This is a genomic window from Variovorax sp. FG153 (assembly GCF_057809595.1).
Map to the genome: position 1 here is coordinate 1 of NZ_JBMDKG010000018.1, position 56608 is coordinate 56608.

Sequence of the window (56608 nt, forward strand, 5' to 3'; positions counted from 1 at the left end):
GGCGAAGCAAAAGAAAGTAGGTCCGCCGCCGGGCGGAATTCCCGGCTCCTGCCTCTGCAAGACAAACAACTCAAATTCAAACCAACACCCACATCAAGGTAGCCAGGGGAGGCAAATCAACCACCACCGAATCCGCTTTCCCATGCCAAGCCAAAGCCTCACTGGCAACCACCCCATTCCCCACACCACTCCCCCCATAAACAACCCCATCGGTATTGATGATCTCCCGATAGGACCCCGAACAAGGCACCCCCACCCGATACCCATGCCGAACCACAGGCGTGAAATTGCAGACGGCCAAAACGAACGCCCCATCCCGCCCCCGACGAACAAAGGCAAACACCGACTGCGCCGTATCGTCATGCACCAGCCACTCGAACCCCGCCCCTTCATGGTCGAGCTCGTGCAACGCCGGATAGTGTCGATACACGTTGTTGAGATCCCGCACCAGCCGCCGCACCCCTTGATGCGAGGCGTGCTCGAGCAGATGCCAGTCGAGGCTGCGATCCGCATTCCACTCCGCCACCTGCGCGAACTCGCAGCCCATGAACAGCAGCTTCTTCCCCGGATAGGCCCAGAGATAGCCGTACAGGTTGCGCAGCCCCGCGAACTTCTGCCATTCGTCGCCCGGCATGCGCGCGATCATCGAGCCCTTGCCGTGCACCACCTCGTCGTGCGAGAACGGCAGCACGAAGTTCTCGCTGTGCGCGTACATCAGCCCGAAGGTGATCTCGCGGTGGTGGTGCGGCCGATACACCGGGTCCTTGCCCGCGTAGGCCAGGATGTCGTTCATCCAGCCCATGTTCCACTTGTAGTGGAAGCCCAGCCCGCCGTCCTCGGGCGGGCGCGTCACGCCGGGAAAACTGGTCGACTCCTCGGCGATCGTCACCGCGCCGGGGCGCTCGGTGCCCACCACGCGATTCATGCGGCGCAGGAACTCGATCGCCTCGAGGTTCTCGCGCCCGCCTTGCGCGTTCGGCACCCATTCGCCGGGCCCGCGGCTGTAGTCGCGGTAGAGCATCGAGGCCACGGCGTCCACGCGCAGGCCGTCGATGCCGTAGCGCTCGAGCCAGTACAGCGCGTTGCCCACGAGGTAGTTGCGCACCTCGGTGCGCGACCAGTTGAAGATCAGCGTGTTCCAGTCGTTGTGGAAGCCCTCGCGCGGATCGGCGTACTCGTACAGCGCCGTGCCGTCGAAGCGGCCCAGGCCGTGCGCGTCGGTCGGGAAGTGCGCGGGCACCCAGTCGAGGATCACGCCGAGCCCGGCTGCATGCGCCGCGGCCACGAAGAAGCGGAAGTCGCTCGGGGTGCCGAAGCGCGAGGTCGGCGCATAGAGGCCGATCGGCTGGTAGCCCCAGGAGCCGTCGAACGGATGCTCGGTGATGGGCAGCAGCTCGATGTGGGTGAAGCCCATGTCGCGCACGTAGGGCACCAGGGTGTCGGCGAGCTCGATGTAGTCCAGCCATTCGTGGCCGTTCTTGCGCCGCCACGAGCCCAGGTGCACCTCGTAGATGCTGATCGGCGCATCGCGCCCGTTGGCCTTGGCACGGCCCGCGGGCATGGTGGCGACCGGCGGCAGCGGGCGCACCACGCAGGCGGTGTCGGGCCGCAGCCGCGACGAGAAGGCGAAGGGGTCGGCCTTGCGCAGCAGCTCGCCCTGCGCCGACAGGATCTCGAACTCGTAGGCATCGCCCACCGCCACATGCGGCGCGAAGACCTCCCACACGCCGCACTCGCGGCGCAGCCGCATCATGTGGCGCCGGCCGTCCCAGTTGTTGAAGTCGCCGACCACCGACACGCGGCGCGCATTCGGCGCCCAGACCGCGAAGGCCACGCCCTTGACGCCGTCCATCTCGCGCAGGTGCGCGCCCAGGCGCTCCCAGGGGCGCAGGTGCGTGCCCTCGGCCAGCAGCCAGATGTCGGTGTCGCCGAGCACGAAGGGAAAGCGGTAGGGGTCGTCGATGCGCGAGACGTGCGAACCCCAGTCGACCTGGAACGCATAGCCCATGCGCGCCTGGGCCGCGGGCACCAGGCCGGCGAAGAGGTCGGAGCCCTCGTGCCGCTCGAGCGTGGCCAACGGCCAGCCAGAGCGCGCATGCAGCACCGTGACGCCCTGCGCGCCGGGCAGCAGCGCGCGCACCACCAGGCCGCGCGCGGTCTCGTGCGGGCCGAGCACGCCGAAGGGGTCGCCGTGCTCGGCGCGCATCAGCGCATGGACTTCGGCTTCGGGCAGTTGCGTCGGGGCCATGGGCTCAGTCGGTGATCGGTTCGCCGAAGAAGGCGCCGAAGGGCGCCAGCGTGAGCGCGCGACCGTCGGCGCCGCCGAGCGTCGCGGTCGACGCCAGTGGCGCGTCGACCACGGCGCGCAGGGTTTCGCGCAGCATGATCGACACCGGCGCCGCGCCGAGGTTGAACACGGCCTGCAGTGAATTCGCGCCCTCGCGCCGCTCGAACCACAGCACCGGCTCGGGCGCGTCGAAGAAGGCGATGGCTGCCGTGTGCAGCAGCGGCTGCGCGCGGCGCCAGCGCAGCATCGCGCGGCTGAAGGCCAGCATCGACCGCGCATCGCCTTCCTGGCGGTCGACCGCCAGCGGCAGCTGCGCGGGCGACATCGGCAGCCAGGGCGTGCCGGTGGTGAAGCCGCCCTGCGCGTCGTCGCCGCGCCAGGGCATCGGCGTGCGGCAGCCGTCGCGGCCCTTGAACTCGGGCCAGAAGGCGCGGCCGTAGGGGTCCTGCAGCAGCTCGAACGGCACCTCGGCCTCGGGCAGGCCCAGTTCCTCGCCCTGGTAGATGCCGGCGCTGCCGCGCAGCGACAGCAGCAGCGCGAGCCACAGGCGGCTGCGCCGGACGTCGGGCGCCGCGCCGTCGCTCCAGCGCGTGGCCACGCGCGGCACGTCGTGGTTCGACACCGCCCAGCAGCCCCAGCCGCCGGTGGCCGCGAGCGCATGGTCGAGCGCCTCGACCTGCTGGCGCAGGTGCTTCGCCGTGTGGTCGGCGGTCAGCAGGCTGAAGCTGTAGGCCAGGTGCAGGCGCCGGCCGCGCGCGGTGTACTGCGCCATCACGGGCGGCGCGTTCTCGTCGCCGACCTCGCCGAGCGCGACCGCGCCGTGGCGCTCGAGCAGGGCGCGCAGCCGCTCGAGGAACAGCAGGTTCTCGGGTTGGCTCTTGTCGTACAGATGCTGCTGCATCGCGTAGGGGTTGTCTGCGCGCACCGTGCTGACCTCGCCCACCGACTGCGCCGAGGCCGGCGGGTTGCTGCGCAGCAGGGCGTCGTGGAACTGGTGGTTGCAGGCGTCGAAGCGGAAGCCGTCGACGCCGCGCTCGCACCAGAAGCCGACCTCGCCGAGCAGCGCGTCCTGCACCGCGGGGCAATGGAAGTTGAGGTCGGGTTGCTCGGCCAGGAAGCTGTGCAGGTAGTACTGGCGGCGGCGCGAATCCCATTGCCAGGCCGGCCCGCCGAAGACCGAGAGCCAGTTGTTGGGCGGCGTGCCGTCGGGCTTGGGGTCGGCCCATACGTACCAGTCGGCCTTGGGGTTGTCGCGGCTCGCGCGGCTCTCGGCGAACCAGGCGTGCTGGTCGGAGGTGTGCGAGAGCACCTGGTCGATGATGAGCTTCAGGCCCAGTTCGTGCGCCCGCGCGAGCATGGCGTCGAAGTCGGCCAGGGTGCCGAACATCGGGTCGACCGCGCGGTAGTCGGCCACGTCGTAGCCGAAGTCCTTCATCGGCGAGCGGAAGAAGGGCGAGACCCAGATCGCATCGACCCCGAGCGAGGCCACGTGCGGCAGCCGCGCCGTGATGCCGGGCAGGTCGCCGATGCCATCGCCGTTGCTGTCCATGAAACTGCGCGGATAGATCTGGTAGATCACCGCGCCGCGCCACCAGTCATCGCTCTTGCTGCCGTTGCTGCTGCTGCCCATGCTGTCCCTTGGTCTGAAATCATTGTGGCATGCGAAATCCGGGCCAGCGGTACGCTCGTGCGCGCCCCGCGACTCTCTACACTGCACGCGCTCCATGACAGAGACGATTCCCCACGCCAACGCGGGTTCCCCGCCCCCCGCCTCCGATGCCGAAGGGCTGCCCGCGCTCGAGCGCCGGCTCGCGCGCGACCTCGACATCCTGGGCTGGCGCGCCCGCGCCTGGATGCCGGTCCGCGAACACGAGGGCGAGGCGGTGCTCGACGTGGCCATCGTCGGCGGCGGGCAGGCCGGGCTGGCCGCGGCGGCCGCGCTCGCGAACCAGGGCATCCACGCCGTGGTGTTCGACCGCGCGCCCGAAGGTCTCGAGGGACCCTGGGCCACCACCGCGCGCATGGAGACGCTGCGCTCGCCGAAGGAACTCACCGGCCCGGCGCTGGGGCTCGCGGCGCTGAGCTTCCGCGCCTGGTTCGAGGCCCAGCACGGCGGTGCCGCCTGGGCCGCGCTCGACAAGATCCCGCGGCTGCAATGGATGGACTACCTGCGCTGGTACCGGCGCGCGATGGCGCTCGAGGTGCGCAACGATTGCGCGGTCACGGCGATCGTGCCCGAGGCCGGCGGCGCGCTGGTGCGGCTGGACCTGCGCACGCCCGCCGGCGCGCGGCGCGTGTTCGCGCGCCGCGTGGTGCTGGCCACCGGGCGCGACGGCCTCGGCGGCCCGGCGGTGCCGGATTTCGTGGCCGGGCTGCCGCGCGAGCGCTGGGCGCATTCGTCCGACGCCATGGACTACGGCCGGCTCGCCGGGCTGCGCGTGGGCGTGATCGGCGCGGGCTCCTCGGCCATGGATAGCGCCGCCACCGCGCTGGAGGCCGGCGCGCGCAGCGTCGAGCTGCTGATCCGCCGCCCCGACCTGCCGCGCGTCAACAAGGGCAAGGGCGCCGGCGTGCCGGGCCTGACCCAGGGGCACTACGACCTGCCCGACGAGAACAAGTGGCGCGTGCGCCACTACATCAACCGGCTCAACGTGCCGCCGCCGCACGGCAGCACCCTGCGCGTGTCGCGCTTCGCCAACGCCTTCTTCAACTTCGGCTGCCCGGTCGAGGCGGTGGCGCTGGCCGGCGACGGCGCGATCCGCGTGGCGACGCCGCGCGCGGATTTCGAGTTCGACTTCCTGATCGTCTCGACCGGCTTCAAGGTCGACTGGGCGGCGCGCCCCGAGTTCGCCGCCATCGCGCCCCATGTGCGGACCTGGAAGGAGCGCTTCGTGCCCGCGCCCGGCGACGAGGACCAGGAGCTGGCCGATTCGCCCGACCTCGGCCCGGCGTTCGAGTTCGAGGAGCGGGTGGCGGGCGCCTGCCCGGGCCTCGCGCGCATCCACTGCTTCTGCTATCCGGCCGCGCTCTCGCACGGCACGGTCTCGGGCGACATCCCGGCCATCAGCGACGGCGCCAAGCGGCTGGCCGCGGGCATCGCGGGGCTGTTCTACCGCGAGGATTTCGAGCGGCATTTCGCCAACATCGAGGCCTACGCCGAGCCCGAGCTGTACGGCGACGAATGGACCCCCGCGCCGCCGCCCGACCGGCGGCCGGCACCCAAAGCCCGCTGAATGGCCCGGCCCGGCGGGAGCCGGGCGGCCGGGGCGCGATAATCCGCCTTCCCGGCCGCCCCGCGCCGGGCTCCTGCCGAACCCCGTCATGAACCCCAGCTACAAACCCAGCGACGTCGAGTCCGCTGCCCAGGCGCAATGGAGCGCCGTCGATGCCTACCGCGTGACCGAGGACGCGAGCCGCAAGAAGTACTACGCCTGCTCGATGCTGCCGTATCCCAGCGGCAAGCTGCACATGGGCCACGTGCGCAACTACACGATCAACGACATGCTCACGCGCTACCTGCGCATGAGCGGCTACAACGTGCTGATGCCCATGGGCTGGGACGCCTTCGGCCTGCCGGCCGAGAACGCGGCGCTGAAGAACGGCGTGCCGCCGGCCAAGTGGACCTACGAGAACATCGCCTACATGAAGGGGCAGCTCCAGGCCATGGGCCTGGCGATCGACTGGAGCCGCGAGATCGCCACCTGCGATCCGAGCTACTACAAGTGGAACCAGTGGCTGTTCCTCAAGATGCTCGAGAAGGGCATCGCCTACCGCAAGACCCAGGTAGTGAACTGGGACCCGGTCGACCAGACCGTGCTGGCCAACGAGCAGGTGATCGACGGCAAGGGCTGGCGCACCGGCGCCACGGTCGAGCGCCGCGAGATCCCGGGCTACTACCTGAAGATCAGCGACTACGCCGAGGAACTGCTCGAGCACACCCAGCACAAGCTGCCGGGCTGGCCCGAGCGCGTCAAGCTGATGCAGGAGAACTGGATCGGCAAGAGCGAGGGCGTGCGCTTCGCCTTCACCCATGACATCAAGGGCGCCGATGGCCAGCCGATCCAGGACGGCCGCATGTACGTGTTCACCACGCGCGCCGACACCATCATGGGCGTGACCTTCTGCGCCGTCGCGCCCGAGCATCCGCTGGCCGCGCATGCCGCCACGCTCGATCCCAAGGTCGCGGCCTTCATCGAGGAGTGCAAGAGCGGCGGCACCACCGAGGCCGAGCTCGCCACCCAGGAGAAGAAGGGCGTGCCCACGGGCCTCACGGTGACGCACCCGATCACCGAGGAGCAGGTGCCGGTGTGGGTCGGCAACTACGTGCTGATCGGCTACGGCGACGGCGCCGTGATGGGCGTGCCCGCACACGACGAGCGCGACTTCGCCTTCGCCAACAAGTACGGCATCGAGATCATCCAGGTGGTGCTGGTCGACGACGAGCCGCACTTCGACTATCACAAGTGGCAGGACTGGTACGGCGACAAGCAGCGCGGCGTGACCATCAACTCCGACAACTTCAGCGGCATGTCCTACAAGGAGGCCGTGGCCGCCGTGGCGCATGCGCTGGGCCAGAAGGGCCTGGGCGAGCTGCAGACCACCTGGCGCCTGCGCGACTGGGGCGTGAGCCGCCAGCGTTACTGGGGCACGCCGATCCCGATCATCCATTGCGAGGAGCACGGCGCGGTGCCGGTGCCCGAGAAGGACCTGCCGGTGGTGCTGCCCACCGACTGCGTGCCCGACGGTTCCGGCAATCCGCTGAACAAGCACGAGGGCTTCCATGCCGGCGTGGTGTGCCCGGTGTGCGGCAAGGCCGCGCGGCGCGAGACCGACACGATGGACACCTTCGTCGACTCGTCGTGGTACTTCATGCGCTACTGCGATCCGAAGAACGACCAGGCGATGGTGGCCGAGGGCGCCGACTACTGGATGCCGATGGACCAGTACATCGGCGGCATCGAGCACGCCATTCTTCACCTGCTGTACGCGCGCTTCTGGACCAAGGTGATGCGCGACCTCGGCCTGGTGAAGGCCGACGAGCCCTTCAGCAAGCTGCTGACCCAGGGCATGGTGCTCAACCAGATCTTCTACGCGCGCAACGAGAAGGGCGGCAAGGATTACTTCCCGCCCTCGGAAGTCACGCCGGAGCTCGACGCGCAGGGCCGCATCGTCGGCGGCACCGCGGCCGACGGCACCAAGGTCGAGTACGGCGGCGTCGGCAAGATGGGCAAGAGCGAGCGCAACGGCGTCGACCCGCAGGACCTGATCGAGAAGTACGGCGCCGACACCGCGCGCCTGTACACCATGTTCACGGCGCCGCCCGAAGCCACGCTCGAGTGGAACGACGCGGCCGTCGAGGGCAGCTTCCGCTTCCTGCGCCGCGTGTGGAACTTCGGCGCGGCGCAGTCCGCCGTCGCGGCCCCCGCGGGCGGCAAGCCGGCCTACGGCAAGCCGGCCCAGGCGCTGCGCCGCGAGGTGCACACCGTGCTGCGCCAGGTCGACTACGACTACCAGCGCATGCAATACAACACCGTGGTGTCGGGCGCGATGAAGCTGCTCAACGCGCTCGAGGGCTTCAAGCCCGACGGCAGCGCGGGCGACGCGGCCGCGCTGCACGAAGGCTTCGGTATCCTGCTGCGCTGCCTCTATCCCGCCACGCCGCACATCGCCCAGCAGCTGTGGACCGAGCTCGGCTACGACCAGGCGCTCGGCGCCCTGCTCGACGCGCCCTGGCCCACGGTCGACGTCGATGCGCTGGCGCAGGACGAGATCGAGCTGATGCTGCAGGTCAACGGCAAGCTGCGCGGCAAGCTGCTGGTGCCGGCCGGCGCCTCGAAGGAAGAGATCGAGAAGCTCGCGCTGGCCTGCGAGGACTTCACCACCTTCGCGCCGGGCGCGAGCGCCAAGCGCGTGATCGTGGTGCCGGGCCGCCTGGTCAACGTGGTCATTTGAACAAGCCAAGCATGAACATCCGCACTGTCTCGCTGCCGCGCCGCGGCTTCCTCCTGGGCCTGGCCGCCGGCGGCGCCTCGCTGGGCCTGGCCGGTTGCGGCTTCGAGCTGCGCAAGCCGCCGGTCTTCGCCTTCAAGTCGATCGCGGTCTCGGGCAATTCGGCGCTGGTCAACCAGATCCGCCGCAACCTGCGCGCGGCCGGCACGGTGACCCTGCTGCCGGGCGACGACAAGACCGCGGAGGCGGTGCTCGAGATCCTCGGCGAGGACCGCGAGCGGCTGGTGGTGTCGACCAACTCGGTCGGCCTGCTGCGCGAGATCCAGCTCGTGCTCAAGGTGCGCTTCCGCCTGCACGCGCAGGGCGGCAAGGACCTGCTGGCGGCCACCGAGCTCATGCAGACGCGCGACCTGACCTTCAACGAGACCAACGCGCTGGCCAAGGAAGGCGAGGCCGACCTGCTGTTCCGCGACATGCAGGTCGACATCGCGCAGCAGCTGGTGCGCCGCCTCGGGGCGGTGAAGACGCTGTGAGCGGCCGCTGACGCGATGCAGCTCGCCAGCGCCCAGCTCGCGGCCCACCTGCAGAAGGGGCTGAAGCCGCTCTACACGATCCACGGCGACGAGCCGCTGCTCGCGCAGGAGGCGGCCGACGCCATCCGCGCGGCGGCGCGCGCGCAGGGCCATACCGAGCGCAGCTCGTACACCGTGGCCGGCGCGCACTTCGACTGGAGCGCGGTGCTCGCGGCCGGCGGCTCGCTCTCGCTGTTCGCCGACAAGCAGATGGTCGAGATCCGCATTCCCTCGGGCAAGCCCGGCAAGGACGGCAGCGTCGCGCTGCAGCAGATCGCCGAGGGCGCGGCCTCGAACGAAGGCACGCTCACGCTGGTGATGCTGCCGCGGCTGGACAAGGCCACGCGCACCGGCGCCTGGTTCTCGGCGCTCGAGAACCACGGCGCCAGCATCCAGGTCGACCCGATCGAGCGCGCCGCGCTGCCGCAGTGGATCGCCCAGCGGCTCGCGCTGCAGGGCCAGCGCGTGAAGCCCGGCGACGAGGGCCAGCGCACGCTGCAGTTCTTCGCCGACCGCGTCGAGGGCAACCTGCTCGCGGCGCACCAGGAGATCCAGAAGCTCGCGCTGCTGCATCCGGAGGGCGAGCTCGGCTGGGAGGAGGTCGAGGGCGCGGTCAACAACGTCGCGCGCTACGACGTCTTCAAGCTGTCGGAGGCCGTGCTCGGCGGCAACCCGCAGCGCGTGGCGCGCATGCTCGACGGCCTGCAGGCCGAGGGCGAGGCCGAGGTGCTGGTGCACTACACGCTGGCCGAGGACATCCGCGCGCTCAAGCGCGTGAAGGATGCGATGGCCGCGGGCCGGCCGCTGCCGATGGCGCTGCGCGAGAACCGCATCTGGGGCCCGCGCGAGCGCGCCTTCGAGCGCGTGCTGCCGCGGCTGGACGACCGCATGCTGGCGCGGCTGCTGCGCGCGGCGCACCTGGTCGACGGCATCGTCAAGGGCCTGAAGCAGCCCGACTGGCCGGCCGGCGGCTGGCAGGCGCTGCAGCGGCTGGCGCTGATGCTGTGCCGCGCCTGCGGCAACGGTGGCGCCGCGGCACCGCGCCGCGCCTGAATTCCCGGCGTCAGCCGCCCGCAGGGTTGGCGTGGGAAAATGCCGCCCATGAACGCGTTCAATGTCAGTGAACACATGCAGACCCTGGGTCTGCAGGCAAAAACGGCCGCCGCCCTCATGGCGCGTGCGGATGCAGCTACCAAAAACGTAGCGTTGAAGGCGCTGGCCCGGCGCCTGCGCGAAGCCGGCCCGGTGCTGGCCGCGGCCAACCAGAAGGACCTCGAGCGCGCCACGGCCGCGGGCCTGTCGGCCCCGATGGTCGACCGCCTGAAGCTCGGTCCCAAGGTGATCGAGACCGTCGCCCTCGGCTGCGAGCAGCTCGCGGGCATGGCCGACGTGATCGGCGAGATCATCGGCATGAAGCAGCAGCCCAGCGGCATCCGCGTCGGCCAGATGCGCGTGCCGATCGGCGTCTTCGGCATGATCTACGAGAGCCGCCCCAACGTGACCATCGAGGCCGCGAGCCTCGCGATCAAGTCGGGCAACGCCGCCATCCTGCGCGGCGGCTCGGAGGCCATCGAGTCGAACAAGGCGCTGGCGCTGCTGGTGTCCGGGGCACTGGCCGAGGCCGGCCTGCCGGTGGAGGCGGTGCAGCTGGTGCAGACCACCGACCGCGAGGCCGTGGGCCAGCTGATCGCGATGCCGCAGTTCGTCGACGTGATCATCCCGCGCGGCGGCAAGGGCCTGATCGAGCGCATCAGCCGCGACGCCAAGGTGCCGGTCATCAAGCACCTGGACGGCAACTGCCACGTCTACGTCGACGACACGGCCGAGTTCGGCATGGCGCTGCGCATCGTCGACAACGCCAAGACCCAGAAGTACAGCCCCTGCAATGCCGCCGAAGGCCTGCTGGTGGCGGCCTCGGTGGCCGAGGACTTCCTGCCGAAGATCGGCGCCATCTTCGCCGCCAAGGGCGTCGAGATGCGCTGCGATCCGGCCGCGGCCCAGATCCTGCGCGCCGATGGTGCTATCGATCCGGGAGCAAAGGTGGTCGATGCGGTGGAATCCGACTGGTCCGAGGAATACCTGGCCGCGGTGATCAGCATCAAGGTGGTGGCGGGCCTCGAGGAGGCCATCGCGCACATCAACCACTATTCGAGCCACCACACCGACGCGATCGTCACGCGCGACCACGTGAATGCCCAGCGTTTCCTGCGCGAGGTCGATTCGGCAAGCGTCATGGTCAATGCGAGCACACGCTTCGCCGACGGTTTCGAGTTCGGCCTCGGGGCCGAAATCGGCATCAGCACCGACAAGTTCCACGCCCGCGGACCGGTGGGCATCGAGGGGCTGACCTCGCTCAAGTACGTGGTGCTGGGGCAGGGCGAAGTCCGGACCTGAGGGGGCGCGACGGGCGCCTTGCGGTGCCCTTCGCATCGGCGGCGCGTGTGGATTCCACGTAGGCCATGGTGCTTGTCATCGGGGTTCGTGTCCCCAAATCCTAGAATCCCGCATACCGTTAAGTAGAAAACAAAGAAGGCCGCCGCATGGTTCCGCATCTCGTCACAGCCTTGACCGGCCCGATCAACGAACTGGAGCAGCGGGTGCTCGACTCGATGCCCGCCATCGAGCGCTGGTTCCGGCTCGAGTGGATGGAGCACACGCCGCCTTTCTACAGCGCGGTCGACATCCGCAACGCGGGCTTCAAGCTGGCGCCGGTCGACACCAACCTCTTTCCCGGCGGCTGGAACAACCTCACCAAGGAAATGCTGCCGCTGGCGGTGCAGGCCGCGCAGGCCGCGATCGAGAAGATCTGTCCCGAGGCGCGCAACCTGCTGGTGATCCCCGAGAACAACGCCAAGAACAGCAGCTTCTACCTGGCCAACGTGGCGCAGATGGTGCGGATCTTCCACATGGCCGGGCTCAACGTGCGCGTGGGCTCGATCGATCCGGCGATCAAGTCGCCCAAGAAGATCGAGCTGCCGCACGGCGACGTCGTCACGCTCGAGCCGGTGGTGCGCACCAAGCGCCGCCTGGGCCTGAAGAACTTCGACCCCTGCACCATCCTGCTGAACAACGCGCTCTCGGCGGGCACGCCCGGCATCCTCGAGGACCTGCACGAGCAGTACCTGCTGCCGCCGCTGCACGCGGGCTGGTCGGTGCGCCGCAAGAGCAACCACCTGCACAGCTACGAGGAGCTGTCCAAGCGCTTCGGCAAGCTGCTGGGCATCGATCCCTGGCTCATCAACCCGATCTACGCGCGCGCCGACGGCGTCGACCTCGCCGAGGGCCGCGGCCTCGACGTGCTGACCAGCCACGTCGATGCGGTGCTGACCAAGGTGCGCCGCAAGTACAAGGAATACGGCATCAACGAGAAGCCCTTCGTGGTGGTCAAGGGCCAGAGCGGCGCCGAGGGCCCGCGCGTGCTGACGGTGCGCGACGCCAAGGAGGTCGAGGGCCTCGTGGGCAAGGCGCGCGGCGCGGCCGCCCGGCCGGCCGGTGCCCGCGAACCGGGCGAGATCATCGTGCAGGAGGGCGTGCTGACCAACGAGCGCGTGCACAACGGCGTGGCCGAGCCCGTGGTCTACATGATGGATCGCTACGTGGTCGGCGGCTTCTACCGCGTGCATGCCGACAGCGCGCCCGACGAGAACCTCAAGCTGCCGGGCGCGAGCTTCGTGCCGCTGGCCTTCTCCGAGAGCGCGCACCTGCCGCAGCCCGGCGCCAAGCCCGGCGCCAGCGCGCCCAACCGCTTCTACATGTACGGCGTGGTCGGACGTCTCGCGATGGTCGCCGCCAGCTACGAGATGGAAGCCACCGACCCGGATGCCGAAGTCTACGAATGACCCCCACCGCCCGCCGTGTTTGCGGCCCGCGCGGGTGACGGCAGAATAGCGGCCCCACAGCAACGGAAATCGAAGGGCGGCGAGGGCGAGGATCGAGGCGCGGCGGAAGCACCGTCCGCCCGGGCACGCCCCCTGGCATACCTGATGCGTCGTCATCGCGAGCCGCCGGCCCTTTTCCCATCGACCTCGTGTCAGCCCCCAAATCCCTCTCCGCCGGCCTGATCGTCGGCGCCATCGGCGTCGTCTATGGCGACATCGGCACCAGCGTGCTGTACGCCGTCAAGGAAGTCTTCGGCCACGGCCACGTGCCTTTCACCGTCGAGAACGTCTACGGCATCCTTTCGATGTTCGTCTGGACGCTCACCACCATCGTCTCGCTCAAGTACGTGGTGCTCGTGCTGCGCGCCGACAACGAGGGCGAGGGCGGCCTGGTCGCGATGCTGGCGCTGGCCTCGCGCGCCGTGGCCGACAAGCCGCGGCTGCGCCACCTGCTGCTGGTGATCGGCATCTTCGGCACCTCGCTGTTCTACGGCGACGGGGTGATCACGCCGGCGATCTCGGTGCTCTCGGCGGTCGAGGGCCTGGAGGTGGTGTCGCCGCACTTCAAGCACTACGTGATCCCGATCACGCTGGTGGTGCTGTTCTGCCTGTTCGCGGTGCAGAAGCACGGCACCGCGGGCATCGGCCGCTTCTTCGGGCCGATCACGCTGGTGTGGTTCCTCTCGCTGGCGGTGCTCGGCGTGTGGCACATCGTCGACCATCCCGAGATCCTCAAGGCCCTGAGCCCGTTCTACGCGCTCAAGTTCATCTGGGACAACCCCGGCACCAGCTTCATCCTGCTGGGCGCCATCGTGCTGTGCGTGACCGGCGCCGAGGCGCTGTACGCCGACCTCGGCCACTTCGGCAAGGCACCGATCCGCATTGCCTGGTTCACCGTGGTGATGCCGGCGCTGATCCTCAACTACTTCGGCCAGGGCGCGCTGCTGCTGGCCAATCCCGAGGCCGTGAAGAACCCGTTCTTCATGATGGCGCCCGAGTGGGCGCTGATCCCGCTGGTGCTGCTGGCCACCGCCTCCACGGTGATCGCCTCGCAGGCCCTCATCACGGGCGCCTTCAGCGTCACGCGCCAGGTGATCCAGCTCGGCTACCTGCCGCGCCTGAACATCGAGCACACCAGCGTGCGCACGGCCGGCCAGATCTACATCCCGCTGGTCAACTGGGGCCTGTTCGTGGCGATCGTGCTGGCGGTGGTCATGTTCCGCTCCTCGAGCAGCCTGGCCGCGGCCTACGGCATCGCCGTGACCACCGACATGCTGATCACCACGGTGCTGACCTTCTTCGTGATCCGCTACGCCTGGAAGCTGCCGCTGGCGCTGTGCATCGCCTCGACCGCGGCCTTCTTCTTCATCGACTTCATGTTCTTCGCGTCGAACCTGCTCAAGCTGCCCGAGGGCGGCTGGTTCCCGCTGGTGATCGGCGGCGCGGTGTTCATGCTCATGATCACCTGGAAGGAAGGGCGCCGCCTCATGGGCGAGGTGCAGCGCTCCGATGCCATCGAGCTGAAGGCCTTCCTCGACTCGGTGTTCGAGAATCCGCCGGTGCGCGTGGACGGCACCGCCGTGTTCCTCACGGCCGAGCCCGGCGTGGTGCCCAATGCGCTGCTGCACAACCTCAAGCACAACAAGGTGCTGCACGAGCAGAACCTGTTCGTCACCGTGCGCAACCACGAGGTGCCGTGGATCCCGATGGACAAGCGCATCGAGATCGAGCCGCTGGGCCGCCATTGCTGGCAGGTGATCGTGCACTACGGCTTCAAGAACGACATCGACCTGCCGCGCGCGCTCGACAACGCGCGCCTGCGCGGCTGCCAGCTCGAGCCGATGCTGACCAGCTACTTCCTTTCGCGCGACGTCGTGATCCCCACGCTGGGCAGCGGCATGGCGCCCTGGCGCGAGAAGCTGTTCGCGCAGATGCACCACAACGCGAGCGGCGCGGCGGCCTTCCTGGGGCTGCCGAACAACGCGGTGGTGGAGTTGGGGTCGAAGATAGAGATCTGAATTCGGACAGCCGAACGCAGAAGTCGCGACCTCTGCGCGCTTTGGGCGTTCTTCTGCGTTCGGCTGTCCGCTTTCAGTCGAAATCTGCGGACCGTTCCAGCGCGAGCTGCCCCATGTGCGCCGCGATCGCGCCGGGCGTGGTGAACCAGATCTCGCCGCGGTCGCGCGCGAGCGCCAGCTGCGTCAGCACGCCGCGCAGGTGGCGCAGCCGGTAGGGCTGGCCCACGATGTAGGGATGCAGCGCGAGGCCCATCACCAGCGGCTGGGCGCGCGACTGCAGCAGCATCTCCTCGAAGTTGTCGAGCACCATCGCGCAGAAGTCCTTCGCGTCCATCAGCCGGCCCACGATCATCGGGATGTCGTTGAGCTCCTGCGGGTAGGGCACCGACCAGATCGCGCCGCCGCCGCGCGTGCGCATGCGCACCGGCTGGTCGTCGTGGCACCAGTTGAGCGTGTAGCCGTAGCCGGTCTCGGCCAGCAGGTCGGGCGTGAGCGGGCTCTCGGAGATCCATGGCGACAGCCAGCCCGCGGGCGCCTGCCCGCTCTCGCGCGCCATGCGCTCGCGGCAGCGCACCAGCAGCGCGCGCTCGTGGTCTTCGCCGAGCGCGCCCTGGCGCTCGGCGTTGCTGTGGCCATGGCCGATCAGCTCGTCGCCGCGTGCCACCAGCGCCTGCACGAGTTCCGGGCAGTGGTCGTAAAGGGCGGTGTTGACCAGCGCGCCCGTGGGCAAGGCGAGCGCATCGAACAGCTCGAGGCAGCGCCAGGCGCCCACGCGGTTGCCGTATTCGCGCCAGCCGTGGTTGAGCACGTCGGGCTGCGGCGAGGCCGGGCCGAGGCAGGCGCCCAGCCCGTCGCCGAAGGCGAAGTGCTCGATGTTGAAGCCGAGGTAGACCGCGAGCCGCGCCCCGTTGGGCCAGCGGTAGTCGGGCCGGCGCGTGATCGGCCGGTAGTCGAAGCGGTCGTGCGAGGGCAGCAGTTCGGGCCAGCGTGTCGTCATGCCCAGGCCGCCTGCAAGCCTCGTGCCCGATGGTCGACATATCGATCTGAAATTGTTGACCATCGTTCGGCCGGGGCGGGCCGGCGCGGGCGGCCCGGCACAATCGCGCGATGCGTTTCTTCAAGGACCTGAGCCTTTCCGCCTTCACCGCCGGCTTCGTCGCCGTGCTCGTCGGTTTCACGAGTTCGGTCGCCATCGTGTTCCAGGCCGCGCAGGCCTTCGGCGCCACGCCCGAGATGGTGGCCTCGTGGATGTGGGCGCTGGGCATCGGCATGGGACTGGCCTCGATGCTGCCCTCGCTGTGGTGGCGCAAGCCCGTGATGATCGCCTGGAGCACGCCCGGTGCCGCGGTGCTGGCGGTGGCCGGCGCGGGCCACGGCATGGGCGAGGCGGTCGGCGCCTTCGTCGTCTGCGCGCTGCTGATCGTGCTGGCGGGCGCCACCGGCTGGTTCGAGCGCGCGATGAACCGGATCCCGATGGCCATCGCCTCGGCGCTGCTGGCCGGCGTGCTCGCGCGCTTCGGCCTCGCGGCCTTCACCGCGGCGCAGACCGCGCTGCCCCTGGTGCTGCTGATGCTGGCCACCTACCTCGTGGGCAAGCGCTGGCTGCCGCGCTATGCGGTGCCACTCACGCTGCTGGTGGCGATCGCCTTCGCGGCCGCGCGCGGCGAGCTCGCCTGGTCGGCGGTGCATTTCTCGCTGACCTGGCCGGTGTTCGTCATGCCGGTGTTCCACTGGCAGGCGATCGTGAGCCTGGCACTGCCGCTGTTCGTCGTCACCATGGCCTCGCAGAACCTGCCGGGCGTGGCGGCGATCCGCGCCGCCGGCTACGGCGAGCTGCCGGTCAGCAAGCTCATCACGATCAGCGGCCTGACCACGCTGGTGCTCGCGCCCTTCGGCGCCTTCGCGCTGAACCTCAGCGCCATCACCGCCGCGATCTGCATGGGCCGCGAAGCCCACGAGGACCCGGCGCGGCGCTACACCGCGGCCGTGAGCTGCGGCGCGATCTATGTCGTGATCGGCCTGTTCGGCGCGGCCGTGACCGGGCTGCTCACGGCCTTTCCGAAGGAGCTGGTGGCGGCCATCGCGGGGCTCGCGCTGCTCGGCACCATCGGCGGCGGGCTGGCGGCCGCGGTGCGCGACGAGCCGCACCGCGAGGCCGCGCTGATCACCTTCCTGGTCACGCTCTCGGGCGTGACCCTCGCCGGCATCGGCTCGGCCTTCTGGGGCGTGGTGGCGGGCGCGTTCGCGCTCGCGGTGCAGCGGCTGGGCAGGCGGCCGGGCCCGCCAAAAGCCCCGGCCGGCCAGGGCCTCGCCGCTTCCGGCAACATCGCGACCGACAGCAGCAACATGGCGGCCCCGCCGGGCGCCGGAAAGACCTCCTGATGAAAAACATCCTCTTCGTGGCCGACCCGCTCGATCACTTCAAGATCTACAAGGACACCACCTTCTCGATGATGCGCGAGGCCCAGCGCCGCGGCCACCGCATCGCGGCCTGCCTGCCGCAGGACCTGCAGTGGGTGTCGGGCGGCAAGGTCACGGCCACGGTGCGCCAGGTCACGCTGACCGGAGACCCGAAGGACTGGTACGCCGTCGACATCGTCGAGACCAAGGCGCTGGCCGATTTCGATGCTGTGCTGATGCGCAAGGACCCGCCCTTCGACGCCGAGTACATCTACGCCACCCACCTGCTCGAGCAGGCCGAGCGCGAGGGCGCGCGCGTGGTGAACAAGCCGCGCGCGCTGCGCGACCATCCCGAGAAGCTCGCGATCATGGAGTTTCCGCAGTTCACCGCGCCCACGCTGGTCACGCGCAGCGCGCAGGCGGTGCGCGACTTCCATGCGCAGCACGGCGACATCATCCTGAAGCCGCTCGACGGCATGGGCGGCATGGGCATCTTCCGCGTGAAGCAGGACGCGCTGAACCTCGGCTCGATCGTCGAGACGCTCAACAAGGACGGCGCCGAGACCATCATGGTGCAGCGCTTCGTGCCCGACGTGGTCGAGGGCGACAAGCGCATCCTGATCATCGCGGGCGAGCCCGCGCCCTTCGTGCTGGCGCGCATCCCGCAGGGCACCGAGGTGCGCGGCAACCTCGCGGCCGGCGGCAAGGGTGTGGCCCAGCCGCTCACGCCGCGCAACCGCGAGATCGCCGAGATCGTGGGCCGCGCGCTCGCGCCGCGCGGGCTGCTCTTGATCGGCCTCGACGTGATCGGCGACTCGGTGACCGAGATCAACGTGACCAGCCCGACCTGCTTCCAGGAGATCACCGAGCAGACCGGCTTCGACGTGCCGGCGATGTTCGTCGATGCGCTGGAGGCGCATCTGAAGCAGGCGGCCTGAGGGCCATGAAAAAGGCGCCCGGGGCGGTCTTCGCCCCGGGCGCCTTTTTTTTCGATCCCGAGGAAGCCGGGATCGCCGATCAGAAGTCGACCGTGGCCGACAGGCTGAAGGTGCGCGGGTTGCTCAGCACCAGGTAGCCCGAGCCCGGGTAGCCGCCCACCGAGGCCCAGTAGCTGCGGTCGGCCACGTTCTCGATGCGCGCGCGCAGGGTCAGCAGCTTGCCGTTGCCGACCTCGGTGACGTAGCGCGCACCCACGTCCAGGCGTGTCCAGCCGGGCACGCGCAGCGTGTTGATCGCATCCGCGTAGCTCGAGCCGCTGGTCACGACGCGACCGTTGAGCGACAGGCCCTGCACGCCCGGCACGTCCCATTCGACGCCGATGCTGCCCTGCGCCTTCGGCACGCCGATCACGCGCTTGCCGTCGGTGGTGAGGCTGCCCGTTTCCTTCTGCTTGGCGTCGAGCCAGGTCACGCCGCCGAGCACGCGCAGGCCCTTGGTCGCCTCGCCGAAGACGTTGAGCTCGACACCGCGGTGGCGGTCCTCGCCGCCGGCCTGGAACGAGCCGTTGGCCACGAAGGCGCGCGGCTTGGCGGTGCTGAACAGCGCCAGGCTGCCGCCGATGCGGCCGGCGTCGTACTTGACGCCGATTTCCTTCTGCTTCGACACGTAGGGACGCAGCGACTGGCCGGCGTTGAGCACCGGCTGGCCGTTCGACTGCGCGGGAGCGCTCTCGCCGGGCGACAGGCCCTCGATGTAGTTCGCGTAGACCGACAGGTCCTCGCGCGCCTTGAACACGATGCCGGCCACCGGGCTGGTGCGGCTCTGGTCGTACGAGGTGACGGCGCCGCCGGCCGAGGTCAGCCGGCCGCCGCTCACGATCTGGTAGCTGATGTCGCTGGTCTTGATCGACTGGCGGCGCACGCCGAGCGTGACGAGCAGGCGGTCGTCCAGGAAGGACATCGTGTCGCCGATCGCCACGCTCTTGAGCGTGATGGTGCCGTTCAGGCGCGGGCTCGCGAGGTTGTTGCCCAGGTAGGTGAGCTGCGTGGGCAGGTAGCCGCGCGGGTAGTAGATGTTGCTGGCGAGCGTGCCGCCGGTGCCCAGGCCCAGGCCGTAGGCGTTCTTCTTGTCGAGGTCGAAGTAGGAATAGCCCAGCACCCACTCGTGGCCCACGCTGCCGGTGCGCACCTTGCCGCGGACGCCGAGCTCGGCGGTCTTGACCTTGTCCTCGCGCGTGTTGTCGAAGCGGCTGGTGGTGAAGGCGCCGGTCAGGCCGTTGGACACCGTCGGGCCCGCGAGCGAGTTGTTCTCGTAGCTGTTGCGCGCGCCGGCCGCGGCCCAGGCCGTGATGTTCGGCGTGATGTCGTATTCGCCGCGCACCGAGCCGAAGGTGTCGCGCTCGTAGGAATAGGTCCAGGGCTGGGCGAAGTTGGTGTCGTTGTCGGGCGCCTTGGGCACCACGGTGACGGCGCTGCCGAGCGTGACGTTGGGGCGCGTGTTGCGCAGGCGGTGCTCCTGGTGGCCGATGTCGGCCGAGATGCGCGCGTCGCGGCTGCGCCAGTCGAGGCCGACCGCCAGCGCGTCGAGCTTGACGCTTTCGCCGTTCACCGCCGTGCCGCCGTCGCGGTGGACGGCATTCAGGCGCACGCCCACGCTGTCGTCGGGCCCGAAGCGGCGCGCGATGTCGGTCGCGGCATAGGACTGCGAGCCGCTCGCGGTGCCGAGCGTGAACTGCGTGAGCGGCTCGTTCGGCGCGCGCTTGGGCAGCAGGTTGATGGTGCCGCCGATGCCGCCGCCCGTGGGCGCCGCGCCGTTGAGGAAGGCGCTCGCGCCGCGGAACACTTCCACGCGCTCGAACAGCTCGGAGGCGATGTACTGGCGCGGCAGCAGGCCGTACAGGCCGTTGTAGGCGATGTCGTCGGAATTGACGATGAAGCCGCGGATGAAATAGGACTCCTGGAAGTTGCCGAAGCCGCGTGCCACGCGCACCGAGGGATCGTTCTGCAGCACGTCGGCCACGCTGCGGGCCTGCTGGTTCTGGATCAGCTCGTTGGTGTAGTTGTTGCTCGAGAACGGCGTTTCCATCATGTCCCGGGTGCCCAGGATGCCGGCGCGGCCGCCGCGCGCCACCTGGCCGCCGGCGTAGGGCTTGGCCAGGCCTTCGGCCGAGGCGTCGGCGCTCGCTTCGACGGTGATGGTGGCGAGCGCGGCGCCGGGAGCGCCCGGTGCAGCGGCCGGCTGGGCCGGGGCCGGCGCGGCGGTCTGCGCCGAGGCCGTCAGGGCATGAAGGACGAGCAGCGTCGCGGCGACGGTCGGGCGGAGGCTGGCGCGGAGAAGGGCGGGGGAGGCGGGCATGGACGGTTCGTATTCACGCAAATGAGAACCGTTATTGTTATCGCCTCAGGCCCTCCCACCGATACTTTCTTGCAATGTTGCGAAAATGTGTCAGAAAAAACGTTTCGTTTGCAGGGCCATCGGCCTGGCGTCAGCCAACCCGTTGCCGGCAGGCCACGGCGGCCGGTGCTTCAGTGCCCCGAGCGCTGCCCGTCCACGAACACATGCAGCTCGCCCGGCTCGAACGCCGTCCACTCCTCGTTGGTGGTCAGCGGCGCGGTCACCACCACCGCGACGCGGTCGTGGGGCGTGGTGTGCTGGGCGAAGTCGATCTCGAGGTCCTCGTCCGACAGCTGCGCGGTCACGAAGGGATGGCGCCGCTCCACGTACCAGAGGTTCGTGGAGGCATGGGCCCACAGCGCCTGGCCGTTCGAGAGCATGAAGTTGAAGGTGCCGTGCCGCGCGAGCTGGGGCGCCAGTTCGCGCAGGGTGAGCGTGAGCTCCTCGACGCTGGGCACGCCCGCATGCGACTTCGCGAGCTCCTGCATCAGCCAGCAGAAGGCGTGCTCGCTGTCGGTGTTGCCCACCGGGTGGAAGTTGCCGTGCAGCCGCGGGCGGAAGTCCTTGAGGTCGCCGTTGTGCGCGAACACCCAGTAGCGGCCCCACAGCTCGCGCACGAAGGGATGGCAGTTCTGCAGGTTGACCTCGCCCTGGGTGGCCTTGCGGATGTGGGCGATGACGTTGCGGCTCTGGATCGGGTAGCGCCGGATCAGCTCGGCCACCGGCGACTCGCAGGCCGGCTGGTGGTCGACGAAATGGCGCAGCCCGCGGTCCTCGAAGAAGGCGATGCCCCAGCCATCGGCGTGGTGGTCGGTGCGGCCGCCGCGCTGCGCGAACCCCGTGAAGCTGAAGGTCACGTCGGTCGGCGTGTTGCAGTTCATCCCTAGCAATTGACACATGGGGGCCATTAGACACCGCCCCCGCTTACCCGAGCGCCCGGGTTTGCTTCAGCGTCAGCGCAGGAAGCGGCCTTCCTTGGTCACGCGGACCATCTCGATGAAGCGCGAGCCGGTGTTGCTGGCGCCGGTGAAGTCGAGCTCCATGCCGGCGATGCGCAGCTTCATCGCCTTGAGCGCCGCATGCAGCCGCGCGCGCGTGAGGTCGCGGCCGGCGCGGCGCAGCGACTCGATCATCACCAGCGCGTTCACGTAGCCCTCGAAGCTCAGGTAGCCGATGTCGACCTTGGCGCGCTCGGCGAGCTGGCGGTAGTCGCGCGCCACCGGCTCGACCTCGCTCCAGGGATAGGGCACCACCTGCGAGATCGCCAGCCCGCTGGTCTTGTCGCCCACCAGCCTGGCCGTGACGTCGCCCGGCACGATCGACATGCCGTAGAACATCTGGCGCCCGCCGGCGTCCCAGGCGCTCTTCATCACCTCGCCGCCGATGGCACCGCCCAGGTACATGATCACTGCCTGCGCCTTGCTGTCGGCCAGCGCCTTGCCCATGGCGGCGTTGGTCGAGCCGTCGCCCTTGACCGCCACGGCCGCCACCGGCTTGAGCTGGTGCGCCGCGAGCGCGGCCTCGACCAGCTTCGTGACCTCGGCGCCGCCCGGGTTGTCGAGGCAGGCCGAGGCGATGCGCGTCACGCCGATGGTCGTGAGGTGCTGCACCAGCGCCTGCGCCTCGCGCGCGAAGGTGGCGCGTACGAAGTAGCCCGAGCCCATGACCTTCTCGCGCGCCGAATCCGACACCGCATAGCCCGCGACCATCGGCGCGCCGCTTTGCGACAGCACCTTGGCCGCGGCCGCGGTGGTGGCCGAGCCGACGCAGCCGAAGAAGGCGAACGCGCGGTGCTCGCCGAGCAGCTTCTCGTAGTTGGCCACCGCCTTCTCGGGCGAGAGTTCGTCGTCGAGCGACACCAGCCGGATCTTGCGGCCCGAGACGCCGCCCTGCGCGTTGACGGCGTCGAAGGCCAGCCCCGCGCCGGCCATCACCACCTTGATCGGCGCGCCCAGCGGGCCGCTGAGGATGCCGGTGTGGCCGAGCACCACCTCGGTGTCAGTGACCCCGTTCTCGGCCGCGCGGGCCACGGAAAAAAGGCCAAGGCTGGCCGCGGCCGCCGAGGCGGCCATGAAGTTCCGACGATGCATGGGAGAAAACCGTCCAATCGATACAACTGATAACAATTGAAATCGATGGGCGGCCGTTTGCCCGCAGGGGTTTACCCCGGCTTGCGGGGCGCGTCGCCGGGATTCGCGCGGATGCGAAGCTGCCAGGCCGCGCAGATCGCGAGCGCGCACAGGCCGGCCAGCATCGCGAACACCTCGTCGAAGGCCGCCAGCCGCGCCGGGCTGGTCTGCGGGTTGGCGAGCGAGTCGCCGTGCGCCGCCAGCCGCCACTCGAGCACGATCGCGCACAGGCTCACGCCGGCCGCGCCGCCGAGCATGCGCACGAAGTTGATGGCGCTCGCGCCCTGCGGGATCAGCGGCTTGGCCAGCGGCCGCATCGAGCCCAGGTTCAGCGAGGGCAGGATGAAGCCCAGCCCGATGCGCCCGACGATCGCGAACGCCACCAGCAGCCACAGCGCGCTGTCGGCGCGCAGCAGCATCATCAGCGCGAACGAGGCCGCCAGCAGCGCCAGCCCGATGCTCACCAGCGCCCAGGTCGGCTGCCGGTCGGCCAGCCGGCCCACGCCCGCGATGGTGGCCGCCAGCACGAAGCCCGCCGGCAGCAGGATCGTGCCCACGTGCGAGGCCGACAGGTGCAGCCCGACCTGCATGTAGACCGGCAGCAGGTAGGTGGAGCCGAACAGCGCGGTGCCGTAGATGAAGGCGACCACGCTGCCCATCGCGAACTGGCGGTAGCCGAACAGCGCGAGGTTCATCAGCGGCGTGCCGCCCGCGGCCGCCAGCCGCCGCTGCCACCAGATGAAGAGCCCGAACGAGAGCAGCGCGGCGCCCAGCAGCGCGGCCGCCTCGAGCGGCGAATCGCCGCGCAGCGCCACCAGGCCGTTGAGCAGGCACAGCGTGCCCACGGTGCCGAGCGCGAGGCCGCGCACGTCGAGCCCGCCGCTGCGTGCCGCGACCGCGCCGCCGGGCGCGGTGGTCGGCACGAACTTGTAGGCCAGCCACAGCGAAGCGAGGCAGAACGGCACCACCATGTAGAAGATCGAGCGCCAGCCGAACAGGTCGACCAGCACGCCGCCGATGCTCGGGCCGATGGCCGGCGCCAGCACCACGCCCATGCCGAAGATGCCGCTCGCGCGGCCCTGCTCGTGGGGCTCGAAGGCGCGCAGGATGATGATCGCGGGGATCGGCTGCACGACGCCCGCGGCCAGGCCCTCGGCCACGCGCGCCAGCAGCACCAGCGAAAAATCGTTGGCCATGCCGCCCGCGATGCCGCCGGCCAGCAGCAGCAGCATCGTGCCGACGTAGGTGCGCCGATAGCCGTAGCGCCCCAGCAGCCAGGGCGTGGTGAGCATCGACACCGTCATCGCCACCATGAAGCCCGAGCTCACCCACTGGGCGCGCTCCTGGCCCAGCGAGAAGTGGTGGCTCATGCCGGGGATCGCCACGTTGACGATGGTCGAGGACATGATCGAGGCCATCGTGCCCACCATCACCGACAGCAGCAGGTACCAGCGGTAGCGTTCGCCATAGCGCGCGCGCAGCGGGCCCATGGCGGGGGGCGGGGCCGGCGGGGCGGCTTCGGGCGTCTCTTGGTGGGTCATCGGCGGTGGGGGAACGTCGGGCGTGAAGGTCGGCGATGCCGGGCCCGTCGTCCTACAAGCATATCGGGCTTTGCGCGGCGGCCCGCGCAAGGGCCGGCTCCACAATGCCCGGGCTGTCCCGCATCCGACCCGCCGCCGATACAACGCAAAGACGACCATGGACCTCTCTACGCCCGCGACGAACGACGACATCCCATCCGAGCCCGCCGAGGGCGCGACCACCCTGGCCGCCGAGCTCGCCGCGCCCACCGTCACGCGCGCCTACCGCTGCCAGTGCGGGCGGCCCGTGTTCCTGCGCAACAGCGAATGCCTGGCCTGCCACACGCCGCTGGGCTACGTGGAGGACAGCCTCGGCGTGGTGCCGCTCGCGCCCGCCGCGGCCGAGGACGCGAACGGCAACGCCGTCGCCGAGCCCGACAGCTTCACCATCTTCGGCGACCCGCAGGGCCCGACCTACCGGCGCTGCGCCAACCTGATGACGCCCGCGGCCTGCAACTGGATGGTGCCGGTGGCACGTCCCGGCCAGACGCTCGCGCCCGACACGCACGGCCTCGCGCCCGGCTACTGCCTGGCCTGCAGCGTCACGCGCACCATTCCCGATCTCTCGGTGGCCGGCAACGACGAACTCTGGCGCAAGCTCGAGCAGGCCAAGCGGCGCCTGATCTCGCAGCTGCTCGCGCTGCGGCTGCCGGTGGTGAGCCGCCATGCCGACCCGGTGCACGGCCTGGCCTTCGACTTCCTGAGCAACGTGCCGGGCGGCCCGCACGTGATGACTGGCCACGACACCGGCATCATCACCCTCAATGCCGAGGAGGCCGAGGACGCGGTGCGCGAGCGCATCCGCACCGAGATGCGCGAGCCCTACCGCACGCTGGTGGGCCACTTCCGCCACGAGATCGGCCACTACTACTGGGACCTGCTGGTGCTGCCCTCGGCCTGGCTCGAGGACTTCCGCACGCTGTTCGGCGACGAGCGCGCCGACTACGGCGCCGCGCTGCAGCGGCACTACGACCAGGGCCCGCCGCCCGACTGGGCGCAGCGCCTGGTGAGCAGCTACGCCAGCATGCACCCGTGGGAGGACTGGGCCGAGACCTGGGCCCACTACCTGCACATGGCCGACTCGGCCGACACCGCGATGAGCTTCGGCGTCGACGCCACCAACGTCGAGCTCACGAGCGACCTCTTCACGCCCGAGGACCTGTGGCGGCCCGAGCATCCCGAGGCCGCGAAATTCCTCGATTTCATCAACAGCTGGGTGCGGCTGACCAATGTGCTCAACGAGCTGTCGCGCAGCATGGGCCAGCCCGACTTCTATCCCTTCGTGCTGCCGCGCACCGCGGTCGGCAAGCTGCAGTTCATCCACTGCGTGGTGACCGAGCTGCGCGGCGACGGCGGGCCTTCGCTGGTGACGGCGCAGGACGTGGAGGCGGCGGCCGAGGCCGTGGCTGAAGCGCAGGAACAAGCGCAGGAGCAGGTGGCCGAGGCCCAGCCCGCGGTTCAGTCGCCCTGAGCGCCCGCCGCGCAGCGCGCGCAGAGGCAGGCCTGGCCGCGCAGCGCCTCGGGCAGGCGCTCGAGCGGTGCCCGCGAGAAATCCATCGCCATGCACCAGCACGGCGGCTGCGGCTGGCCGGTCTCGCGCTCGAGCTCCATCGCGCAGCGGTTCGCCGCGCCGCACAGCGGGCAGCGCGTGGCGTCGAGCGCCTGCACCGTGCTTGCCATCACGCGAGCTCGAACGGCGGCAGCTTCTTCGGCACCGCCGCGTTCTTCAGCGTGGCGTAGACCGGCAGTCCATCGCGGTAGGCCGGGTAGTCCTCGCCCTCGATCAGCGGCAGCAGGTAGCGCCGGCATTTTTCGGTGATGCCATAGCCGTCGTCGGAGATGAAGTCGCGCGGCATCGGCTTCTCGACATTGGCCACCGAGGCCAGCGGCGCGCTGCCGATGGCGTAGGCATAGGGCACATCGCTGGTGCGCTCGATCGTCGGCATCACCGCGTTGTGGCCCTCGAGCGCGAGCTCGACCGCGCGTTGCCCGAGTTCGTAGGCCTGGCGCACGTCGGTGGCCGAGGCGATGTGGCGCGCCGCGCGCTGCAGGTAGTCGGCCACCGCCCAGTGGAACTTGTGGCCCAGCGCGTCCTTCACCATCTGCGCCACCACGGGCGCCGCGCCGCCGAGCTGCGCATGGCCGAAGGCGTCGCGCGTGCCCTGCTCGGCGAGGAAGCTGCCGTCGGGATGGTGGCAGCCCTCGGACACCACCACCGAGCAGTAGCCGTGCCGCTTCACCAGTTCGTCGACACGCACGAGGAAGCGTGTCTTGTCGAACTCGATCTCGGGGAACAGCACCACCACCGGAATGCCCTGGTCGGCCACGAGCCCGCCGGCCGCCGCGATCCAGCCCGCGTGCCGGCCCATGACCTCGAGCACGAACACCTTGGTCGAGGTGGCGGCCATCGAGCGCACGTCGAAGGAGGCCTCGAGCGTGGACACGGCCACGTACTTCGCGACCGAGCCGAAGCCCGGGCAGCAGTCGGTCAGCGGCAGGTCGTTGTCGATGGTCTTGGGCACGTGGATGGCCTGCAGCGCATAGCCCATCGACTGCGAGAGCTGGCTCACCTTGAAGCAGGTGTCGGCCGAATCGCCGCCGCCGTTGTAGAAGAAGTAGCCGATGCCGTGCGCCCGGAAGACCTCGATCAGCCGCTCGTACTCGCGCCGGTTCTTCTCGAGCGACTTGAGCTTGTAGCGGCAGGAGCCGAAGGCGCCCGCGGGCGTGCTGCGCAGCGCGGCGATGGCCTCGGCCGGTTCGGCGCCGGTGTCGATCAGGTCCTCGGTCAGCGCGCCGATGATGCCGTTGCGCCCGGCATAGACCCGGCCGATGCGTTCGGGATGCCGGCGCGCCGTCTCGATCACGCCGCAGGCCGAGGCATTGATGACCGAGGTGACGCCGCCCGACTGGGCGTAGAAGGCGTTGGTGGGATTCGTGGGCATGCGGGGGCTCCTTCGCGCGGGGAAGGCCATTCTGGCCCAGTGCGCGGCCGCGCTCAAACGGGCCCGGGGCCCGTCACGCCGCGGATTCGGCCGGATGGAACCAGACGTTGCGGATGCACCCGTCGATCACTTCGTAGACCGCCACGATCTCGACGGCATTCGCCGCCAGGCCCGTGATGCGTTCGTGGTCGATCACCTTGTTGCCGACCACCATGCGCTGCACCACCTCGGCATGCAGCTCGGGCAGCACGAAGCGGTGGTCGCGGTAGTAGGCCCGCAGCGCCTCGCGGCCGACCAGCACGGGCTCGGGCGCGGGCGGGCGGAAGGTGCGCACGTCCTCGGCGTATTCGGCGACGAAGGCGTCGAGGTCCCTGGCGTTGTAGGCGAGCAGTTGCCGTTGCACGGCGTCTTCGGGTTTCATCGGCGTGTTCCTCCCTCGAGTCGCGCCCGGACGCGAGCGCCCGCGCAGTCTAGCGGCCGGGAAACTCCGGCGCGCGCTTCTGCAGGAACGCGCTCACGCCTTCGCGGAAAGTCGGCCGCTCGATCAGCTCGCGCTGCCGCTCGCTCTCGTAGTGCAACTGCTCGGGCAGCGTGTGGCGCTCGGCCGCAGCGAAGGCCGCGCGTGCCTCGGTCACCGCGTGCGCGGGCAGGCGCGCGAGGCGCTGCGCGGTCTCGCGCGCTTCCGCCATCAGGTTCTCGTCGTCCACGCAGCCCCAGATCAGGCCCCACTGCACCGCGCGCCCGGCGCCGAGCCGCTCGTCGAGCAGCGCCATGCCCATCGCGCGCGCCCGGCCCGCGCGGTGCGGAATGGCCCAGGTGCAGCCCAGGTCGGGCACGATGCCGAGCTTGGGCAGGAAAGGCAGGTAGAAGTAGGCGCTGCGCGCGGCGAGCGTGATGTCGGCCGCGAGCGCGAGGCCCACGCCGGCACCGGCGGCCGCGCCGTTGACGGCGGCCACGACCGGAATCGGCATCGACTGCAGCGTCTCGATCAGCGGGTTGCTCAGCGACTGCATCCATTCGGCGGTCTGGTCGCCGAGCGTCTTGCCGTCCTCGGGCGGCCTCATCGCGCTGAGGTCGGCGCCGACGCAGAAGGCCTTGCCCGCGCCCGTGAGGATCAGGGCGCGCACCGCGCGGTCGTCGCGGATGCGCTCGAGGTGGGCGCGCAGTTCCTGCTGCAGCTCGATCGCCAGCGGGTTGAGCTTGGCCGGCAGGTTGAGCGTGAGCGTGGCGATGCCCTCGTCGAGCGCGTAGAGCACGAAGGGCTGCGCGCCCGGGTCCTGTGGTGGCTGCTGCGTCATCGGAATCTCTCCAGGTGTTCGTCGGCTCGGATGTTCTGAGGGAATGGATGACCGTGCACCGCCCCAAAGAAAGAGCCGCCCGTTGGCGGGGCGGCTCTGGAGGGCAGGGGCCGATTCCCTGGCATCGATGGTTCGATGCCCGGGCGCCCGGGGTCAAGCCGGGGACAACCCGTGGGGCAGCAGTCGCCAAGGCGACCGCCGGCGCGCGGGCACCGGCAGCGGGATCGCTGCAGGCTGCGCGTCCGACACGGTGATGCGCGCGGGCTCGAGCGCCGACACCAGCATGCGGCGGTGCCCGGTGCCCTCGAAGCGCTCGCCGGGCTCGAGCACGATGTCGCGCGGATCGCGGTCCAGGGTGACCCAGACCGAGCCGCTGCGGCATTCGATGCCCACGCCGGCGCCGTCGGCCACGGCGAAGACCGCGCGCGCCGGCAGGCTGAGCTGGAAGCAGGAAGGGAAGGGGGTGCTCATGGCAAGCTCCATTGCATTCGTCATGCGAATGAATATATTGAGCGCCCGGTCCTTTACAAACGGTCTTTTGGAACTCATTGCATGCGTATCGAGAATGCAAAGACGGCCTCGCCGGCCCTGCCCCAGAGCGCGGTCGACCTGCCGCCGCTGGAACTCCTGCGCAGCTTCGAGGCGGCCGCGCGCCGGCTCAGCTTCACGCTGGCCGCGACCGAGCTGCACCTCACGCAGTCGGCCGTGAGCCGGCAGATCCAGCAGCTCGAGGCCAGCCTGGGCGTGCTGCTGTTCGAGCGTCGCCACCGCGCGCTGGTGCTCACCGAGGCCGGCGGCGTGATGCAGCGCGCGGTCACCGACAGCATGGAGCGGCTGCGCGACGCCACCGCGCGCGTGCGCGCCGGCTCGGCGCCGCGCCAGGTCGCGATCACCACCACGCCGGGCTTCGCCTCGCTGTGGCTGATCCCGCGCCTCGCGCGCTTCACCGGCAGCCATCCGCAGGTCGACGTGCGCGTGTCGGCCACGCTCGAGGTGCTCGACCTCGAGCGCAGCCGCGTCGACGTGGCGGTGCGGCTGATGCCGGTCTCGCGCGGCAAGGGGCCGGCGCTGTTCGAGGAGAGCGTGGTGCCGCTGTGCTCGCCCGCGCTCGCCAAGTCGCTGCGCAAGCCGGCCGATCTCGCGAACCTCACCCTGCTCACGGTCGAGTACCCCGACCACAGCGAGGCGCCCACCATCGACTGGGAGCCCTGGCTCAAGGTGATGGGGCTGCACGACCTGCGCATGAAGAGCACGCTGCGCTTCACGCAGTACGCCGACGCGGTGGGCGCGGCGGTGGCGGGGCAGGGCGTGGTGATCGGGCGCCTGCCGCTGCTGCGCGAGCTGATGCGCGAGGGCCGGCTGGTGGCGCCGCTGGGCGAGGGCGCGGCCTCGCAGCGCGGCTACTTCGTCGAGACCTCGCGGCGCGCCGCGGGCAACCGCGATGCGCTGGAGTTCGCGCAGTGGCTGCGCGAGGAAGCCGAAGAGGCCGAAGCAGCGCAGCGCGCCTGAGCACGCCGCGCCGGCGGGCGATCAGCCCGGCAGCAGCACCTTGTTCACGACGTGGATCACGCCGTTCGACTGGTAGACGTCGGCGATCGTCACCATCGCGGTGCCGCCCTTCGCATCGGTCACGAGCACGTTGCTGCCGCTCATCATCGCGGTCAGCGTGCCGCCGCTCGCGGTCTTCAGCACGGCCTTGCCGCCGCCGGCCTTGATCGCGTTCATCAGCGCGGCGCTGTCCATGCGGCCGGGCACCACGTGGTAGGTCAGCACCGTCGTCAGCGTGCCCTTGTTCTCGGGCTTGAGCAGCGTGTCGACCGTGCCGGGCGGCAGCGCGGCGAAGGCCGCGTTGGTGGGCGCGAACACGGTGAACGGGCCGGGGCTCTTGAGCGTGTCGACCAGGCCCGCGGCCTTCACCGCGGCGACCAGCGTCGTGTGGTCCTTCGAATTCACGGCGTTGTCGACGATGTCCTTCGTCGGATACATCGGCGCGCCGCCGACCATGGGCGTGTTCATGTTGCTGCTGCCGCCCATGCCCATGCCGCCCGCGCAAGCGCCGAGCAGGACCGAGACGCCGAGTGCGATGACGAGTTTCTTCATGAAGGTCTCCTTGAGGGATGCGCCATGCGCGCACCGCCGTGTGTCTGTGGAACCGCCAACAGCGCGGAGGCGCGATGCGCTTGAGACCAATACGGGGCGCATGCGCGGCTGGATTCGCGCGGCGGTTTTTTTCTTCGATGACGGTGAATCGGACACGTCGCCTTCACGCCACAGCGTTGCACAACGGTCTTGCGCGCCGTGCGCGGCCTCGCCAGAATCCGGCCTTCATTTTTCAGCGACAGTTTTTCTTTCACGCGCGCACGGCGACGATCGACCTCCCGGGCGCACCACCAATTCAATGAACCGTCCTCTGAACTCCTGACCGCACACCGACCGCCCCGGCCGGATGTGCATCCACGCATCCCGCCGCGGCCGTATCGACAAGGGCCCCGCGCGCAACCGTTCGCCGGGGCCTTTTTGTTTTTGATCCGGAGTGTGTGCACATGAGTGCTCAGCGAAAGGCCCGCGACGACGAGAAGCGTCTGGGCCGGTTCTATTTCTCGGTGCCGGGCGAAGCCCCGCGCAATCCCGTCGTGGCCGCGATGGCACGCCGCGCATCCAGCCAGGGTGCGGGCCGCCACCTGCGCACGCATCGTGCCGAGCGGCGCGCGCAGAAGGTCGCGCTGCAGAAGGCTGCGCGCGGACTGAAGGAGGACTGACCATGCGTGAAGACATGGACAAGGTGATCGTCGAACGCCCGCGCGGCGGCTGGCGCGTGCAGGGCGACGGCCGCCCGTGGCGCAACAGCCGCGAGCGCGGCTCGCACCTGGGCATGCGGCGCGGCTACCAGCACCCCAAGTGGCTCAGCGAGAACCTGCAGCCGCTCAAGCGCTGGCTGCACAAGCAGGTGCATCGGCCCTGGGACAAGGTGTGGAGCGAGCTCTGCGAAGGCATCGACCGGCGCAACACGGTGCAGGCCCACATCTTCGTGCACATCGACCAGTTCGTCGAACGCCAGGCCGAGCTGCGCGCGGGCGAGGTTTGGGTGCCGGGCCGCGTGTGGCAACGGTCGCTGGTGCCGCTGCGCGAGTCGGCGTCGGTGGAACTGTTCGTGCATCCCGGCACGGGCATCCTGCTGCCCAACCGCCACCTGCAGCGCGCGAAGCGGCAGCGCAAGGCCGAGTGGGCCGAGCGCTACGGCAGCAGCGACACGGTGCGGCCCTATGCGCCCTATCACGTCATCGATGCCGTCACGCAGTGGCATCGCGTCGATGGCGCCTGGTGGGAGGTGAGGCTCGCGCGCGTGCCCGAGGCGCGCGGCGGCGAGGCCGAGCCGCAGCACTACGACGTGCTGCGCCGCTGCTTCGTCACGCGCAAGGGCTGCGAGGCGCCGGCCTTCGGCAGCGCCGATGCGCGGGCGATGTACGGCCGGCCGCACGTGTACGCGCAAGACATGCGCCGGCTGGGCCGAGTGGAGGTGCGCTCGCGGCTCGGCTGAGTCTCAGCCTCAACGTTGAGCCGCGACCGCGCGCGGCAGCAGCAGGAAGGCCGTGGTACCCGCGGCCAGCATCAGCGCGATGGTGAGGAACACCGCGCGGAACGGCTCGACGCCGTTCGTGGCCGCCCACGAGGCGGCCACGCCGGTGGTCCACTGCATCAGCGAGACGCCGAGGAACATCGCCATGTTGAGCAGCGACAGCGCGCGCCCGGTCATCGCGGCCGGATAGGCGGCGCGCGTGTACGAGTACTGCAGCACCGAGTAGCCCGAGAGCAGGCCATAGAGAATAGGCAGGCCGATGTCGACCGCCAGCGACTGCGTGAACGCCATCAGCGCGAACATGATCGCGGCCGCCGAGGCGCAGCCCATGAGCCAGCGCCCGCGCCGCGCGCCGCCGGGATCGAGGCGGCCGAACAGGGCCGGGCTGATCATGCCCGCGACGGTCATCACCAGCGCGACGTTGCCGCTGCTCACGAGCGAGAGCCCGTGGCGGTCGTGCAGCACCGGGCCGAGCCACAGGCCGCGCAGGGTGATGAAGGCCGCGTACGAAACGCAGGCGAAGCACAGCAGGCCCAGCGTGTGCGGCATCGCGAACAGCGGCAGCAGTTCGCGCACCGCCTGGCCCAGCGTCTGGCGCTGCGTGGCCTGCGCATGCGGCGGCTCGTGCACGCGCCAGAACACGAAGCCCCACGACAGCACCGCGAAGCCCGCGAGGCAGGCATAGCCCGCGCGCCAGCTCGCGGCCTCGATCAAGAGCGCCAGCGGCGTGCCGGTGAACAGGATGCCCAGGCCCGCGAGGCTCATGACCAGGCCCGACATGGCGGTGAAGCGCGCGGCCTCGAAGTGGCGCGCGATGAACACGGTGCAGGCCAGGAAGGCCGGCGCGCAGCCGACGCCGATCATCGCCTGGCCGAGCAGCAGCCCGTGGAAGCTCTGCGCCAGCGCGCACAGCACCGCGCCCGCGATCGCGAGCGGAAAGGCCGTGAGCACCGTGCGGCGCACGCCGTACATGTCGATCGCCACGCCCATCGCGAGCTGCGTGGCACCGAACATGAAGTGGAAGGTGCCGGCCCACAGGCCGAGCGCCTGCGCCGTGAGGCCGAAGTGCTGCGAGAGCGGCGTGGCCATCATCGCGCCGACGGTGCGGAAGGCCTGGCTCAGCGCGAAGGCCGAGGCCAGCACGATCAGCATCGAGGTGGCCGAGCGTGCGCGGGCCGGGGAGAACGTCATGGGACAGCAGGAAACGGAGAGCGGCACGCATCCTAACCAGCCATGAAAAACGGCGCCCGAAGGCGCCGCGGTTCGCGAGTCGTTCGCTCGGCGATCAGGCTTCGCCCTTGACCTTCAGGCGCCAGGCATGCAGCAGCGGCTCGGTGTAGCCGCTGGGCTGCTCGATGCCCTTGAACACCAGGTCCTGCGCGGCCTTGTAGGCGGCCGAGGTGTCGAAGTGGCCGGCCATCGGCTGGTACAGCGGATCGCCGGCGTTCTGCCCGTCGACCACCTTGGCCATGCGCTGGAAGGTCTCGTCGACCTGCGCCTTGGTGACCACGCCGTGCAGCAGCCAGTTGGCGATGTGCTGGCTCGAGATGCGCAGCGTGGCGCGGTCTTCCATCAGGCCCACGTCGTGGATGTCGGGCACCTTCGAGCAGCCCACGCCCTGGTCGATCCAGCGCACCACGTAGCCGAGGATGCCCTGCACGTTGTTGTCGATCTCCTGCTGCTTCTCGGCCTCGGTCCACTTGGCTTCGGCGGCGATCGGCACCTGCAGCAGCGCGTTCAGGATGTTGTCGCGCTCGGCATCGGCGTCGATCTTCTCGAGCTCCTGCTGCACCGCGGTCACGCTGACCTGGTGGTAGTGCAGCGCATGCAGCGTGGCGGCGGTGGGCGAGGGCACCCAGGCGGTGTTGGCGCCGGCCTTCGGGTGGCCGATCTTCTGCTCGAGCATGGCGGCCATCAGGTCGGGCATGGCCCACATGCCCTTGCCGATCTGCGCCTTGCCGCGCAGGCCGCACGACAGGCCGACCAGCACGTTGTTCTTCTCGTAGGCGCCGATCCAGGCGCTGGCCTTCATGTCGCCCTTGCGGATCATCGGGCCGCCCTGCATGGCGGTGTGCATCTCGTCGCCGGTGCGGTCGAGGAAGCCGGTGTTGATGAAGGCCACGCGCGCGGCGGCCTCGGCGATGCAGGCCTTGAGGTTCACGCTGGTGCGGCGCTCCTCGTCCATGATGCCGAGCTTCACGGTGTTGGCCGGCAGGCCCAGCAGCTGCTCGACGCGGCCGAACAGCTCGCTCGCGAAGGCCACTTCGGCCGGGCCGTGCATCTTGGGCTTGACGATGTAGATGCTGCCGGTGCGCGAGTTGCCCTTGCGCTTGAGGTCGATCATCGCGATGGTGGTGGTCACCACGGCATCGAGGATGCCTTCGGGGATTTCCTTGCCGCCGTCGTACAGCACGGCCGGGTTGGTCATCAGGTGGCCCACGTTGCGCAGGAACATCAGCGAGCGGCCGTGCAGCTTGATCGGCTGGCCGTTGGCACCGGTGTATTCGCGGTCGGGGTTGAGGCCGCGCGTGAAGGTCTTGCCGCCCTTGGCGACTTCTTCCGTCAGCGTGCCCTGCACGATGCCGAGCCAGTTCGAGTAGGCGACCACCTTGTCGGCGGCATCGACCACGGCCACCGAGTCCTCGAGGTCGAGGATGGTCGACAGCGCGGCCTCGAGCACCAGGTCGCTGACGCCGGCGGCGTCGCTCTTGCCGATCGGCGTGGAGCGGTCGATGCGGATGTCGAGGTGGATGCCGTTGTGCTTGAGCAGCACCGACGACGGGGCCGAGGCATCGCCCTGGTAGCCGATGAACTGCGCGGGATCGGCCAGCGCGGTGCTGCTGCTCTGCAGCGCGACGACCAGCTGGCCGTCCTTCACGCTGTAGCCGGTGGCGTTCTTGTGCGAGCCGTTGACCAGCGGCGCGGCCTGGTCGAGCACGTTGCGCGCGAACTCGATGACCTTGGCGCCGCGCACGGGGTTGTAGCCCTTGCCCTTCTCGGCGCCGCCGGTCTCGGGGATGGCATCGGTGCCGTACAGCGCGTCGTACAGCGAGCCCCAGCGCGCGTTGGCGGCGTTGAGCGCATAGCGTGCGTTGAGGATCGGCACCACCAGCTGCGGGCCGGCCTGCTGCGCCAGTTCGGCGTCGACGTTGGCGGTGGTCGCCTTCGTGCCCTTGGGCTGCGGCAGCAGGTAGCCGATCTTCTCGAGGAAGGCGCGGTAGGCCGGCATGTCGGCGATCGGGCCGGGGTTCTTCTTGTGCCAGGCGTCGAGTTCGCTCTGCAGGCGGTCGCGTTCGGCGAGCAGCGCCACGTTCCTGGGCGCGAGGTCGGTGACGATGGCGTCGAAACCCTTCCAGAAGGTCTCGCTGGCCACGCCGCTGGCGGGCAGCACCTTCTCCTCGACGAAGCGGTGGAGTTCGGTCGCGACCTGGAGTCCGTGGGCGGTGGTGCGGGCGGTCATGTTTTCTCCTCGGGGACGAAATGCGATGCGGGGGATGTATTCGGGTTCGGGGCGCGCGCATGCGCGATCCATAAGCTCCACTTTATTGCATACCGTAGTGAAGAGTAATAGCTCAAAGCGGGATTAATCGATGACAAAAATGAATGTAATCAGCGCCGATCACTGTCATTGCGTTCACCCGCGGCCTGCAATGCGTTCACCCGCCCGCGGCTGCGGGAAGGGTAGGCCCCGATGGCCGCGCCGGGCCGGCCGGATAAATTTAACTTCTTAAATAAATCCGCCTTTCCGCACCGACGACATGACCGCCCCGAAGATCCTCCTGGCCTCCAACGAAAACCCGCTCGGCATGCCCGAGTCGGCGCGCCGCGCGGCCGCCGACGCGCTCGCGGGCGCCGGCACCTACCCCGACAGCAACGGCAGCGCGCTCAAGCAGGCGCTGGCCGCGCGCCTGGACGTGCCGCCCGAATGGCTGGTGCTGGGCAGCGGCTCGAGCGAGATCCTCGAGCTGGCCGCGCAGGTCAGCCTGAAGCCGGGCGAGAGCGTGGTCTATTCGCAGTACGGCTTCGTGGTCTACGCCCAGGCCACGGCGCATGCCCATGCGCGCGCCGTCGTGGTGCCGGCGCGCGACTTCGGCCACGACCTCGACGCGATGCGCGCGGCGATCGGCGAGGACACGCAGCTGGTCTTCGTCGCCAACCCCAACAACCCCACCGGCAGCTTCATCGAGGCCGCGCCGCTCGAGGCCTTCCTGCAGTCGGTGCCGGCGCACGTGACGGTGCTGCTCGACGAGGCCTACACCGAGTACCTCGCGCCCGCGCAGCGCTACGACAGCATCGGCTGGGTGCGGCGGCTGCCGAACCTGATCGTGGCGCGCACCTTCTCCAAGGCCTTCGGCCTCGCGGGCCTGCGCATCGGCTACGGCGTGGCGCAGCCCGCGCTGGCCGCGCGCATGAACGCGCAGCGCCCGCGCTTCAACGTCACGACGCCGGCGCTGGCCGCGGCCACGGCCGCGCTGGGCGATGCGGACTTCCTCGCGCGCAGCTACGAACTCAACACCGCCGGCCGCGCGCAGCTCGCCGCGGGCTTCGACGAGCTCGGCCTCGCGCACCTGCCCTCGTCGGGCAACTTCCTGGCGGTGAAGGTGGGCGACAGCGCCGCGGTGCATGCGCGCCTGCTGGCCGCGGGCATCGAGGTCTCGCTGCTGGGCAACTACGGCCTGGGCGAATGGCTGCGCGTCTCGATCGGCCTGCCCGAGCAGAACCGCGCGCTGCTGGCCGCCTTGCGCTGAAGAACGAAGAGATCCAGGGACGACGACACGACAACAACGCGACAGACCATCCACCCCCGAGGAGACAGACCCCATGAAACGCCGTCAGTTCGCAGCGCAGGCCGCTGCATTCGCCGCCGCCGTCGCCATCGCGCCGCGGTCCTTCGCGCAGGAGCGCACCCTGCGCATCCTGGTGGGCTTCCCGCCCGGCGGCTCGGCCGACGTGGTCGCGCGCCTGCTGGCCGACAAGATGCGCGTGACGCTCAACCAGAACGTCATCATCGACAACAAGCCCGGCGCCGCCGGCCGGCTCGCGCTCGGCGAGGTCAAGCGCGCGGCGCCCGACGGCAACACGCTGGTGTTCTCGCCGAGCGGCGCGCTGGTGATCCATCCGTGGCTCTACCCGAACCTCGGCTACGACCCGGTCAAGGACTTCACGCCGGTCGCGCTCGCGGGCACCTTCGACTTCGCGGTCACGGCCGGCCCCGGCGCGCCGGCCGGCGACCTGAAGGCGGTGCTGGCCTGGATGAAGGCCAATCCCACCAAGGCCAACTACGCGACCTCGGGCGCGGGCACGGTGCCGCACTTCGCGGGCCAGCTGCTGGCGCAGGCCTCGGGCGTGCCGATGACGCACGTGGCCTACCGCGGCGGCGCGCCGGCCGCGCAGGACCTGATCGGCGGCCAGGTGCCGCTGATGGTCGACACCGCCTCGGAGACCATCGAGCACCACCGCGCGGGCAAGGTGCGCATCCTCGCGATGACCGGCGCGCAGCGCAACCGCTCGCTGCCCGAGGTGCCCACGCTCAAGGAAGCCGGCATCGACGTCACGGCCAATGCCTTCTTCGGCCTCTACGGCCCGGCCGGCCTGCCGGCCGACACGGTGCAGCGCCTCGACCGCGCCGTGGCCGAGGCGCTGCGCGCGCCCGACGTGCAGGAGCGCATCTACGCGCTGGGCCTGGTGCCCACGCACGCCGGCCCGGCCGAACTCGCGGCCACGCAGGCGGCGCACCTGAAGATGTGGGAGCTGCCGATCAAGAACTCGGGCTTCAAGGCTGAAGGCTGAGGGCATCAAAAATACGGGCAGCCGGACGCGGAGGACGCGAAGGTTTCGCGAAGGGCGCAAAAGGAAACCTGAAAAAGTGGGCCGCCGCCATGGTGCCGCTGCGCCTCAGCAAGCCTTGTTCGGAGTGCGGTGACCGCGAGGCACGGCCCACCTCATTTCGGCTGTTCTTTCGCGTCCTTCGCGAAACCTTCGCGTCCTCTGCGTCCGGCTGCCCGATCCCGTTTTCCTAAACCAACCCCGTCAGTTCGCGTGCCGCTGAGCGCACCGCCTCGGCATGGCGCGCGTCGTAGCGATGCGCGGGCATGGTCAAGGTGACCGCCGCGGCCAGGCGGCCGTCGCCATGGAACACCGGCGCCGAGATGCCCGCGAGCTCGGCGCTGCGGTCGCCCACCAGCGCGCAGAAGCCCTGCGCACGGATCTCCTCGTAGCGCCGGCGCTCGGTGGCGGCGCGCGGCAGCTCGGCCTCGGGCCCCCACGCGATCAGCACGCGCGCGCCCGCGCCGCGGTCGTTGGGCAGCAGGTCGCCGGCACGCACGTGGTCGCGCACCACCTGCGGCGAATCGACGCGGAACTGGCACAGCCGCACCCAGCCCGTGCCCTGCGGCTGCCGCACGTGGTAGGCCGCGCTCTCGCCCGTGGCCGCGACCAGCGCGCGCAGCACCGGCAGCACGATGCGGTCGAGCGACTGCGCGGCCGCGTACAGCCCGTGCAGCCGCGCGATCTCCGAACCGAGCGCATAGCGGCCGTCGTCCTGGCGGCGGATCAGCCGTGCGTGCTCGAGCGAGGCGAGCAGGCGCAGCACCGTGCTCTTGTAGAGCTGCGTGCGCTCGGCGAACTGCGCGAGCGACAGCGCCTCGTCGCCGGGGCGGAAGGCACCGAGCAGGCTCAAGGCGCGGTCGACCGCGGCCGCGCCTCCGGGCGCGGCATCGCGGTCGGACATCGATTCGGTCTGGGCTTTGCGGGGCATGGGCAGGGTGCGTGGCTTGACAGCGATGCCGGGGCCGGCGTCTAATTCTGTTCTGCAAAATATAGTTCTGTCAGATAGAACTGTCAAATTTCCGATGACAACTCCCGATGTGCTCATCAGCGAGGTCGGTCCGCGCGACGGCCTCCAATCGGTCGCGGCCACCATGCCGACGGATTCCAAACTGCGCTGGATCGACGCGCTGCACGCCGCCGGCGTGCGCGAGATCGAGGTCGCTTCCTTCGTGCCCGCGAAGCTGCTGCCCCAGATGGCCGACGCGGCCGAGGTGGTGCGCCATGCGATCACCTTGCCCGGCCTCACCGTGATGGCGCTGGTGCCCAACCGCAAGGGCGCGCAGGCCGCGCTCGAGGCCGGCGTGCACAAGCTCACCATGCCGGTGTCGGCCAGCGTGGCGCATTCGCTGGCCAACGTGCGCAAGACGCCGACCGAGATGGTCGAGGAGGTGCGCGCCATCGCCGAGCTGCGGCGCGCGATCGCGCCGCAGGTGAAGCTCGAGGCCGGCATCTCCACCGCCTTCGGCTGCACCCTGCAGGGCCTGGTGCCCGAGGACGACGTGATCCGCCTCGCCGCCCAGTGCATCGAGGCCGGCGCCGACGAGTCGGGCCTGTCGGACACCGTGGGCTATGCCAATCCCGCGCAGGTGCGCCGCCTGTTCAAGCGCCTGCGCGCCGAACTCGGCGCCCACGCCGGCGCGGCCCACATGCACAACACGCGCGGCCTCGGCATCGCCAACTGCCTCGCGGCCTGGGACGAGGGCGTGCGCACCTTCGACGCCTCGCTCGGCGGCCTCGGCGGCTGTCCCTACGCGCCCGGCGCCTCGGGCAACGCGGTCACCGAGGACCTGGTTTTCATGTTCGAGGCCATGGGCGTGCGCACCGGCATCGACATCGAGAAGCTCATCGCGGCGCGCGCGCCGCTCATGGCCGGCCTGCCCGGCGAACCGGTCTACGGCATGACGCCCGAGGCCGGCCTGCCCAAGGGCTTCGCCCAGGAGAACACCGCCCATGGCTGATACGAATCCGCAGCCCTACGCCGGCGTGCGCGTGGTCGAGTTCACCCACATGGTGATGGGCCCGACCTGCGGCCTGATCCTGGCCGACCTCGGCGCCGAGGTCATCAAGGTCGAGCCGGTCGAGGGCGACAACACGCGCCGCCTGCTCGGCTCGGGCGCGGGCTTCTTCCCGACCTTCAACCGCAACAAGAAGAGCATCGCGCTCGACCTCAAGCAGCCCGAGGGCATCGAGGCCGCGCTGCGGCTGATCGCCACGGCCGACATCGTGAGCGAGAACTTCAAGCCCGGCACGATGAAGAAGCTGGGCCTCGACTACGACACGCTCAAGACCCTGCACCCGGGCCTGATCTACGTGAGCCACAAGGGCTTCCTGCCCGGTCCCTACGACCACCGCACCGCGCTCGACGAGGTGGTGCAGATGATGGGCGGCCTGGCCTACATGACCGGCCGCTCGGGCGATCCGCTGCGCGCGGGCACCAGCGTCAACGACATCATGGGCGGCATGTTCGGCGCCATCGGCGCGATGGCCGCGCTGCGCCAGCGCGAACTCACGGGCAAGGGCTGCGAGGTGCAGTCGGCGCTGTTCGAGAACAACGTGTTCCTGGTGGCGCAGCACATGATGCAGTTCGCCGCCACCGGCAAGCCGGCGGACCCGATGCCCAGCCGCATCTCGGCCTGGGCGGTGTACGACGTGTTCACCGTCAAGGACGGCGAGCAGATCTTCCTCGCGGCCGTCAGCGACAAGCAGTGGGCCGTGTTCTGCCAGGCCTTCGGCCTCGAGGAACTGGCGGCCGACCCGCGCCTGAAGACCAACAACGACCGCGTGCTGGCGCGCGAATGGATGATGCCGATCCTGCGCTCGCACCTCGCCGGGCGCAGCGCGGCCGAGCTCGCCGCGGTGTTCGAGCACAACGAGCTGCCGTTCGCGCCCATCACCAAGCCGCAGGCGCTGTTCGACGACCCGCACCTCAACGCCACCGGCGGCCTCGCGCCGGTGCGCATGAACGACGGCCACATGGCCAAGGTGCCGCTGGCACCGTTCACCCTCGACGGCCAGCGGCCCGGCATCCGCCTTCAGCCGCCGCGCCTGGGCGAGCACACCGTCGAGCTGCTGCGCGAAGCCGGCTACGACGACGCAGCGATCGAGGCGCTCCGGCGCCGCCACATCACCACAGGAGACTGATCCCATGACATCCATCCCACGGCGCGGCCTGCTGGCCGGCGCCGCGACCGCGTTCGCCTGCGCCCTGGCGCTCAGCGCCTGGCCGGCCCATGCCGACACCGCCTGGCCCGACAAGCCGGTGCGCCTGGTCGTGCCCTACACGCCGGGCGGCGCCACCGACATCGTTTCGCGGCTGGTCGCGCAGAAGCTCGCCGAGGACACGAAGTGGAGCTTCATCGTCGACAACCGCGCGGGCGGCAACGGCAACATCGGCATCGACGTGGTCGCCAAGGCCAAGCCCGACGGCTACACCATCGGCATGGGCCAGACCGCGAACCTCGCGATCAACCCGACGCTGTTCCCGAAGATGCCCTACGACGCGCTGAAGGACGTGGTGCCGGTCTCGGTCGTCGCCGCGCAGCCCGTGGTGCTGGTGGTGCGCGCCGATTCGCCCTACCGCTCGCTGGCCGACTTCGTCGCCGCGGCCAAGGCCAGGCCCGGCGAGATCAAGCAGGCGCTGGCCGGCACCGGCACCCTGGGCCACATGGCCGGCGAGGTGCTCGCCAAGCGCGTGGGCTTCAAGGTGCTCAACGTGCCCTACAAGGGCGCGGCACCGGCCATCACCGACCTGCTCGGCGGCCAGACCGACTGCATGTTCGCGACGCCGCAGGGCGCGCTGTCGATGGTCAAGGCCGGCAAGCTGCGCGCACTGGCCGTGACCTCGGCCAAGCGGCTGCCGGTGATGCCCGACATCCCCACCGTGGCCGAGACCTACAAGGGCTTCGAGGCGGTCGACTGGAAGGCGGTGGTGGTGCCAGCGGGCACGCCGAGCGAGATCGTGAAGAAGCTCAACGCCGCGATCGACAAGGCGCTGGCCAAGCCCGCGACCATCGCGCAGCTGCAGGCCGAGGGCAGCATGCCGGTGGGCGGCAGTCCCGAGCAGGCGGCGCAGTACGTGCGCGCCGAGCATGCGCGCTGGGGCGCGGCGGTGCGCGAGGCCGGGGTGCAGCCCGAATAGCCGGTTCCCGGGGATGAGCCCGCGCGGCGCCGGGCTTCCCGCCGCCTCTATATAGTTCGGGCGCCATGGACCGCCTGAAGCAGCTCGAATCCTTCGTCTCGGTCGCCACGCGCGGCAGCCTCACCGCGGCCGCCAAGGCCGAGGGCGTGGCGCCCGCGATCATGGGGCGCCGGCTCGATGCGCTCGAGGAGCGCCTGGGCGTGAAGCTTTTGGTTCGCACCACGCGGCGCATCACGCTCACGCACGAGGGCAGCGCCTTCCTCGAGGACTGCCAGCGCCTGCTGGTGGAGTTCGCCAATGCCGAGGCCAGCGTGAGCGCGGGCGGCGTCAAGGCCAGCGGCCACCTGCGCGTGACCGCGCCCGCGGGCTTCGGCCGGCGCCATGTCGCGCCGCTGGTGCCGCGCTTCCATGCGCTGCATCCCGAGGTGACGATCTCGCTGAACCTCAGCGACCGCGTGGTCGACGTGGCCGGCGAGAGCTTCGATTGCGCGGTGCGCGTGGGCGACCTGCCCGATTCCTCGCTGGTCAGCGTGCGACTTGCCGACAACCGGCGCCGCTGCGTGGCCACGCCCGAGTTCGTGCTGCGCCACGGCGCGCCGCGCCATCCGAACGAGCTCACGCGCTTCGCCTGCCTGGCGCTCACCAGCGACGCCTCGCAGACGCGCGGCTGGGCCTTCCGCATTCCCGACGACCAGGGCGGCCACGAGCTGATCCACCTGCGGCCCAGCGGCCCGCTCGACTGCTCCGACGGCCAGGTGCTGCACGACTGGTGCCTGGCCGGCCACGGCATCGCCTGGCGCAGCACCTGGGAGGTCGAGGCCGAGATCGACGCCGGACTGCTGGTGCCGCTGCTCGACGAGTTCGCGGCGCCGCCCAATGGCATCTACGCGGTGTTCGCGGGCGCCAAGCACCTGCCGCTGCGGGTGCGACTGTGGCTTGATTTCCTCAAAGACCAATACGGGCGGCCCGAATTCTGGGGTGGACGGACCTGAGCCGGGCGCGTGGCTGCACAATCTGTTTGCATTTGCAAACCCCACGCGCCCCGACGAAGAGAACGCCACGATGACCCTCGAAGCCATCCTCGCCTACCTGCATCTGCTGGCCATCCTCACGATGGTCGTCTTCATCGCCAGCGAGGCGGCGCTGTGCCGCGTCGAGTGGCTCAATGCCGCGGTGGTCGAGCGGCTCGCGCGCGTCGACATGGTCTACGGCATCGCCGCCGTGGCCGTGCTGCTGACCGGCATCGCGCGCACCCTCTGGGGCGTGAAGGGCACGGCCTGGTACTGGACCAACCCGCTGCTGCACCTGAAGCTGGGCCTGTTCATCGTGGTCGGCGTGCTGTCGATCTTCCCGACCCTGAACTACCTGCGCTGGCGCAAGGCGCTGCGCGCCGGCGGCACGCTGCCGTCGGAGGTCGAGGTCAAGAAGACGCGCAAGCTGGTGATGATCCAGGCCCACCTGATCGCCGTGATCCCGCTGGCGGCGGTGTTCTTCGCGCGCGGCTTCGGCAGCAAGTAGTCGCATGGCGAGCGCCGGCATCCAGCTCCTGTTTGCCGGCACGATCTTCGGCAGCGCCTTCCTTCTCTTCCTCGTCCAGCCGCTGATCGCCAAGCAGATCCTGCCGTGGTTCGGCGGCTCGGCCGCCGTGTGGTCGATCTGCATGGTGTTCTTCCAGGTCGCGCTGCTCGCGGGTTACGCCTATTCGGACTGGATCTCGCGCCACCTGCGCATGCGCGCGCAGGCGCTGCTGCATGTGGCGCTGCTGCTCGCGAGCCTGGCCTTCCTGCCGATCGTGGCCGGCGCGCAGTGGAAGCCGGCCGGCGCCGAGGACCCGGCCTGGCGCATCCTGGGCCTGCTGGTCGGCACCATCGGCCTGCCGTATTTCCTGCTCTCGACCACCGGCCCGCTGGTGCAGTCCTGGGTGTCGCGCACGCCCTGGGGGGCGCGCGTGTACCGGTACTTCTCGCTCTCGAACCTCGCATCGCTGCTCTCGCTGCTGAGCTACCCGGTGCTGATCGAGCCGCGCAGCACGCTGATGCAGCAGGCCATCGGCTGGTCGTGGGGCTACGCGGGCTTCGTCGTGCTCTGCGCGGGCACCACGCTGTACATGGCGCGCCGCTGGAGCCGTGACCTGCCGGCCGCCGTATCCACCGATGCGCCCGTCGCCGCGCCGCGCCGCATCGACCAGCTGCTGTGGCTCGCGCTGCCCGCGCTCGGCTCCTGGCTGCTCTTGGCCGTCACCAACCACATCACGCAGAACATCGCGACCGTGCCCTTCCTCTGGGTGCTGCCGCTGTCGCTCTACCTGCTGACTTTCGTGCTGTGCTTCGAGAGCGATCGCTGGTACCGGCGCGGCCTGTTCGTGCCGCTCGCGGCCGCGATGCTGGCGCTGTGCGCCTACCAGCTGCAGGACGGCGCCGGGCTCAAGATCCACACCGCGCTGACGATCCACGTGGCGGGCCTGTTCGTGCTGTGCATGTTCCTGCATGGCGAGACCGCGCGGCTGCGGCCCGGCCCCGCGCACCTCACGCGCTTCTACCTGATGCTGTCGCTGGGCGGCGCCATCGGCGGCGTGACGGTCGGGCTGGGCGCGCCCTATCTGCTGCCGGCCTACTACGAGCTCGGCATCGGGCTGGTGCTGGCGGCGCTGCTCGGCGCGCTGGTGCTGCGCGCGCGCTGGCTGCTGTGGGTGCCCGGCGTGGGGCTCGCGGCCTGCTGCGCCTGGCTGCTCTCGGAGCAGGTGCGCAGCGACCACGAGGGCCTGCGCACCCTGGGGCGCAATTTCTACGGCTCGATGCACACCTACGACGTGCGGCGCCAGGACCCGCCCGACTACGTGCGCCAGTTCGTCCACGGCTCGATCAAGCATGGCGAGCAGTTCCTCTCGCCCGAGCGCCGCCGCGAACCCACCACCTATTACGGCGCCACCTCGGGCATCGGCCGCGCCATCGAGGCGCTGCCGATCGGCGCGCGCCGCGTCGGACTGATCGGCCTGGGCGCCGGCACGCTCGCGGCCTACGGGCGCACGGGCGACGTCTACCGTTTCTACGAGATCAACCCCGAGGTGTTCGACATCGCGGACCGCGAATTCACCTTCCTGCGCGACAGCCGCGCGCGGATCGAGCGCGTGCTCGGCGACGCGCGGCTGGCGCTGGAGCGCGAAAGCGGCCAGGGCTTCGACGTGCTGGCGGTCGATGCCTTCTCGGGCGACTCGGTGCCGGTGCACCTGCTGACCGCGCAGGCCATGCAGGTCTATCTGCGGCACCTGCGGCCCGACGGCGTGGTGGCCTTCCACGTCACCAACCACTTCCTCGCGCTCGCGCCCGTGGTGGCCCGCATCGCGCAGTCGCAGGGGCTGCACGCGGTGCTGGTCAGCGACGACGCGGAGGATTCGGCCTGGCTGCACGCCACCGACTGGGTGCTGGTGGCGCGCGATCCGCAGGCGCTGGCGCGGCCGCCGATCGCGGCGGCGGCCCAGCCGATCGCGATCGACCCGGCCGCGCGGCCCTGGACCGACGACTACAACAACCTGCTGGGCGTGCTCAAGTAACAAAGCCCGCACGAGGCGGGCTTTGTTTACACAGGTTGCGGAGAAAAGCGGTCTCAGCCCTTGGCGGCGTCCGCCTCGCACTTCTTCATGAAGCTGTTCTTGGCGGCGCCGGCGAGCGCCTTGCCGTTCTTGTCGACCGCCTTGGCGGCGCAGGCGGGGGCGGCGGCGGCCTTGGCTTCCTTCTCGCACTTCTTGATCGAGCTGGCCTTGGCGGCGCCGGCCAGGGCCTTGCCGTTCTTGTCGACGGCCTTGGCTTCGCAGCCGCCGGCGGCTGCGGCGGGGGCCGCCGCGGCGGGAGCGGCCGGGGTGGCGGCCTTGTCCTGGGCCTGGGCGGCGCCGAAGGAAAGGCAGGCGCCGAGCGCGATGGTGGAGGCGACCAGGGAAAGGAGCTTCTTCATGGTGTGTGTCCTTGCAAGTGGGTTGTGACAGTGGCTGCCCCGCCTCGGGGTTGACCATCGTAACGGCCAAGGTCGACGGTTGGATGACGATCGTCAACTGCGGCCGAGTTTGCCCCCGGTAAAATTCCACGATGCTATTGGTCAAACAGGAGCTGCTCGCGGCGCTCGCGAACACGCTCGAATCCCTCTCTCCCGGCGCCGGCCTCAAGGCCGCGTTCGAGTCCCCCAAGGTCGCGGCCCACGGCGACTTCGCCAGCAATGCCGCCATGCAGCTGGCGAAGCCGCTCGGCCGCAAGCCGCGCGAACTCGCCGAGGAACTGAGCGCCGCGCTGCTCGCCACCCCCGCCTTCGCCCAATGGGTCCAGGCGGTCGAGATCGCCGGCCCCGGCTTCCTCAACATCCGCCTGAAGACCGCCGCCAAGCAGCAGGTGGTGCGCGAGGTGCTCGACGCGGGCGCCGCCTTCGGCCAGCGCCCGGCCACCGGCGAGAAGGTGCTGGTCGAGTTCGTCTCGGCCAACCCCACCGGCCCGCTGCACGTGGGCCACGGCCGCCAGGCCGCGCTCGGCGACGCCATCTGCAACCTGCGCGCCTCGCAGGGCGAGCAGGTCTGGCGCGAGTACTACTACAACGACGCCGGCGTGCAGATCCAGACCCTGGCCAACAGCACGCAGCTGCGCGCGCGCGGCTTCAAGCCCGGCGACGCCGAATGGCCGAGCGGCGAGAAGGCCGCGGCCTACAACGGCGACTACATCGCCGACATCGCGGCCGACTTCATCGCGAAGAAGACCGTGAAGTCGGAGGACCGCGAGGTCACGGCCAACGGCGACATCGAGGACCTGGACGCGATCCGCGAGTTCGCCGTCGCCTACCTGCGCCGCGAGCAGGACCTGGACCTGCAGGCCTTCCGCGTGCGCTTCGACCAGTACTACCTCGAGTCCAGCCTCTACACCAGCGGCCGCGTCGAGCGCGCGGTGGCGCAGCTGGTCGCCGCGGGCAAGACCTACGAGCAGGACGGCGCGCTGTGGCTCAAGTCGACCGACTACGGCGACGACAAGGACCGCGTGATGAAGAAGCAGGACGGCACGTACACCTACTTCGTGCCCGACGTCGCCTATCACATCGCCAAGTGGGAGCGCGGCTTCCACAAGGTCATCAACATCCAGGGCACCGACCACCACGGCACCATCGCGCGCGTGCGCGCCGGGCTGCAAGCGGCGGGCGAAGGCATCCCCGAGGGCTACCCCGACTACGTGCTGCACACCATGGTGCGCGTCACCAAGGGCGGCGAGGAGGTCAAGATCAGCAAGCGCGCCGGCAGCTACGTCACGCTGCGCGACCTGATCGAGTGGACCAGCACCGACGCCGTGCGCTTCTTCCTGCTGAGCCGCAAGCCGGACACCGAATACACCTTCGACGTCGACCTGGCCGTGGCGCAGAACAACGACAACCCGGTGTACTACGTGCAGTACGCGCATGCGCGCATCTGCAAGATGATCCGGGACTGGGGTGGCGATGTCGCCTCGCTGAGCGCGGTCGATCTGTCCGCACTGGAGGCGCCGCAGGCCCAGACGCTGATGCTGCAGCTGGCCAAGTACCCCGAAATGCTGAGCGCCGCTTCCAAGGACTTCGCGCCGCACGACGTGACCTTCTATTTGCGCGAGCTCGCAGCCAATCTGCATAGCTACTACGACGCGGAGCGCGTGCTGGTCGATGACGACGCCGTGAAGAAAGCGCGCCTGGCGCTCGTCGCCGCCTGCGCGCAGGTGCTGCACAATGGCCTCGCGATTCTCGGCGTCACCGCGCCGAGCAAGATGTGAACCCCCTCACCATGAAGAAGACAACCAGACAACGCGGCAACATCGTCATCGGCCTGATCATCGGGCTGGTGCTCGGCCTTGGCGTCGCGCTGGGCATCGCGGTCTACGTGACCAAGGTGCCGATCCCCTTCGTCACCAAGACGCAGCGCGGCGGTGCCGAGCAGGACGAGGCCGAGGCGCGCAAGAACCGCGACTGGGACCCGAACGCCCCGCTGGCCGGCAAGCCGCAGCAGCCCCGTCCCGCGGCCGCCGGCCCGGTCGGCGCGCCGCCTTCCGGCGACAACGCCAATCCCGCCACCGCCGCGGTCTCGCCCGGCACCCCGCCGCCCACGGCACCGGTGCCGGTGGTGGTCGCGCCCAAGCCCGCGCGGCCCGCGCCGGTGCCGGCCGAAGCCAACGCGCTGCCGCCCTCGAACGATCCGCTCGGCGACCTGGCCCGGGCCCGCGCCGGCAGCGTCGGCGGCAGCACCACGGTGGCCGCCGCCCCGTCGTCGAGCAGCGGCAATGCCGCGGCCGCCACCGGCTCCGGCGGCGCCGATCCCTTCATGTACTTCGTGCAGGCCGGCGCCTTCCGCACCACCGAGGACGCCGAGGCGCAGCGCGCCAAGCTCTCGCTGATGGGCGTCGAGGCCCGCGTGACCGAGCGCGAGCAGGCCGGCCGCACCGTCTACCGCGTGCGCGCCGGTCCGTTCAACAAGAAGGACGACGCCGACCGCCTCAAGGAACGGATGGACGGCGCCGGCCTCGACTCGGCGCTGGTGCGCGTCCAGCGCTGAGCGCCGTCCGGGCCGGGGGAGGGCACCATCCTGTGGTGGCCTTTCCCGACAACGGTCATGGTTTTTCTTTAAGCTTCGCCGCGGTCCGCGCCGCCCCCGGTTTCCCGGAGCCCCGAGCACCGCGCGCGGGAACTCCGCTTCACCGGCCCGGCTCAGTCTGCCGTCTATCAACTGGAGAGCTCTTTCCCATGAAACGTCGTGATTTCTCGCTGGCCGCCGCCGCCGGTTCGCTCGGACTGCTGGCCCACCTGCCGGCGCAGGCCCAGGCCCGCGCGCCCAAGGCCGGCACCGAATACCTCGTGCTCGACAAGCGCGTGCCGGTCGATGCGCCGGCCGGCAAGATCGAGGTGATCGAGTTCTTCTCGTACAACTGCCCGCACTGCAACGACTTCGAGCCCGCGCTCGAGGCCTGGGCCAAGAGCAAGCCCGCCGACGTGGTGCTGCGCCGCGTGCCGGTGCCCTTCGTGGGCAACGACGTCGAAGCCAAGCAGCGCCTGTACTACACGCTCGAGGCAATGGGCAAGGTCGACGAGTACCAGCCCAAGGTCTTCAGCGCCATCCACGCCCAGCGCCAGAACGTCAACGGCGACGCCAACATCGTGGCCTGGGCCGAGAAGAGCGGCCTCGACGCCGCGAAGTTCAAGGAGCTGTTCACCTCCTTCGGCGTGGCGAGCAAGGCCAAGCGCGCCTCGCAGCTGACCGACGCCTACAAGGTGGCCGGCGTGCCCGCGCTGGCCGTGGCCGGCCGCTGGTACGTGGACGGCGAGACCGCCGGCAACATGAACAAGGCGCTGGCGGTCACCAATTACCTGATCGGCGAAGCCCGCAAAGGTTGATTTCGATTTCGTGGCCGCCGGGAGGCCGGGCCCCATCGAGGGTTCCGGGGCGGCCGGGCCGTCATTCGGCCGGTCGGCAGAACGCGGGGCGATCCCGCGGGGTGCCGTGCCCGGGTTCGCCGCCCCGGGGCTTTTTCATCCGCGCGCATGGGTCTGGCGCGATGGGCCGCATACAATGCAGAGCAAGTTTCGTGCCTCTATGACATCGCACTCTCACCCCACCTCCTCCCTTCGCCGCACCGGCCGCCTCGTGCTGGCCGCGCTGCTGCTGGCCGGCTCCGCCGCCACGGCCCTGGCCGAAACGGCCGACCGGACCAAGCCGATGAACATCGAATCCGATTCGATGCGCTACGACGATCTCAAGCAGACCAGCGTCTTCACCGGCAACGTGGTGGTCACCAAGGGCACCATCATCATCCGCGGTGCGCGCATCGACGTGCGCCAGGACCCCGAGGGCTACCAGTACGGCGTGGTCACCGCGGCGCCCGGCAAGCTCGCCTATTACAAGCAGAAGCGCAACGGCAACGGCGACGAGTGGATCGAGGGCGAGTCCGAGGTCATCGAGTACGACAGCCGCGCCGACAACGTCAAGTTCATCCGCCGCGCCGTCATGCGCCGCCTGGTCGGCGCCACGCCCAACGACGAGAGCAGCGGCGCGCTGATCGTCTACGACCAGAGCAACGACACCTACACCGTCAACGGCTCGACCGTGCCGCCGAACGCCGGCGTGTCGGCACCGGGCGGCGGCGGCCGCGTCAAGGCCATCCTCACGCCGAAGTCGGCCGCGCCCGCGGCACCGGGCGCCTCGGCCCCGGCCACGCGCCGTCCCGCGGCCCCGGCGGCCACGCCGGCCCCGGGCGCCGGCCTGCGCCCGAGCACCACGCTCAGCGGCGAAGCGGAAGAGCGCAAGTGATCGAAGCCGCCGGAACCCAGGAAGCCAACGGCGTGCCGGGCAGCCGCCTCGTCGCGCGCGGCCTGCAGAAGAGCTATGGCAGCCGCAAGGTGGTCAAGGACGTCTCGCTCGACGTGCAGAAGGGCGAAGTCGTCGGACTGCTCGGCCCCAACGGCGCCGGCAAGACCACCTCGTTCTACATGATCGTCGGGCTGGTGCGCGCCGACGCGGGCGAGATCTCCATCGACGGCGAGCCGATCGCCCACATGCCGATCCACCGCCGCGCGCGCATGGGCCTGAGCTACCTGCCGCAGGAAGCCTCGATCTTCCGCAAGCTCACGGTCGAGGAGAACGTGCGCGCGGTGCTCGAGCTGCAGCGCGAACCCGACGCCAACGGCCGGCCGCAGGCGCTGTCGAAGCAGCGCATGGAAGAGCGCCTGTCGGAACTGCTGGCCGACCTGCGCGTCGACCACCTGCGCGATTCGCCCGCGCTCGCGCTGTCGGGCGGCGAACGCCGCCGCGTCGAGATCGCGCGCGCGCTGGCCACCCAGCCGCGCTTCATCCTGCTCGACGAGCCCTTCGCCGGCATCGACCCGATCGCGGTGATCGAGATCCAGCGCATCATCAGCTTCCTGAAGGAACGCGGGATCGGCGTGCTCATCACCGACCACAACGTGCGCGAGACGCTGGGCATCTGCGATCACGCCTTCATCATCAGCGACGGCCATGTGCTGGCACAGGGCACGCCCTCGGAGATCGTCGACAACGCCGAAGTGCGCCGGGTCTACCTGGGCGAGCACTTCCGCATGTGATGACCCTCGCGCCAGCCATTTCCTGAGGGCATGAAACAAGGCTTGTCGCTGCGCGTTTCGCAGCATCTCGCGCTGACGCCTCAGCTGCAGCAGTCGATCCGGCTGCTGCAGCTCTCCACGCTCGAGCTGAGCCAGGAGGTCGAGCAGATGCTCGACGAGAACCCCTTCCTCGAGCGCACCGCCGAGGAAGCCGCGCGCGAGGAATTCGGCCTCGACGCTGCCGACACGCCCGCGCCGCGCGAGGACACCGAGCGCGAGGCCGAGAGCGACTACGCGGGCGCCGCGCCGTCGACCTCGACCACGTCCACCGAGACCGCCTCGTCGTCCGAGGCCGAGCCGGCCCTCGACTCGCCCGAGCGCGAGCCCGACTGGGAAGGCGACGGCACCGTCGACATGGCGCCCGACGACAGCGAGTGGGGCAGCGACGCGCCTGCGCGCAACAACAGCAGCACCGGCGACGACGAGCGCGCCGATGCCACCGAGCTCGCGCGCAGCCAGGAATCGCTGCAGTCCTTCCTGCACCGCCAGGCGCTGAGCCTGCGGCTCAACGAGAACGACAGCGCCGCGCTGCGCTTTTTGATCGAGTCGCTCAACGACGACGGCTACCTCGAGGATTCGCTGCCGGCGCTGGCCTCGGGCCTCGCGGGCGACGACAACGACCAGTTCGACGAGCTGGTGCACCACTTCCAGGTCGCGCTCGGCCTGCTGCAGAGCCTGGAGCCCGCGGGCGTGGGCGCGCGCGATCTCGGCGAATGCCTCGCGATCCAGCTGCGCGCGCTGGCCGACGAAGACGAGACAGAGGAAGAGGAGCTGGTGCGCAAGACCGCGCTCGCCATCTGCAAGCAGCCGATGGAGCTGCTCGCGCGGCGCGACTTCAAGCGCCTGGCCACGCTCACGCGCACCAACGAGGAACTGGTGCGCTCGGCGCTGCAGGTCATCGCGCGCCTGGAGCCCAAGCCGGGCCGCCGCTTCGTCGACGTCGAGCGCAACATCGTCATTCCCGACGTGATCGTCACCAAGACCGGCCGCGGCACCAACGTGAAGTTCCGCGTCATGCTCAACCCCGAGGTGATGCCGCGGCTGCGCGTGCACGACATCTATGCCGGCGCGCTCAAGTCGCACAAGGGCGAGGGCAGCCAGGCGCTGTCGCAGCGGCTGCAGGAGGCGCGCTGGTTCATCAAGAACATCCAGCAGCGCTTCGACACCATCCTGCGCGTGAGCAACGCCATCGTCGAGCGGCAGAAGAGTTACTTCGTGCACGGCGAGCTCGCGATGCGCCCGCTGGTGCTGCGCGAGATCGCCGACGAGCTCGGGCTGCACGAATCCACCATCTCGCGCGTGACCACCGCCAAGTACATGGCCACGCCCTTCGGCACGGTCGAGCTCAAGTACTTCTTCGGCTCGGCGCTGGGCACCGAGACCGGCGGCAATGCCTCGAGCACCGCGGTGCGCGCGCTGATCAAGCAGTTCGTCGGTTCGGAGAGCGTGAAGAAGCCGCTGTCGGACAGCCAGATCTCCGAGATGCTCAAGGAGCAGGGCATCGAGTGCGCGCGCCGCACCGTCGCCAAGTACCGCGAGGCGCTGCGCATCGCGCCCGCCAACCTGCGCAAGGCCCTGTAGAAAGCCGCCGATGGCCCGACGCCTGCTGTCGCGCCGTGGGCTCCGGGTGTTCGCCCTCGCGGCCACGCTGCTGGCCGCCGGCTGCGCCTCGCTGCCCGACGAGGCACCGCGCACTCCCACCAAGGCCATCGCCGTGTCGAAGGACACCGCGCTCGGGCGCATCGCGCTGGCCGCGCAGCCCGACCCCGACCTCAGCGGCTTTCGCCTCATGCCGGGCGGCGACTTCGCCTTCGACACCCGCATCCAGCTCGCGCGCCGGGCCCAGCGCACGCTCGACGTCCAGTACTACCAGATCGAGAACGACGAGACCGGCCGCTACCTGCTGCGCACCCTGCGCGACGCCGCGCAGCGCGGCGTGCGGGTGCGCGTGCTGATGGACGACCTCTACACCGCGGGCGAGGACGAGCTGCTGCGCGGCTTCGCGGCCACGCCCAATGTCGAGCTGCGCCTGTTCAACCCCTTTCCGGCCGGCCGCGGCAGCCTGCTCGCGCGCTTCACCGCCTCGCTGTTCGACTTCAGCCGCGTCAACCGGCGCATGCACAACAAGCTGTTCATCGCCGACGGCGCGATGGCCGTGGCGGGCGGGCGCAACATCGGCAACCAGTACTTCCGGCGCACCGCGGGCGAGAACTTCATCGACCTCGACACCTTCGTGACGGGCGCGCTGATCCCGCGCCTGGGCAGCCTGTTCGACCAGTACTGGAACAGCCCCTACGTGCGGCCCGTCGAGTCGGTGGTGGCGAGCGCGCTGCCTGCCGACGAACTGCGGCGCCGCTTCGAGGCCGCCACCGGCCCCGACACCACGCCGCCGCCGCCGAAGCCCGCGCCCAACGACCTGCTGGGCTACGGCCCGATCGCCGAGGACCTCGATGCCGGCCGGCTCGGCCTGATCTGGACCACGGCCGAGGCCTATGCCGATTCGCCCGACCGCGTGATCGGCAAGACCGCCTCGTACGGCGGCGTGCCGCTGCTCGACGTGGACAGCGTGCGCTACAACGTGGTCGAGCAGATGCGCCGCGCGCGCAGCGAGGTGACCATCGTCTCGCCCTACCTGATCCCGGGCGCCGCGGGGCTCGAGGTGATGAACGAGATCCGCCGGCGCCAGGTGAAGATCAGCGTGGTGACCAACTCGCTCGCCGCCACCGACGAGCCGCTGGTGCACACCGCCTACCGCCGTTACCGGCCCGAGATGCTGCGCCTGGGCGCCGAGCTCTACGAACTCAGCACCAACCGCACCCGCCGCAGCGTGCGGCTGGGCCTGTTCGGCACCTCGGTCGGCCGGCTGCATGCCAAGTCGGCGGTGATCGACCGGCGCATCCTGTTCGTCGGCTCGATGAATTTCGACCCGCGCTCCGAGGTCCACAACACCGAGATCGGCCTGTTCATCCGCAGCCCCGAGATGGCGCAGCAGGCGCTGAAGCTGCTCGAGGTGCTCAAGCAGCAGGGCGCCTACAGGCTGCGCTTCGCCGAAGGCAGCGACTCGCGCCTGGAGTGGGTTAGCGAGGAGGCCGGCAAGACCACGGTGCTGAGCGAGGAGCCCGACTCGGGCTTCTGGGATCGCACCATGCTCGAACTGCTGGCGCCGCTGACGCCCGAGAGCCTGCTCTAGGAATCGGCCTCAGGTCCCGCGCACCGCCGACCACACCAGCCGCAGCCCCAGCAGTCCCATCACGCCGCCGGCCGCGCGGTCGATCCAGGTCTTGTAGCGCAGGTAGGCCGAGCGCGGCGCCGCCGACGACAGCGCGAGCGCGACGATGGCGTACCAGCCGGTCTCGATGCAGAAGATCACGGCCGGCACCGCGAGCGCCAGCACCAGCGGCACCTCGCGCGGCAGGAAGGCCGCGAAGATGCTCGCGTAGACCACGGCCGTCTTCGGGTTGCTGACCTGCGTGGCCAGCCCGAGCAGGAAGGTGCGCTTGCCGCGGCCGCCCGAAGCGGCGGGCGTGCCCGCCTCCGGCGCCATCGCGAGCGGCTGCCGCGCGCCGCGCCAGATGCGGATGCCGAGGTAGACCAGGTAGGCGCCGCCGAAGCCCTTGATCGCGAGGTAGAGCGCCGGCACCGCGAGGAACGCGGCCTGCAGCCCCGCGAGCGCCGCGATCGCGAACACCAGCCCGCCCGCGCCCATGCCGAGCGCGGCCGCGAGGCCGTCGGCGCGCGAGGCCACGGCCGTGCGCGCCACCATCACGAAGCTCGGGCCCGGGCTCATCGCGCCCACGGTCATGGCGCCGGCGATGCCGAGCAGGGAAAGGGTGGTGTCGATCATCGGAAGTGCTCTCTTTCGGAATTCATTGCTGCACGTTGACCGCCTCGACCTGCACCAGCAGCTTCACCTTGTTCTCGAAGCCGAAGTTCAGCCCCCAGGTGATGCCCCAGTCGCTGCGCTCGACGGTGGTCTCGAAGTCGCCGCCGCAGACCTGGCGGTTGATCAGCGGGCTCAGGTAGCAGTTGAAGCGCACGGCCTTGAGGGTGACGGGCTTGGTCTGCCCCATCAGCGTGAGCGTGCCGGGCACCTCGGCCACCTTGTCGCCGCTGAAGGCGATGCGCTCGGCGACGAAGCGGCCGGTGGGGAATTCGGCGACGTTGAAGAAGTCCTTGCTCTGCACGTGCCGGTTCAGCAGGTCGACGCCGGTGTTGATCGAGCTGATGTCCATGGTGATGTCGACCTTGCCGCTGGTGCCGGCGGCATCGATCTGCACGCTGCCGTCCTTGGTGCTGAAGCGGCCGCGGTTGGTGGTGGTGCCGTAGTGGCCCATCTCGTACATCACGAAGGTGTGGGTCGGGTCGACCACGTAGCTGGCGCCCTTGACCGGGCCGCCCGCGGGCTTGGCCGCGACGGGCGGGGCGGTGTATTCCTGCGCGGCGGCAAGGCCGGACGCGGCGAGCGCGAGGCCCAGCAGGGCGGCGGGAAGCAGTGTCTTGTTCTTCATGGCGAATGCTGCATGCGGGAGAAATGTGAAGGGTCAGGGCGCGCCGAGGCCGTCGACGACGAGCTTGAAGCGCACCTGCACCTCGTTGGCGATCACCGAGGTGTCGGTCCATTCGCCGTCGCCGACCTTGTAGTCGATGCGCTGCAGCACGAAGCTGCCGCTGGCCACCGACTGGCCGTTGGCGGCTGGCGCGATCGTCACGGGCACGGTCAGCGGCCGGGCGATGCCCTTGAGCGTGAGCTTGCCGGCCATCTCGAAGCGGCCGTCGCCGAGCGCCCTGATGGCCGTGGTCTGGAAGCCGGCCTGCGGGAAATGCGCGGCATCGAACCATGGCGCCTTGGGCAGCTCGGCATCGGTCATCGGAATGCCGAAGGCCGCGCTCGCCGTGTCGATCTGCAGCGCCACGCTGCCGCCCTCGGGCTTCCTCGGGTCGAAGGCGATGCGCGCGTCGAACTTCCTGAACGAACCCTCGACCGGCACGCCCATCTGCTTGCTCACGAACACGATCTGGCTTTTCTCGGGCACCAGCCGCGCGGGGGGCGGCTCGGCATGGGCCGCCGGAAGGAGGAGGGTGGCGAGCGTCAGCGCGCCGTGCCAGCGGTGAAGAAGGGAAGTCATGCGTCGGGTTTCCTGGAAGTCGACGACGGCCCGGGCCACATGCGCCGCAGCAGGCCGTCGCGCGCGATCCACTGGTGCTTGACGACGGCCGCCACGTGCAGCACCGAGACGGCGGCCAGCAGGTAGGCGCCGGCCCGGTGCAGCGGCTGCAGCCAGTGCTCGGCGAGCGCGCGGTCCACGGGCACGAAATCGGGCAGCGGCAGCACGCCGAACCACACCACCGGCACGCCGAGCGCCGAGCTCTGGGCCCAGCCCAGCAGCGGCACGGCGAAGAACAGCAGGTACATCAGGCGGTGGCTGGCCGTGCGGCCCGCGCGCTGCCAGCGCGGCATGGCGGCCCGCACGAAGTCGGGCAGGCCGGGCGGCGGATGGCCGAGGCGCCACAGCAGGCGCACGGCGGACAGCAGCAGGATCGCGATGCCGGTCCACTTG

The 56608-nt window shown here is 70.1% G+C and carries 48 protein-coding genes and 1 pseudogene (1 of these 49 cut by a window edge); 28 read left to right on the forward strand and 21 right to left on the reverse strand.

Features of this window, described 5'->3' with window-relative positions; translation table 11 throughout:
- Positions 1–76 precede the first annotated feature (76 nt).
- Together glgB and ACODT0_RS19950 are read right to left on the reverse strand one after the other, a co-directional pair.
- Positions 77–2248, reverse strand: coding sequence for a 1,4-alpha-glucan branching protein GlgB (gene glgB, locus ACODT0_RS19945; RefSeq protein ID WP_489042115.1), 2172 nt, complete (start codon positions 2246–2248; stop codon positions 77–79).
- A 4-nt stretch (positions 2249–2252) separates the two neighbouring features.
- A complete protein-coding gene (locus ACODT0_RS19950) occupies positions 2253–3917 on the reverse strand; it encodes an alpha-amylase family glycosyl hydrolase (protein WP_422099761.1) in 1665 nt (554 codons plus the stop codon).
- Between the two features lie 94 nt (positions 3918–4011).
- Between ACODT0_RS19950 and ACODT0_RS19955 the strand changes: the two genes are divergently transcribed.
- The 7 genes from ACODT0_RS19955 (at position 4012) to ACODT0_RS19985 (ending at position 14704) form a co-directional block, all read left to right on the forward strand.
- Positions 4012–5520, forward strand: coding sequence for a SidA/IucD/PvdA family monooxygenase (locus ACODT0_RS19955; protein ID WP_489042116.1), 1509 nt, complete (start codon positions 4012–4014; stop codon positions 5518–5520).
- Between the two features lie 88 nt (positions 5521–5608).
- Positions 5609–8239: a leucine--tRNA ligase gene (gene leuS, locus ACODT0_RS19960; protein WP_489042117.1), complete on the forward strand. Its 2631-nt coding sequence runs from the start codon at positions 5609–5611 to the stop codon at positions 8237–8239.
- A gap of 11 nt (positions 8240–8250) precedes the next feature.
- The gene (locus ACODT0_RS19965) at positions 8251–8769 is read left to right on the forward strand and encodes an LPS-assembly lipoprotein LptE (RefSeq protein WP_057593840.1); all 519 of its coding nucleotides are present in this window, start codon (positions 8251–8253) and stop codon (positions 8767–8769) included.
- Positions 8770–8784: 15 nt separating this feature from the next.
- Positions 8785–9861 (forward strand): DNA polymerase III subunit delta, encoded by a 1077-nt coding sequence (holA, locus tag ACODT0_RS19970; protein ID WP_057593841.1) that lies wholly within the window; start codon positions 8785–8787, stop codon positions 9859–9861.
- Between the two features lie 48 nt (positions 9862–9909).
- The gene (locus ACODT0_RS19975; protein ID WP_413761651.1) at positions 9910–11202 is read left to right on the forward strand and encodes a glutamate-5-semialdehyde dehydrogenase; all 1293 of its coding nucleotides are present in this window, start codon (positions 9910–9912) and stop codon (positions 11200–11202) included.
- 146 nt (positions 11203–11348) lie between these two features.
- Positions 11349–12647, forward strand: coding sequence for a glutamate--cysteine ligase (gene gshA / locus ACODT0_RS19980; RefSeq protein ID WP_057593842.1), 1299 nt, complete (start codon positions 11349–11351; stop codon positions 12645–12647).
- A gap of 188 nt (positions 12648–12835) precedes the next feature.
- On the forward strand, positions 12836–14704 hold the full coding sequence (locus ACODT0_RS19985) for a potassium transporter Kup (RefSeq protein ID WP_057593843.1): 1869 nt from the start codon (positions 12836–12838) through the stop codon (positions 14702–14704).
- A 73-nt stretch (positions 14705–14777) separates the two neighbouring features.
- Here ACODT0_RS19985 and ACODT0_RS19990 read toward each other — a convergent pair whose 3' ends face one another.
- On the reverse strand, positions 14778–15701 hold the full coding sequence (locus tag ACODT0_RS19990) for a polysaccharide deacetylase family protein (RefSeq protein ID WP_489042118.1): 924 nt from the start codon (positions 15699–15701) through the stop codon (positions 14778–14780).
- A 107-nt stretch (positions 15702–15808) separates the two neighbouring features.
- Here ACODT0_RS19990 and ACODT0_RS19995 point away from each other — a divergent pair.
- Both ACODT0_RS19995 and gshB read left to right on the forward strand, forming a co-directional pair.
- Positions 15809–17086: pseudogene (locus ACODT0_RS19995) on the forward strand (benzoate/H(+) symporter BenE family transporter); the annotation flags it as partial.
- Positions 17086–18042 (forward strand): glutathione synthase, encoded by a 957-nt coding sequence (gene gshB, locus ACODT0_RS20000; RefSeq protein ID WP_057593846.1) that lies wholly within the window; start codon positions 17086–17088, stop codon positions 18040–18042. The pseudogene ACODT0_RS19995 and the gene gshB, both read left to right, overlap by 1 nt.
- A 79-nt stretch (positions 18043–18121) precedes the next feature.
- Here gshB and ACODT0_RS20005 read toward each other — a convergent pair whose 3' ends face one another.
- The 4 genes from ACODT0_RS20005 to ACODT0_RS20020 form a co-directional block, all read right to left on the reverse strand.
- Positions 18122–20398 carry a TonB-dependent receptor gene (locus ACODT0_RS20005; protein ID WP_489042119.1) on the reverse strand — a complete coding sequence of 759 codons (2277 nt, stop codon included), beginning with the start codon at positions 20396–20398 and terminating at the stop codon, positions 18122–18124.
- Between the two features lie 170 nt (positions 20399–20568).
- Positions 20569–21336 (reverse strand): class II glutamine amidotransferase, encoded by a 768-nt coding sequence (locus tag ACODT0_RS20010; RefSeq protein WP_057593847.1) that lies wholly within the window; start codon positions 21334–21336, stop codon positions 20569–20571.
- A gap of 54 nt (positions 21337–21390) precedes the next feature.
- The gene (locus tag ACODT0_RS20015) at positions 21391–22527 is read right to left on the reverse strand and encodes an ABC transporter substrate-binding protein (RefSeq protein WP_422099766.1); all 1137 of its coding nucleotides are present in this window, start codon (positions 22525–22527) and stop codon (positions 21391–21393) included.
- A 71-nt stretch (positions 22528–22598) separates the two neighbouring features.
- Positions 22599–24107, reverse strand: a complete 1509-nt coding sequence (locus tag ACODT0_RS20020) for an MFS transporter (protein ID WP_261209457.1) — start codon at positions 24105–24107, stop codon at positions 22599–22601.
- Between the two features lie 157 nt (positions 24108–24264).
- On the opposite strand from ACODT0_RS20020, the gene ACODT0_RS20025 reads away from it, so the two are divergent.
- A complete protein-coding gene (locus ACODT0_RS20025) occupies positions 24265–25617 on the forward strand; it encodes a zinc-binding metallopeptidase family protein (RefSeq protein WP_489042120.1) in 1353 nt (450 codons plus the stop codon).
- On the opposite strand, the gene ACODT0_RS20030 is transcribed toward ACODT0_RS20025, so the two are convergent.
- The 5 genes from ACODT0_RS20030 to ACODT0_RS20050 form a co-directional block, all read right to left on the reverse strand.
- Entirely contained in the window at positions 25605–25826 is a 222-nt protein-coding gene (locus tag ACODT0_RS20030; protein WP_489042121.1) for a cysteine-rich CWC family protein, read from the reverse strand. The genes ACODT0_RS20025 and ACODT0_RS20030 overlap by 13 nt on opposite strands.
- Entirely contained in the window at positions 25826–27088 is a 1263-nt protein-coding gene (locus tag ACODT0_RS20035) for a 6-phosphofructokinase (protein WP_489042122.1), read from the reverse strand. Before ACODT0_RS20035 ends, ACODT0_RS20030 begins: the two co-directional genes overlap by 1 nt.
- A gap of 73 nt (positions 27089–27161) precedes the next feature.
- On the reverse strand, positions 27162–27509 hold the full coding sequence (locus tag ACODT0_RS20040; protein WP_261209449.1) for a nuclear transport factor 2 family protein: 348 nt from the start codon (positions 27507–27509) through the stop codon (positions 27162–27164).
- Between the two features lie 49 nt (positions 27510–27558).
- Positions 27559–28386 carry an enoyl-CoA hydratase-related protein gene (locus ACODT0_RS20045; RefSeq protein WP_057595544.1) on the reverse strand — a complete coding sequence of 276 codons (828 nt, stop codon included), beginning with the start codon at positions 28384–28386 and terminating at the stop codon, positions 27559–27561.
- 153 nt (positions 28387–28539) lie between these two features.
- On the reverse strand, positions 28540–28857 hold the full coding sequence (locus ACODT0_RS20050) for a DUF2917 domain-containing protein (RefSeq protein ID WP_261209445.1): 318 nt from the start codon (positions 28855–28857) through the stop codon (positions 28540–28542).
- 81 nt (positions 28858–28938) lie between these two features.
- Here ACODT0_RS20050 and ACODT0_RS20055 point away from each other — a divergent pair, with 81 nt between their 5' ends.
- Positions 28939–29895, forward strand: a complete 957-nt coding sequence (locus ACODT0_RS20055) for a LysR substrate-binding domain-containing protein (RefSeq protein WP_489042123.1) — start codon at positions 28939–28941, stop codon at positions 29893–29895.
- 21 nt (positions 29896–29916) lie between these two features.
- Here ACODT0_RS20055 and ACODT0_RS20060 read toward each other — a convergent pair whose 3' ends face one another.
- Positions 29917–30486 carry a fasciclin domain-containing protein gene (locus tag ACODT0_RS20060; RefSeq protein ID WP_489042124.1) on the reverse strand — a complete coding sequence of 190 codons (570 nt, stop codon included), beginning with the start codon at positions 30484–30486 and terminating at the stop codon, positions 29917–29919.
- Between the two features lie 443 nt (positions 30487–30929).
- On the opposite strand from ACODT0_RS20060, the gene ACODT0_RS20065 reads away from it, so the two are divergent.
- Together ACODT0_RS20065 and ACODT0_RS20070 are read left to right on the forward strand one after the other, a co-directional pair.
- On the forward strand, positions 30930–31145 hold the full coding sequence (locus tag ACODT0_RS20065; protein WP_093350583.1) for a hypothetical protein: 216 nt from the start codon (positions 30930–30932) through the stop codon (positions 31143–31145).
- 2 nt (positions 31146–31147) lie between these two features.
- Entirely contained in the window at positions 31148–31924 is a 777-nt protein-coding gene (locus ACODT0_RS20070) for a hypothetical protein (RefSeq protein WP_489042125.1), read from the forward strand.
- A 9-nt stretch (positions 31925–31933) separates the two neighbouring features.
- Here ACODT0_RS20070 and ACODT0_RS20075 read toward each other — a convergent pair whose 3' ends face one another.
- Positions 31934–33154 (reverse strand): MFS transporter, encoded by a 1221-nt coding sequence (locus ACODT0_RS20075; RefSeq protein WP_489042126.1) that lies wholly within the window; start codon positions 33152–33154, stop codon positions 31934–31936.
- A 94-nt stretch (positions 33155–33248) separates the two neighbouring features.
- Complete coding sequence (locus tag ACODT0_RS20080) at positions 33249–35423, reverse strand: malate synthase G (RefSeq protein WP_261209427.1); 2175 nt, start codon at positions 35421–35423, stop codon at positions 33249–33251.
- Between the two features lie 298 nt (positions 35424–35721).
- On the opposite strand from ACODT0_RS20080, the gene hisC reads away from it, so the two are divergent.
- Both hisC and ACODT0_RS20090 read left to right on the forward strand, forming a co-directional pair.
- Positions 35722–36711 carry a histidinol-phosphate transaminase gene (gene hisC / locus ACODT0_RS20085; protein WP_296735470.1) on the forward strand — a complete coding sequence of 330 codons (990 nt, stop codon included), beginning with the start codon at positions 35722–35724 and terminating at the stop codon, positions 36709–36711.
- A gap of 73 nt (positions 36712–36784) precedes the next feature.
- Positions 36785–37753: a Bug family tripartite tricarboxylate transporter substrate binding protein gene (locus ACODT0_RS20090; RefSeq protein WP_489042127.1), complete on the forward strand. Its 969-nt coding sequence runs from the start codon at positions 36785–36787 to the stop codon at positions 37751–37753.
- Between the two features lie 226 nt (positions 37754–37979).
- Here the strand turns inward: ACODT0_RS20090 and ACODT0_RS20095 are convergent, their stop codons facing one another.
- Entirely contained in the window at positions 37980–38720 is a 741-nt protein-coding gene (locus ACODT0_RS20095) for an IclR family transcriptional regulator (protein ID WP_489042128.1), read from the reverse strand.
- 94 nt (positions 38721–38814) lie between these two features.
- On the opposite strand from ACODT0_RS20095, the gene ACODT0_RS20100 reads away from it, so the two are divergent.
- The 6 genes from ACODT0_RS20100 (at position 38815) to ACODT0_RS20125 (ending at position 45480) form a co-directional block, all read left to right on the forward strand.
- Positions 38815–39750, forward strand: coding sequence for a hydroxymethylglutaryl-CoA lyase (locus ACODT0_RS20100; RefSeq protein ID WP_413761638.1), 936 nt, complete (start codon positions 38815–38817; stop codon positions 39748–39750).
- The gene (locus ACODT0_RS20105) at positions 39743–40933 is read left to right on the forward strand and encodes a CaiB/BaiF CoA transferase family protein (protein WP_489042129.1); all 1191 of its coding nucleotides are present in this window, start codon (positions 39743–39745) and stop codon (positions 40931–40933) included. The genes ACODT0_RS20100 and ACODT0_RS20105 overlap by 8 nt, the downstream gene beginning before the upstream one ends.
- A 4-nt stretch (positions 40934–40937) precedes the next feature.
- On the forward strand, positions 40938–41930 hold the full coding sequence (locus ACODT0_RS20110) for a Bug family tripartite tricarboxylate transporter substrate binding protein (protein ID WP_413761636.1): 993 nt from the start codon (positions 40938–40940) through the stop codon (positions 41928–41930).
- A 65-nt stretch (positions 41931–41995) separates the two neighbouring features.
- Positions 41996–42922, forward strand: coding sequence for a LysR family transcriptional regulator (locus tag ACODT0_RS20115; protein WP_057595568.1), 927 nt, complete (start codon positions 41996–41998; stop codon positions 42920–42922).
- A gap of 70 nt (positions 42923–42992) precedes the next feature.
- Positions 42993–43448 carry a DUF2214 family protein gene (locus ACODT0_RS20120; RefSeq protein WP_057595571.1) on the forward strand — a complete coding sequence of 152 codons (456 nt, stop codon included), beginning with the start codon at positions 42993–42995 and terminating at the stop codon, positions 43446–43448.
- A gap of 4 nt (positions 43449–43452) precedes the next feature.
- Positions 43453–45480 carry a spermidine synthase gene (locus ACODT0_RS20125; RefSeq protein ID WP_489042130.1) on the forward strand — a complete coding sequence of 676 codons (2028 nt, stop codon included), beginning with the start codon at positions 43453–43455 and terminating at the stop codon, positions 45478–45480.
- A 53-nt stretch (positions 45481–45533) separates the two neighbouring features.
- On the opposite strand, the gene ACODT0_RS20130 is transcribed toward ACODT0_RS20125, so the two are convergent.
- Positions 45534–45878 carry a hypothetical protein gene (locus ACODT0_RS20130; protein ID WP_479671481.1) on the reverse strand — a complete coding sequence of 115 codons (345 nt, stop codon included), beginning with the start codon at positions 45876–45878 and terminating at the stop codon, positions 45534–45536.
- A gap of 131 nt (positions 45879–46009) precedes the next feature.
- Here ACODT0_RS20130 and argS point away from each other — a divergent pair, with 131 nt between their 5' ends.
- The 7 genes from argS to ACODT0_RS20165 all read left to right on the forward strand — a co-directional run bounded on the left by argS (position 46010) and on the right by ACODT0_RS20165 (position 54240).
- Positions 46010–47695 carry an arginine--tRNA ligase gene (gene argS / locus ACODT0_RS20135; protein WP_489042131.1) on the forward strand — a complete coding sequence of 562 codons (1686 nt, stop codon included), beginning with the start codon at positions 46010–46012 and terminating at the stop codon, positions 47693–47695.
- Between the two features lie 11 nt (positions 47696–47706).
- The gene (locus ACODT0_RS20140) at positions 47707–48471 is read left to right on the forward strand and encodes an SPOR domain-containing protein (RefSeq protein WP_057595594.1); all 765 of its coding nucleotides are present in this window, start codon (positions 47707–47709) and stop codon (positions 48469–48471) included.
- A gap of 188 nt (positions 48472–48659) precedes the next feature.
- Positions 48660–49307, forward strand: coding sequence for a thiol:disulfide interchange protein DsbA/DsbL (locus ACODT0_RS20145; RefSeq protein WP_489042132.1), 648 nt, complete (start codon positions 48660–48662; stop codon positions 49305–49307).
- 199 nt (positions 49308–49506) lie between these two features.
- Positions 49507–50220 carry a lipopolysaccharide transport periplasmic protein LptA gene (gene lptA / locus ACODT0_RS20150; RefSeq protein WP_296735448.1) on the forward strand — a complete coding sequence of 238 codons (714 nt, stop codon included), beginning with the start codon at positions 49507–49509 and terminating at the stop codon, positions 50218–50220.
- Positions 50217–51011, forward strand: coding sequence for an LPS export ABC transporter ATP-binding protein (gene lptB / locus ACODT0_RS20155; RefSeq protein WP_057595581.1), 795 nt, complete (start codon positions 50217–50219; stop codon positions 51009–51011). The genes lptA and lptB overlap by 4 nt, the downstream gene beginning before the upstream one ends.
- A 30-nt stretch (positions 51012–51041) precedes the next feature.
- Positions 51042–52631, forward strand: coding sequence for an RNA polymerase factor sigma-54 (locus ACODT0_RS20160; RefSeq protein ID WP_261209303.1), 1590 nt, complete (start codon positions 51042–51044; stop codon positions 52629–52631).
- A 10-nt stretch (positions 52632–52641) separates the two neighbouring features.
- A complete protein-coding gene (locus ACODT0_RS20165) occupies positions 52642–54240 on the forward strand; it encodes a phospholipase D family protein (protein WP_489042133.1) in 1599 nt (532 codons plus the stop codon).
- Positions 54241–54249: 9 nt separating this feature from the next.
- Here the strand turns inward: ACODT0_RS20165 and ACODT0_RS20170 are convergent, their stop codons facing one another.
- The 4 genes in view from ACODT0_RS20170 to ACODT0_RS20185 are tightly spaced (at most 33 nt apart) and all read right to left on the reverse strand, a layout consistent with a single transcriptional unit that may run on beyond the window.
- Positions 54250–54894: a LysE family translocator gene (locus tag ACODT0_RS20170; RefSeq protein WP_413761630.1), complete on the reverse strand. Its 645-nt coding sequence runs from the start codon at positions 54892–54894 to the stop codon at positions 54250–54252.
- Positions 54895–54916: 22 nt separating this feature from the next.
- Positions 54917–55558 carry a YceI family protein gene (locus tag ACODT0_RS20175; RefSeq protein WP_413761629.1) on the reverse strand — a complete coding sequence of 214 codons (642 nt, stop codon included), beginning with the start codon at positions 55556–55558 and terminating at the stop codon, positions 54917–54919.
- Positions 55559–55591: 33 nt separating this feature from the next.
- Positions 55592–56176 carry a YceI family protein gene (locus ACODT0_RS20180; protein WP_489042134.1) on the reverse strand — a complete coding sequence of 195 codons (585 nt, stop codon included), beginning with the start codon at positions 56174–56176 and terminating at the stop codon, positions 55592–55594.
- Positions 56173–56608, reverse strand: partial view of a cytochrome b gene (locus ACODT0_RS20185; protein ID WP_489042135.1) — the 3' portion only. The gene runs 176 nt beyond the window's last position; the window shows 436 of its 612 coding nt (coding positions 177–612); the start codon falls outside the window, past its right edge; the stop codon is at positions 56173–56175. Before ACODT0_RS20185 ends, ACODT0_RS20180 begins: the two co-directional genes overlap by 4 nt.

Bases quoted from the DNA above. Each gene is read 5' to 3' on its own strand.
- glgB (WP_489042115.1), bottom strand. From the start codon at position 2,248: ATGGCCCCGACGCAACTGCCCGAAGCCGAAGTCCATGCGCTGATGCGC.
- ACODT0_RS19950 (WP_422099761.1), bottom strand. From the start codon at position 3,917: ATGGGCAGCAGCAGCAACGGCAGCAAGAGCGATGACTGGTGGCGCGGC.
- ACODT0_RS19955 (WP_489042116.1), top strand. From the start codon at position 4,012: ATGACAGAGACGATTCCCCACGCCAACGCGGGTTCCCCGCCCCCCGCC.
- leuS (WP_489042117.1), top strand. From the start codon at position 5,609: ATGAACCCCAGCTACAAACCCAGCGACGTCGAGTCCGCTGCCCAGGCG.
- ACODT0_RS19965 (WP_057593840.1), top strand. From the start codon at position 8,251: ATGAACATCCGCACTGTCTCGCTGCCGCGCCGCGGCTTCCTCCTGGGC.
- holA (WP_057593841.1), top strand. From the start codon at position 8,785: ATGCAGCTCGCCAGCGCCCAGCTCGCGGCCCACCTGCAGAAGGGGCTG.
- ACODT0_RS19975 (WP_413761651.1), top strand. From the start codon at position 9,910: ATGAACGCGTTCAATGTCAGTGAACACATGCAGACCCTGGGTCTGCAG.
- gshA (WP_057593842.1), top strand. From the start codon at position 11,349: ATGGTTCCGCATCTCGTCACAGCCTTGACCGGCCCGATCAACGAACTG.
- ACODT0_RS19990 (WP_489042118.1), bottom strand. From the start codon at position 15,701: ATGACGACACGCTGGCCCGAACTGCTGCCCTCGCACGACCGCTTCGAC.
- gshB (WP_057593846.1), top strand. From the start codon at position 17,086: ATGAAAAACATCCTCTTCGTGGCCGACCCGCTCGATCACTTCAAGATC.
- ACODT0_RS20005 (WP_489042119.1), bottom strand. From the start codon at position 20,398: ATGCCCGCCTCCCCCGCCCTTCTCCGCGCCAGCCTCCGCCCGACCGTC.
- ACODT0_RS20010 (WP_057593847.1), bottom strand. From the start codon at position 21,336: ATGTGTCAATTGCTAGGGATGAACTGCAACACGCCGACCGACGTGACC.
- ACODT0_RS20015 (WP_422099766.1), bottom strand. From the start codon at position 22,527: ATGCATCGTCGGAACTTCATGGCCGCCTCGGCGGCCGCGGCCAGCCTT.
- ACODT0_RS20020 (WP_261209457.1), bottom strand. From the start codon at position 24,107: ATGACCCACCAAGAGACGCCCGAAGCCGCCCCGCCGGCCCCGCCCCCC.
- ACODT0_RS20025 (WP_489042120.1), top strand. From the start codon at position 24,265: ATGGACCTCTCTACGCCCGCGACGAACGACGACATCCCATCCGAGCCC.
- ACODT0_RS20030 (WP_489042121.1), bottom strand. From the start codon at position 25,826: ATGGCAAGCACGGTGCAGGCGCTCGACGCCACGCGCTGCCCGCTGTGC.
- ACODT0_RS20035 (WP_489042122.1), bottom strand. From the start codon at position 27,088: ATGCCCACGAATCCCACCAACGCCTTCTACGCCCAGTCGGGCGGCGTC.
- ACODT0_RS20040 (WP_261209449.1), bottom strand. From the start codon at position 27,509: ATGAAACCCGAAGACGCCGTGCAACGGCAACTGCTCGCCTACAACGCC.
- ACODT0_RS20045 (WP_057595544.1), bottom strand. From the start codon at position 28,386: ATGACGCAGCAGCCACCACAGGACCCGGGCGCGCAGCCCTTCGTGCTC.
- ACODT0_RS20050 (WP_261209445.1), bottom strand. From the start codon at position 28,857: ATGAGCACCCCCTTCCCTTCCTGCTTCCAGCTCAGCCTGCCGGCGCGC.
- ACODT0_RS20055 (WP_489042123.1), top strand. From the start codon at position 28,939: ATGCGTATCGAGAATGCAAAGACGGCCTCGCCGGCCCTGCCCCAGAGC.
- ACODT0_RS20060 (WP_489042124.1), bottom strand. From the start codon at position 30,486: ATGAAGAAACTCGTCATCGCACTCGGCGTCTCGGTCCTGCTCGGCGCT.
- ACODT0_RS20065 (WP_093350583.1), top strand. From the start codon at position 30,930: ATGAGTGCTCAGCGAAAGGCCCGCGACGACGAGAAGCGTCTGGGCCGG.
- ACODT0_RS20070 (WP_489042125.1), top strand. From the start codon at position 31,148: ATGCGTGAAGACATGGACAAGGTGATCGTCGAACGCCCGCGCGGCGGC.
- ACODT0_RS20075 (WP_489042126.1), bottom strand. From the start codon at position 33,154: ATGACGTTCTCCCCGGCCCGCGCACGCTCGGCCACCTCGATGCTGATC.
- ACODT0_RS20080 (WP_261209427.1), bottom strand. From the start codon at position 35,423: ATGACCGCCCGCACCACCGCCCACGGACTCCAGGTCGCGACCGAACTC.
- hisC (WP_296735470.1), top strand. From the start codon at position 35,722: ATGACCGCCCCGAAGATCCTCCTGGCCTCCAACGAAAACCCGCTCGGC.
- ACODT0_RS20090 (WP_489042127.1), top strand. From the start codon at position 36,785: ATGAAACGCCGTCAGTTCGCAGCGCAGGCCGCTGCATTCGCCGCCGCC.
- ACODT0_RS20095 (WP_489042128.1), bottom strand. From the start codon at position 38,720: ATGCCCCGCAAAGCCCAGACCGAATCGATGTCCGACCGCGATGCCGCG.
- ACODT0_RS20100 (WP_413761638.1), top strand. From the start codon at position 38,815: ATGACAACTCCCGATGTGCTCATCAGCGAGGTCGGTCCGCGCGACGGC.
- ACODT0_RS20105 (WP_489042129.1), top strand. From the start codon at position 39,743: ATGGCTGATACGAATCCGCAGCCCTACGCCGGCGTGCGCGTGGTCGAG.
- ACODT0_RS20110 (WP_413761636.1), top strand. From the start codon at position 40,938: ATGACATCCATCCCACGGCGCGGCCTGCTGGCCGGCGCCGCGACCGCG.
- ACODT0_RS20115 (WP_057595568.1), top strand. From the start codon at position 41,996: ATGGACCGCCTGAAGCAGCTCGAATCCTTCGTCTCGGTCGCCACGCGC.
- ACODT0_RS20120 (WP_057595571.1), top strand. From the start codon at position 42,993: ATGACCCTCGAAGCCATCCTCGCCTACCTGCATCTGCTGGCCATCCTC.
- ACODT0_RS20125 (WP_489042130.1), top strand. From the start codon at position 43,453: ATGGCGAGCGCCGGCATCCAGCTCCTGTTTGCCGGCACGATCTTCGGC.
- ACODT0_RS20130 (WP_479671481.1), bottom strand. From the start codon at position 45,878: ATGAAGAAGCTCCTTTCCCTGGTCGCCTCCACCATCGCGCTCGGCGCC.
- argS (WP_489042131.1), top strand. From the start codon at position 46,010: ATGCTATTGGTCAAACAGGAGCTGCTCGCGGCGCTCGCGAACACGCTC.
- ACODT0_RS20140 (WP_057595594.1), top strand. From the start codon at position 47,707: ATGAAGAAGACAACCAGACAACGCGGCAACATCGTCATCGGCCTGATC.
- ACODT0_RS20145 (WP_489042132.1), top strand. From the start codon at position 48,660: ATGAAACGTCGTGATTTCTCGCTGGCCGCCGCCGCCGGTTCGCTCGGA.
- lptA (WP_296735448.1), top strand. From the start codon at position 49,507: ATGACATCGCACTCTCACCCCACCTCCTCCCTTCGCCGCACCGGCCGC.
- ACODT0_RS20160 (WP_261209303.1), top strand. From the start codon at position 51,042: ATGAAACAAGGCTTGTCGCTGCGCGTTTCGCAGCATCTCGCGCTGACG.
- ACODT0_RS20165 (WP_489042133.1), top strand. From the start codon at position 52,642: ATGGCCCGACGCCTGCTGTCGCGCCGTGGGCTCCGGGTGTTCGCCCTC.
- ACODT0_RS20170 (WP_413761630.1), bottom strand. From the start codon at position 54,894: ATGATCGACACCACCCTTTCCCTGCTCGGCATCGCCGGCGCCATGACC.
- ACODT0_RS20175 (WP_413761629.1), bottom strand. From the start codon at position 55,558: ATGAAGAACAAGACACTGCTTCCCGCCGCCCTGCTGGGCCTCGCGCTC.
- ACODT0_RS20180 (WP_489042134.1), bottom strand. From the start codon at position 56,176: ATGACTTCCCTTCTTCACCGCTGGCACGGCGCGCTGACGCTCGCCACC.